At 19.0% G+C, this 56,980-nt stretch carries 50 protein-coding genes, 6 tRNA genes and 2 pseudogenes (1 of these 58 cut by a window edge); 24 read left to right on the top strand and 34 right to left on the bottom strand.

From position 1 onward, the window contains the following. From fbaA to LDP12_RS00945, 3 genes are all read right to left on the bottom strand, one after another. Positions 1-947, bottom strand: the 5' portion of a protein-coding gene (gene fbaA / locus LDP12_RS00935; protein WP_265226505.1) for a class II fructose-bisphosphate aldolase. It extends 136 nt beyond the left edge of the window; the window shows 947 of its 1,083 coding nt (coding positions 1-947); it begins with the start codon at positions 945-947; its stop codon lies off the left edge, out of view. Between the two features lie 27 nt (positions 948-974). Further along, the gene (locus LDP12_RS00940; protein ID WP_265226506.1) at positions 975-2,144 is read right to left on the bottom strand and encodes a phosphoglycerate kinase; all 1,170 of its coding nucleotides are present in this window, start codon (positions 2,142-2,144) and stop codon (positions 975-977) included. Positions 2,145-2,368: 224 nt separating this feature from the next. After that, a complete protein-coding gene (locus LDP12_RS00945; protein WP_265226507.1) occupies positions 2,369-2,962 on the bottom strand; it encodes a YhgN family NAAT transporter in 594 nt (197 codons plus the stop codon). A 250-nt stretch (positions 2,963-3,212) separates the two neighbouring features. Between LDP12_RS00945 and asd the strand changes: the two genes are divergently transcribed. After that, positions 3,213-4,328, top strand: a complete 1,116-nt coding sequence (gene asd / locus LDP12_RS00950) for an aspartate-semialdehyde dehydrogenase (protein WP_265226508.1) — start codon at positions 3,213-3,215, stop codon at positions 4,326-4,328. A 23-nt stretch (positions 4,329-4,351) separates the two neighbouring features. Here asd and LDP12_RS00955 read toward each other — a convergent pair whose 3' ends face one another. From LDP12_RS00955 to prfB, 9 genes and pseudogenes are all read right to left on the bottom strand, one after another. Continuing rightward, positions 4,352-4,579, bottom strand: coding sequence for a sulfurtransferase TusA family protein (locus LDP12_RS00955; protein ID WP_265226509.1), 228 nt, complete (start codon positions 4,577-4,579; stop codon positions 4,352-4,354). Positions 4,580-4,644: 65 nt separating this feature from the next. After that, the gene (gene holA / locus LDP12_RS00960) at positions 4,645-5,634 is read right to left on the bottom strand and encodes a DNA polymerase III subunit delta (protein ID WP_265226510.1); all 990 of its coding nucleotides are present in this window, start codon (positions 5,632-5,634) and stop codon (positions 4,645-4,647) included. A gap of 46 nt (positions 5,635-5,680) precedes the next feature. Beyond that, positions 5,681-8,182: a leucine--tRNA ligase gene (gene leuS, locus LDP12_RS00965; RefSeq protein WP_265226511.1), complete on the bottom strand. Its 2,502-nt coding sequence runs from the start codon at positions 8,180-8,182 to the stop codon at positions 5,681-5,683. Positions 8,183-8,255: 73 nt separating this feature from the next. Next, entirely contained in the window at positions 8,256-8,822 is a 567-nt protein-coding gene (locus tag LDP12_RS00970) for a CBS domain-containing protein (RefSeq protein ID WP_265226512.1), read from the bottom strand. Between the two features lie 80 nt (positions 8,823-8,902). Then, positions 8,903-9,370 (bottom strand): rRNA maturation RNase YbeY, encoded by a 468-nt coding sequence (gene ybeY / locus LDP12_RS00975; protein WP_265226513.1) that lies wholly within the window; start codon positions 9,368-9,370, stop codon positions 8,903-8,905. 57 nt (positions 9,371-9,427) lie between these two features. Beyond that, complete coding sequence (gene miaB / locus LDP12_RS00980) at positions 9,428-10,747, bottom strand: tRNA (N6-isopentenyl adenosine(37)-C2)-methylthiotransferase MiaB (RefSeq protein WP_265226514.1); 1,320 nt, start codon at positions 10,745-10,747, stop codon at positions 9,428-9,430. A gap of 314 nt (positions 10,748-11,061) precedes the next feature. Continuing rightward, positions 11,062-12,306 (bottom strand): diaminopimelate decarboxylase, encoded by a 1,245-nt coding sequence (gene lysA, locus LDP12_RS00985; RefSeq protein ID WP_265226515.1) that lies wholly within the window; start codon positions 12,304-12,306, stop codon positions 11,062-11,064. 29 nt (positions 12,307-12,335) lie between these two features. Further along, positions 12,336-13,862, bottom strand: coding sequence for a lysine--tRNA ligase (gene lysS, locus LDP12_RS00990; protein WP_265226516.1), 1,527 nt, complete (start codon positions 13,860-13,862; stop codon positions 12,336-12,338). Positions 13,863-13,865: 3 nt separating this feature from the next. Continuing rightward, a pseudogene (gene prfB / locus LDP12_RS00995) lies at positions 13,866-14,912 on the bottom strand (peptide chain release factor 2); the annotation flags it as partial. Positions 14,913-15,172: 260 nt separating this feature from the next. Here prfB and ygfZ point away from each other — a divergent pair. Beyond that, the gene (gene ygfZ, locus LDP12_RS01000) at positions 15,173-16,129 is read left to right on the top strand and encodes a tRNA-modifying protein YgfZ (protein ID WP_265226517.1); all 957 of its coding nucleotides are present in this window, start codon (positions 15,173-15,175) and stop codon (positions 16,127-16,129) included. A gap of 139 nt (positions 16,130-16,268) precedes the next feature. Beyond that, entirely contained in the window at positions 16,269-16,895 is a 627-nt protein-coding gene (gene gmk, locus LDP12_RS01005; RefSeq protein ID WP_265226518.1) for a guanylate kinase, read from the top strand. A 7-nt stretch (positions 16,896-16,902) separates the two neighbouring features. Here gmk and typA read toward each other — a convergent pair whose 3' ends face one another. Further along, positions 16,903-18,720 carry a translational GTPase TypA gene (gene typA, locus LDP12_RS01010; protein WP_265226519.1) on the bottom strand — a complete coding sequence of 606 codons (1,818 nt, stop codon included), beginning with the start codon at positions 18,718-18,720 and terminating at the stop codon, positions 16,903-16,905. 222 nt (positions 18,721-18,942) lie between these two features. On the opposite strand from typA, the gene yihA reads away from it, so the two are divergent. Next, on the top strand, positions 18,943-19,551 hold the full coding sequence (yihA, locus tag LDP12_RS01015) for a ribosome biogenesis GTP-binding protein YihA/YsxC (RefSeq protein ID WP_265226520.1): 609 nt from the start codon (positions 18,943-18,945) through the stop codon (positions 19,549-19,551). A 17-nt stretch (positions 19,552-19,568) separates the two neighbouring features. Here yihA and LDP12_RS01020 read toward each other — a convergent pair whose 3' ends face one another. The 3 genes from LDP12_RS01020 to LDP12_RS01030 all read right to left on the bottom strand — a co-directional run bounded on the left by LDP12_RS01020 (position 19,569) and on the right by LDP12_RS01030 (position 24,782). After that, positions 19,569-20,462 (bottom strand): 5'-3' exonuclease, encoded by an 894-nt coding sequence (locus tag LDP12_RS01020; protein ID WP_265226521.1) that lies wholly within the window; start codon positions 20,460-20,462, stop codon positions 19,569-19,571. A 330-nt stretch (positions 20,463-20,792) separates the two neighbouring features. Continuing rightward, on the bottom strand, positions 20,793-22,100 hold the full coding sequence (gene eno, locus LDP12_RS01025; RefSeq protein ID WP_265226522.1) for a phosphopyruvate hydratase: 1,308 nt from the start codon (positions 22,098-22,100) through the stop codon (positions 20,793-20,795). Positions 22,101-23,132: 1,032 nt separating this feature from the next. Then, on the bottom strand, positions 23,133-24,782 hold the full coding sequence (locus LDP12_RS01030) for a glutamine--tRNA ligase/YqeY domain fusion protein (RefSeq protein ID WP_265226523.1): 1,650 nt from the start codon (positions 24,780-24,782) through the stop codon (positions 23,133-23,135). A gap of 280 nt (positions 24,783-25,062) precedes the next feature. Between LDP12_RS01030 and LDP12_RS01035 the strand changes: the two genes are divergently transcribed. The 4 genes from LDP12_RS01035 to rpiA all read left to right on the top strand — a co-directional run bounded on the left by LDP12_RS01035 (position 25,063) and on the right by rpiA (position 26,190). After that, a tRNA-Met gene (locus LDP12_RS01035) sits at positions 25,063-25,136 on the top strand. A 41-nt stretch (positions 25,137-25,177) separates the two neighbouring features. Further along, a tRNA-Leu gene (locus LDP12_RS01040) sits at positions 25,178-25,261 on the top strand. Positions 25,262-25,280: 19 nt separating this feature from the next. Then, a tRNA-Gln gene (locus tag LDP12_RS01045) sits at positions 25,281-25,352 on the top strand. Positions 25,353-25,524: 172 nt separating this feature from the next. Further along, entirely contained in the window at positions 25,525-26,190 is a 666-nt protein-coding gene (gene rpiA / locus LDP12_RS01050; RefSeq protein ID WP_265226524.1) for a ribose-5-phosphate isomerase RpiA, read from the top strand. Positions 26,191-26,416: 226 nt separating this feature from the next. Here the strand turns inward: rpiA and LDP12_RS01055 are convergent. The 4 genes from LDP12_RS01055 to alaS form a co-directional block, all read right to left on the bottom strand. After that, positions 26,417-26,490 (bottom strand) — tRNA-Arg (locus tag LDP12_RS01055). Between the two features lie 40 nt (positions 26,491-26,530). Beyond that, positions 26,531-26,620, bottom strand: a tRNA-Ser gene (locus LDP12_RS01060). A gap of 138 nt (positions 26,621-26,758) precedes the next feature. Beyond that, positions 26,759-26,941 carry a carbon storage regulator CsrA gene (gene csrA / locus LDP12_RS01065; protein WP_265226525.1) on the bottom strand — a complete coding sequence of 61 codons (183 nt, stop codon included), beginning with the start codon at positions 26,939-26,941 and terminating at the stop codon, positions 26,759-26,761. A 99-nt stretch (positions 26,942-27,040) separates the two neighbouring features. Continuing rightward, positions 27,041-29,686 carry an alanine--tRNA ligase gene (gene alaS, locus LDP12_RS01070; RefSeq protein ID WP_265226526.1) on the bottom strand — a complete coding sequence of 882 codons (2,646 nt, stop codon included), beginning with the start codon at positions 29,684-29,686 and terminating at the stop codon, positions 27,041-27,043. Positions 29,687-29,930: 244 nt separating this feature from the next. Here alaS and rluD point away from each other — a divergent pair, with 244 nt between their 5' ends. Further along, positions 29,931-30,887 carry a 23S rRNA pseudouridine(1911/1915/1917) synthase RluD gene (gene rluD / locus LDP12_RS01075; protein ID WP_265226527.1) on the top strand — a complete coding sequence of 319 codons (957 nt, stop codon included), beginning with the start codon at positions 29,931-29,933 and terminating at the stop codon, positions 30,885-30,887. Between the two features lie 111 nt (positions 30,888-30,998). Here the strand turns inward: rluD and aroQ are convergent, their stop codons facing one another. Further along, complete coding sequence (gene aroQ / locus LDP12_RS01080; RefSeq protein ID WP_265226528.1) at positions 30,999-31,457, bottom strand: type II 3-dehydroquinate dehydratase; 459 nt, start codon at positions 31,455-31,457, stop codon at positions 30,999-31,001. 187 nt (positions 31,458-31,644) lie between these two features. Here aroQ and tldD point away from each other — a divergent pair, with 187 nt between their 5' ends. Beyond that, positions 31,645-33,093: a metalloprotease TldD gene (gene tldD / locus LDP12_RS01085; protein WP_265226529.1), complete on the top strand. Its 1,449-nt coding sequence runs from the start codon at positions 31,645-31,647 to the stop codon at positions 33,091-33,093. 104 nt (positions 33,094-33,197) lie between these two features. On the opposite strand, the gene rplS is transcribed toward tldD, so the two are convergent. The 7 genes and pseudogenes from rplS to LDP12_RS01120 form a co-directional block, all read right to left on the bottom strand. Further along, positions 33,198-33,542, bottom strand: a complete 345-nt coding sequence (gene rplS, locus LDP12_RS01090; protein WP_265226530.1) for a 50S ribosomal protein L19 — start codon at positions 33,540-33,542, stop codon at positions 33,198-33,200. Further along, positions 33,539-34,269 (bottom strand): annotated as a pseudogene (gene trmD / locus LDP12_RS01095) (tRNA (guanosine(37)-N1)-methyltransferase TrmD). Before trmD ends, rplS begins: the two are co-directional and overlap by 4 nt. 69 nt (positions 34,270-34,338) lie before the next feature. After that, complete coding sequence (rimM, locus tag LDP12_RS01100; protein ID WP_265226531.1) at positions 34,339-34,848, bottom strand: ribosome maturation factor RimM; 510 nt, start codon at positions 34,846-34,848, stop codon at positions 34,339-34,341. Positions 34,849-34,851: 3 nt separating this feature from the next. Further along, positions 34,852-35,094 carry a 30S ribosomal protein S16 gene (gene rpsP / locus LDP12_RS01105; RefSeq protein ID WP_265226532.1) on the bottom strand — a complete coding sequence of 81 codons (243 nt, stop codon included), beginning with the start codon at positions 35,092-35,094 and terminating at the stop codon, positions 34,852-34,854. A gap of 37 nt (positions 35,095-35,131) precedes the next feature. Further along, positions 35,132-36,475, bottom strand: a complete 1,344-nt coding sequence (gene ffh / locus LDP12_RS01110) for a signal recognition particle protein (protein ID WP_265226533.1) — start codon at positions 36,473-36,475, stop codon at positions 35,132-35,134. A 105-nt stretch (positions 36,476-36,580) separates the two neighbouring features. Continuing rightward, entirely contained in the window at positions 36,581-37,054 is a 474-nt protein-coding gene (locus tag LDP12_RS01115) for a prephenate dehydratase domain-containing protein (RefSeq protein WP_321160219.1), read from the bottom strand. Then, entirely contained in the window at positions 37,012-37,428 is a 417-nt protein-coding gene (locus tag LDP12_RS01120) for a chorismate mutase (protein WP_265226534.1), read from the bottom strand. Before LDP12_RS01120 ends, LDP12_RS01115 begins: the two co-directional genes overlap by 43 nt. 255 nt (positions 37,429-37,683) lie before the next feature. Here LDP12_RS01120 and rplM point away from each other — a divergent pair, with 255 nt between their 5' ends. After that, positions 37,684-38,112 carry a 50S ribosomal protein L13 gene (gene rplM / locus LDP12_RS01125; RefSeq protein ID WP_265226558.1) on the top strand — a complete coding sequence of 143 codons (429 nt, stop codon included), beginning with the start codon at positions 37,684-37,686 and terminating at the stop codon, positions 38,110-38,112. A 22-nt stretch (positions 38,113-38,134) separates the two neighbouring features. Beyond that, a complete protein-coding gene (rpsI, locus tag LDP12_RS01130; RefSeq protein WP_265226535.1) occupies positions 38,135-38,527 on the top strand; it encodes a 30S ribosomal protein S9 in 393 nt (130 codons plus the stop codon). Positions 38,528-38,645: 118 nt separating this feature from the next. On the opposite strand, the gene cgtA is transcribed toward rpsI, so the two are convergent. The 4 genes from cgtA to LDP12_RS01150 form a co-directional block, all read right to left on the bottom strand. Next, the gene (gene cgtA / locus LDP12_RS01135; protein WP_265226536.1) at positions 38,646-39,644 is read right to left on the bottom strand and encodes an Obg family GTPase CgtA; all 999 of its coding nucleotides are present in this window, start codon (positions 39,642-39,644) and stop codon (positions 38,646-38,648) included. Positions 39,645-39,734: 90 nt separating this feature from the next. Continuing rightward, positions 39,735-40,013 carry a 50S ribosomal protein L27 gene (rpmA, locus tag LDP12_RS01140; protein ID WP_265226537.1) on the bottom strand — a complete coding sequence of 93 codons (279 nt, stop codon included), beginning with the start codon at positions 40,011-40,013 and terminating at the stop codon, positions 39,735-39,737. 3 nt (positions 40,014-40,016) lie between these two features. Beyond that, on the bottom strand, positions 40,017-40,337 hold the full coding sequence (gene rplU, locus LDP12_RS01145) for a 50S ribosomal protein L21 (RefSeq protein ID WP_265226538.1): 321 nt from the start codon (positions 40,335-40,337) through the stop codon (positions 40,017-40,019). A 170-nt stretch (positions 40,338-40,507) separates the two neighbouring features. Continuing rightward, complete coding sequence (locus tag LDP12_RS01150; RefSeq protein WP_265226539.1) at positions 40,508-40,747, bottom strand: BolA/IbaG family iron-sulfur metabolism protein; 240 nt, start codon at positions 40,745-40,747, stop codon at positions 40,508-40,510. Positions 40,748-41,011: 264 nt separating this feature from the next. Between LDP12_RS01150 and greA the strand changes: the two genes are divergently transcribed. From greA to LDP12_RS01210, 12 genes are all read left to right on the top strand, one after another. Further along, on the top strand, positions 41,012-41,491 hold the full coding sequence (gene greA, locus LDP12_RS01155; protein ID WP_265226540.1) for a transcription elongation factor GreA: 480 nt from the start codon (positions 41,012-41,014) through the stop codon (positions 41,489-41,491). Between the two features lie 214 nt (positions 41,492-41,705). Continuing rightward, positions 41,706-42,335, top strand: coding sequence for an RlmE family RNA methyltransferase (locus LDP12_RS01160; protein ID WP_265226541.1), 630 nt, complete (start codon positions 41,706-41,708; stop codon positions 42,333-42,335). A 57-nt stretch (positions 42,336-42,392) separates the two neighbouring features. Continuing rightward, positions 42,393-44,186, top strand: a complete 1,794-nt coding sequence (gene ftsH / locus LDP12_RS01165; RefSeq protein ID WP_265226559.1) for an ATP-dependent zinc metalloprotease FtsH — start codon at positions 42,393-42,395, stop codon at positions 44,184-44,186. Between the two features lie 200 nt (positions 44,187-44,386). Then, positions 44,387-44,617: a preprotein translocase subunit SecG gene (secG, locus tag LDP12_RS01170; RefSeq protein WP_265226542.1), complete on the top strand. Its 231-nt coding sequence runs from the start codon at positions 44,387-44,389 to the stop codon at positions 44,615-44,617. A gap of 56 nt (positions 44,618-44,673) precedes the next feature. Beyond that, positions 44,674-44,764: transfer RNA gene (locus LDP12_RS01175), tRNA-Leu, on the top strand. A 230-nt stretch (positions 44,765-44,994) separates the two neighbouring features. Next, positions 44,995-46,476: a transcription termination factor NusA gene (nusA, locus tag LDP12_RS01180; protein ID WP_265226543.1), complete on the top strand. Its 1,482-nt coding sequence runs from the start codon at positions 44,995-44,997 to the stop codon at positions 46,474-46,476. Between the two features lie 197 nt (positions 46,477-46,673). Beyond that, positions 46,674-48,824 (top strand): translation initiation factor IF-2, encoded by a 2,151-nt coding sequence (gene infB, locus LDP12_RS01185; RefSeq protein WP_265226544.1) that lies wholly within the window; start codon positions 46,674-46,676, stop codon positions 48,822-48,824. 22 nt (positions 48,825-48,846) lie between these two features. Further along, complete coding sequence (gene rbfA, locus LDP12_RS01190) at positions 48,847-49,197, top strand: 30S ribosome-binding factor RbfA (RefSeq protein ID WP_265226545.1); 351 nt, start codon at positions 48,847-48,849, stop codon at positions 49,195-49,197. A gap of 44 nt (positions 49,198-49,241) precedes the next feature. Then, the gene (gene truB / locus LDP12_RS01195) at positions 49,242-50,213 is read left to right on the top strand and encodes a tRNA pseudouridine(55) synthase TruB (RefSeq protein ID WP_265226546.1); all 972 of its coding nucleotides are present in this window, start codon (positions 49,242-49,244) and stop codon (positions 50,211-50,213) included. 28 nt (positions 50,214-50,241) lie between these two features. Then, positions 50,242-50,511 (top strand): 30S ribosomal protein S15, encoded by a 270-nt coding sequence (gene rpsO / locus LDP12_RS01200; RefSeq protein WP_414734423.1) that lies wholly within the window; start codon positions 50,242-50,244, stop codon positions 50,509-50,511. A 178-nt stretch (positions 50,512-50,689) separates the two neighbouring features. Next, positions 50,690-52,768 (top strand): polyribonucleotide nucleotidyltransferase, encoded by a 2,079-nt coding sequence (gene pnp / locus LDP12_RS01205; RefSeq protein ID WP_265226547.1) that lies wholly within the window; start codon positions 50,690-50,692, stop codon positions 52,766-52,768. Between the two features lie 416 nt (positions 52,769-53,184). After that, positions 53,185-54,951, top strand: coding sequence for a DEAD/DEAH box helicase (locus LDP12_RS01210; protein ID WP_265226548.1), 1,767 nt, complete (start codon positions 53,185-53,187; stop codon positions 54,949-54,951). Between the two features lie 156 nt (positions 54,952-55,107). On the opposite strand, the gene LDP12_RS01215 is transcribed toward LDP12_RS01210, so the two are convergent. Together LDP12_RS01215 and argF are read right to left on the bottom strand one after the other, a co-directional pair. Beyond that, on the bottom strand, positions 55,108-55,491 hold the full coding sequence (locus LDP12_RS01215; protein ID WP_414734424.1) for a Rid family detoxifying hydrolase: 384 nt from the start codon (positions 55,489-55,491) through the stop codon (positions 55,108-55,110). A gap of 212 nt (positions 55,492-55,703) precedes the next feature. Continuing rightward, on the bottom strand, positions 55,704-56,720 hold the full coding sequence (gene argF, locus LDP12_RS01220; RefSeq protein ID WP_265226549.1) for an ornithine carbamoyltransferase: 1,017 nt from the start codon (positions 56,718-56,720) through the stop codon (positions 55,704-55,706). Positions 56,721-56,980 lie beyond the last annotated feature (260 nt).

Genomic DNA, 56,980 nt, shown 5'->3' on the forward strand with positions numbered 1-56,980 from the left:
AATTGACTTTGTAAATAGTTTTTATATTTTTTATAAAATTTTAATATACCTTCCCATGAAAACCATTGTATATCAGTATCAAAATTTATTTTTACTACTCCATATTTAATAGATTTATGAATATCTGATAAAGATGATCCAGAACCTCCGTGAAAAACAAAATTTAAAGGATTAATTTTAGATATATTATTTTTTTTTTGTACATATATTTGAGATTTCTTTAATATTTTAGGTTTTAAATCTATATTTCCTTTTTTATATACTCCGTGAACATTTCCAAAAGACGCTGCAATAGAAAAAAGTGAACTAATTTTAGAAAGTTTTGTATATGCATAATTTACTTCTTTAGGTTTTGTATATAAGTATTTTTTTTCTAAATTAGTATTGTCAATTCCATCTTCTTCTCCTCCAGTACAACCAAGTTCTATTTCTAAAAGCATATTTATTTTATTCATTTTTTGTAAATATTTAGAACATATTTTAATATTATGTTTTAATGGTTCGTTTGATAAATCTAACATGTGAGAAGAAAACAAAGGACGTTTATTTTCTTTAAAAAATTTTTTTCCAAATTTAATTAAACCTTTAATCCATGGTAATAATTCTTTATTACAATGATCAGTATGTATTATAATTGGAATATTATAATATTTTGACATTAAATGAATGTGTTGTGCTCCTGATATAGCTCCATCTATTGCTTCTTTAAATGATTTTTTGTGAGTATTATCTTTTCCAGAAAGAAATAAAGATCCTCCATATGAAAATTGTATAATAACAGGAGATTTCATATAATGAGCTGTTTTTAATACTGTATTAATAGAGTCAGTATTAATACAATTAATAGAAGGTATAGCATAATTATTTTTTTTCGCTAATTCAAAAATTTTTTTAGTTTCAAATCCATTTAAAACTCCTGTAAGTATTTCTTTTTTAATTTGATTCATATAGTTTTATAATTTCCTATTTTTATATTAGTTTTGTATATATTTTTTTTTTAACATTTGAAGAGATGGTAATTTTTTTCCTTCTATAAATTCTAAAAAAGCTCCTCCTCCGGTAGAAATATATGAAATTTTTTTTTTGATATTAAACATTTCTATAACAGCTAATGTATCTCCTCCCCCAGCTAAAGAAAAAGCGTTTTTATTATTTGCAATAGCATAAGAAATTTTTTCTGTTCCTAAACGAAATTTTTTAGATTCAAATACTCCTACAGGACCATTCCAAATAATAGTTCTAGCTTTCTTTATAATTTTAATTATTTTTATAATACTTTTGTCACCTATATCCATAATTTCTTCATTATCAGAAATTAAATTAGAATTTTTCATTGAATATATTTTTTTTGTATTACATATATTTAGTGTTCTTGAATCAATTGGTATTAAAATATTATATTTTTTTATAAGTTTTTTAGCTAATTTAATAAAATCTTTTTCATAAATAGATTTACCAATATTGTTTTTAATTGCTAAAAAAGTATTTGCTATACCTCCTCCTACTATTGTGGTATCTGATATCTTTGCTAGTTTTTTTAAAATATTAAATTTTGTAGATATTTTTGATCCTCCTAATATTGTTATTAAAGGTCTTTGAGGTTTTTTTATAGATTTTTGTAAAGATTTAATTTCAGAAATAAGTAATGGTCCTGCGCATGAAATTTTTGCAAACATACCTACTCCATAAGTAGATGCTTCCATTCTATGCGAAGTTCCGAATGCATCCATGACAAAAATATCACATAAAGAAGCATATTTTTTTGATAATTTTATATCATTTTCTTTTTCACCTATATTAAATCTAACATTTTCAAATATTATAATTTCTCCATAATTAATTTTTATTTTATCATTTAAATTTTTTGCAAAATAAATATTAGTATTTTTTATTTTTGTTTGTAAATATTTAAATATTGGAAATAATGAATATTTTTTTTGGAATTTATTTTCTGTAGGTCGTCCTAAATGAGATAAAATCATAATTTTTGATTTATTTTTTAAAGCTAATTTTATTGTAGGTAAAGATGCTTGAATACGAGCATATGATGTAATTTTATTATTTTGCATAGGAACATTTAAATCTAATCTAATTAATATTTTTTTTTTTTGAATATTAATTTTAGTCATTTCATTTATTTTCATATTTTATTCTCAAAAATTTTTATAATTTATTAAAATAAATAAAGAGTTTTATATTTGATATATTTTATTTTAATAATATAAATTATTTTTTTCAGAAATAATTTTATTTATTAAAATTTTATATTTATTAAATATTTAAAAATTTTTTATTTTTTTTAACATGAAATTTATTTTTTATTATTTGAAAAATATATTTATTTAATATTATTTTAAATTTTAAAAAATTAATTCTTTAACCATATTTTAATACCGTTGAGAAACATTTGCGTTGATAACATAATTAATATTAATCCCATTAATTTTTCTAAAACATTAACTACTTTTTTTCCAAAAATATTTAGAAATGCATCAGACATTAATAATGTAAGTAATGTTATACTCCAAGCAATAAATAAAGAAATAATTAAATAGTTTATATTTTTTGCATATTGATGAGATAATAACATTAAAGTAGCTAAAACAGAAGGTCCAGCTACTAAAGGTACTGCTAAAGGTACTAAAAATGGTTCTTCATGTATAACTTGTGTTTCTTTTTTTTGTATGTTATCTGGAAAAATCATTTTTATAGCAATAAAAAATAATATTATTCCTCCAGAAATAGATACAGTTTCTGTTTTTAAATTTAAAAAATTTAAAATATTTTCACCAGAAAATAAAAAAAGTATCATAATAAATAGAGCAATACACATTTCTCTAATTAATATTAAACGACGTTGTTTTGAATTAAAATTTTTTAAAACAGTCATAAATACAGGTAGATTACCTAATGGATCCATAATTAAAATGAGTAATATAGTAATAGAAATTATTGTTTGCATTATTTGTCTCCATTTTTAAAAATTTTTTTAAAATAGGTTATAATAAATATTATTAATTATATATTATTAATTTGTTTAAAATAATTTTATTTTTAAAAATTTTATATATAAAAATATTTTTAAAATATTATTTTATATATAATATTGTAAAATTAATTTTTTAAATATTTTATTTTTTAAAAATTCTAAGAGGTGATTATTTTTAAAAATTTTATTTAAAATTTTTAATATTTAATCTTTAATTAATATTATGAAAAAAAAAGTTGGATTTATTGGTTGGAGAGGAATGGTAGGTTCTGTTTTATTAAAAAGAATGTTAGAAGAAAAAGATTTTTTATACATTAAATCAATTTTTTTTTCTACATCTCAGATTGGTGAAAAAAATCCTAAATTTAGTAATTTTTTTTTTCCTGGATTTTTAAAAGATGCTTATAATATAGAAGAATTAAAAAAATTAGATATTATTATAACATGTCAAGGTAGTTTATATACTCAAAAAGTTTTTCCAATTCTTCGAGCTTCTGGATGGTCAGGATATTGGATAGATGCAGCAGCAGATTTAAGAATGAATAAAGATTCTTTAATTGTTTTAGATCCAATTAATCATTTTCATATAAAAAATGCTATTCGTAGTGGAATTAAAACTTTTATTGGTGGAAATTGTACAGTGAGTTTAATGATGTTAGCTTTAGGTGGTTTATTTCGAAAAAATTTAATTGAATGGATTTCTTTTTCTACTTATCAAGCTGCTTCTGGAGCTGGATCTAAATATATTAAAGAATTATTAAAACAAATGAATTTTTTAAATCAATATTTGTCAAAAAAATCTACATTTGCGCAATCTATTCTTAAGATAGAAAAAAATGTTACTAATATTATAAAAGATTCTAATTTTCCAAAAAAAAATTTTCTTATACCTTTAATTTTAAATTTAATTCCATGGATTGATTCTAACATGTCGAATGGACAAAGTAAGGAAGAATGGAAAATGGAATCAGAAACTAATAAAATTTTGTCATATCAAAAAAATAAGAGAATTTTAGTTGATGGAACATGTATTAGAGTAAGTTCTTTACGTTGTCATAGTCAATCTTTTGTTATAAAGTTAAAGAAAAATATTGATTTAAATAGAATAGAAGAAATATTATCAAATGATAATAAATGGGTTCAAGTAATTCCAAATAATAAAGAATCTACTTTAAATGAATTAACTCCTTTATCTGTTACTGGAACTTTAAAAATTCCAATAGGAAGATTAAGAAAATTAAGTATTGGACCAAAATATTTATCTGCTTTTACTGTAGGAGATCAGTTATTATGGGGAGCAGCTGAACCATTAAGAAGAATGCTAAAATTTTTAATTTAATAAAATTTTTAAAGTTTATATATTTATTTTTTTTTTAAAAAATATGAATAAGGAATTTTTGAAACATTAGATTTTATTAAAATATAGTTTAAAAAGTTACATAGAATAGGTATTTCTCTTTTTGTGGTTATATCATCTGTAATAATTATAATTAAATCTCCGATTTTTAATGATCGGAGTTTTTTTTTTAAAAAAAGCATTGTATCAGGACATCTTAGTCCTATTAAATTTAATATATTTTTTTTTTTCATTTTTTTTTTTTTTTTTTTTTTTGTTTTTACATAATTTAATCAAAATTTTTTATATTAATTTATTTTTAATTAAAAAATAAAGAAATTTCTTTTAAAATCATCCATATTGATTGTTCTTTAATTTTTTTAATTGATATTTCAATCCTTATTAAAGATCTAATAATTTTTAAAAAGTTCTTATAACTATTATTTTGACTAGCATAAATATAAACTTGTTGTGTATTTTTCCAGATTCTGTTTTTATTTAGAAATATTTTTTTTTCAATATTATTTTTTTTTTTTATTAAAATTAATATAATTATTTGATTTTCTAAATATCTTACTAAACTTAAAGGAGAAAATTTTTTTTTATATAAATTATTTAATATAGATAAAGATTTTTTATATTCTCCTAAAAATAAATAATAAATCCATTGAAATATTGTATATGTTTTTTCTGTAAAAATTATTTTTTTTATATCATTAATAGTAATTTTTTTGTTTGGAAAAACTAATGAAATTATATCTAAGTTTTGATGTAATAGTTCAATATTTGAATAATAATTTTTATATAAAAAAAATTTCGCTTGATTAGTAATTAAATTATTGTCTAGATATTCTTCAATCCAAATTAAAAATTCTTCTTTATTTAATTCAAAACATGGAATTAAAGTAAAGTTATTTAAAAAAAATTTATCTAGATTTTTATTAATAATATTTTTATAATTTTTTTCATTTAAAATTAATAAAATAATATTATCTTTAAATAAAAGATTATTTTTTTTAAATTTTTCTATAATTTTTTTTTGTATTTTATTAGTAAATATTTTTAATATAATTATTTTTTTTTTAAATAAGAAACTTTTTTTTTTACATTCATAAAAAAAGTTTTCCCAATTTTTTTCATTTTTTATTTCAATATTTTTATAATTTATAATATTAATTTTATTAAATTTTTTTAAAATTATTTCTTGATATTTTTGTATAAGAATGTTTTTAGTGCCATAAATTATATAATTATATTTTTTCTTTTTATAAATATTTTTTATTATATTTTTTAATTTTATATGATTCATTGAATATACATGTATTACTTATTTTAGTTTTTAAGAGAATATTTCATTATATTGTGATTAAATTTAAAATTTTGTCAGGAATAAAAAATTTTTTTATAATTTTTTTTGTATGAAGTTTTTGAATTACTTTTTTTTCTTTAATTGCTATATTGAAAATTTCTTTTTCAGATAATTTTTTTTTAGTTGAAATAATACAAGACATTTTTCCATTAATTTGTATTATAATTTTATTTATTTTAGAAATAATATATTTTTGATTTATTTTAGGCCAATTATGTATATTAAAATTAGATTGTTTTTTAAATTCTTTTAAAATTTTATAACTAAAATGTGGAGTAAATGGACTTAACAATTTTAAAATAATAATTAAACATTTTCTAATAATTGTACAATGATTATTATTTTTTATAATATATTTTTTTAAATATTTAAAAAATTTCATGATATGAGATATAGCAGTATTGAAAGATTGTTTATGTTGAATATCTTCAGAAACTTCTGATACTGTTTTAAATAAATTAGAATATATTTTTTTTTTTTTTTCTTGATTTAAATTAAAATATTTTTTTTTATTTTTTTTAAAAATAGATATATTTTTATAACATATATTCCATATTTTTTTTAAAAATCTATTCATTCCTTTTAATCCATTTTCATTCCAATATAAATCAGATTCTATCGGTGCTGCAAACATTATAAATAATCTTATTGAATCTGCTCCATATTTTTTAATAATTTTTTGTGGATTTATTCCATTATTTTTAGATTTAGACATTTTCATTATTCCTGCATAAATAACTTTTTTTTTATTTAAGTTTTTTATGGAAATAATTTTTCCTGTATTATTTTTTTTTATTTTAAGTTTTTTTTGATTAATCCATACTCTTGTATTTTCATGATTTAAATAATAAAATGCATCTGATAAAACCATTCCTTGACATAATAATTTTTTTACTGGTTCATCATTAGATACTAAATTAAAATCTCTTAATAATTTATGATAAAATCTAAAATATATTAAATGCATAGTAGAATGCTCAATTCCTCCTATATATTGATCTATAGGTAACCAGTATTTTGCAGCATTAAAATCAATCATTTTTTTAGAAAAATTTGGACATGTATATCTAGCGTAATACCAAGAAGATTCTATAAAAGTATCAAATGTATCACGTTCTCTAATTGCTTTTATTCCATTTATTTTTATATTAATCCAATTTTTTAATTTTTTTTTATTATAATAATCATCAAATTTAGGTAATAACACTGGTAATTGTTTTTCTGGAATAGTTATTATTTGATTATTTATAGTTGTTGCTATTGGAATTGGTGTACCCCAATATCTTTGTCTAGATATATTCCAATCTTGTAATTTATATTTTTTTTTTATTTTTCCTATTTTTTTATTTTTTATTTGTATTAATATCTTTTTATTTTTTTTTTTAATTTTTTTTTGTGAAATTTTTGAAAAATTATCTCTTAAATAATTTATATTTTTTTTATAAAAATTACGTTCTATTAAATTATGTTTAGGAGAAGCAATAATAATATTTGTTCCATATTCAATAGAAACAAAATTAGCGATCCAAATTGGTAATTCTTTTTTATTTAAAGGATTAATTGCAATTTCATTTGTTTTTATTCCAATATTTTGAATTTTTTTGAAATTTGAAACAGATGCTAGTTTTTTTTTTTGTTTTTTAGTAAATTCATATATTTTAGAGTTTTTATCAATTAATTTTGGAATCAATTTATGATCTGGAGATATTGCGATATATTTTGCATCTAATAAACTATAAGGTCTAATAGTATATCCTTGAATAAATTTTTTACTTTTTTTTAATTTTAAATTTATTTCTATTCCTTTAGTTCTTCCAATCCAATTTTTTTGCATGTTTTTAACTTTTTTAGGCCACATTTTTAATTTTTTTAAATCTTGATATAATTCTTCTGCATATTTTCTTATTTTTAAAAACCATTGTGGAATATTTTTTAAAATTACTTTAGTATCACATCTCCAACATTTTCCTTTAATAACTTGTTCATTTGCTAATACAGTTTTATCTTTTTTACACCATTTTACTAAAGAAGTTTTTTTATATATTAATTTTTTTTTATATAATTGAATAAAAAACCATTGTTCCCATTTATAATATTTTGGATTACATGTAGAGATTTCTCTAGTCCAATCATAACTAAAACCTAAAGATTGTAATTGTTTTTTCATATATTGAATATTTTTTTTTGTCCATTCTTTTGGTTTTTGTTTATTTTTAATTGCTGCTATTTCAGCAGGTAATCCAAATGCGTCCCATCCTATTGGTTGTAAAACATTTTTTCCTAGCATTCTTTGATATCTTGAGATTACATCACTAATAGTGTAATTTCTTACGTGTCCTATATGAAGTTTTCCAGAAGGATAAGGAAGCATAGGTACACAATAATATTTTTTTTTATTAAAATTTTCTAAAGCTTGAAAAGAATTTTTTTTTTTCCATTTATATTGTATTTTTTTTTCTATTTTGATAGGATCATATTTTTTTTTCATTTATATTCCGTTTCTTCTTAAAAAATTTTTTTATAGATATTTAAAATATTTTTTTAATAAATTTATTAGAATTTTAGAAGATTTTTTTTTTTTTTTTATTTTTTTTAAATAGATTTTTTAAAATATCTTTAATAGTGATTAATCCAGTAATAATTCCAAATTCATCTATGACAATAGATATATAATTTTTATTAATATAAAATTCTTCTAAAGTTCTATTTAAATTTTGACTGTCAGGAACAATTGCAGGTTTTGTAATAATTTCTTTTAATGAAAAATTTTTATTATTTTCATAAACAATTTTAAATAGATTTTTAGCTATTAAAAATCCTATAATGTGATTTTTATCATAACTTATAATTGGAAATCTTGAATATGAAGATTTTACAATTATTTGTAAACATTTATTTAATGTATCATGAATATTCAATGTAATCATTTTAGTTCTAGGAATCATGATATCTTTAACCTGTTTATTTTCTAAATTAATTACTTTTTCAATAGTATTATAGGTATTTTGTGTTATTAATTTATTTTTTATAGATTTATTTATAAAATATAATAATTCTTTTTTATTTTCTGGTGTTTCACTAAAAACTTTATTTAAAAATTTTGAAATAAATCCTTTTTTTTTATACATATTATGTATATCTCTTTTAAATTAACATTATAAATATTTTATATAAATTATGTTTATAATTGAAATTAAAGATTGTGAAGTTAAGATTTTGTATTATAAAAATATGGATTTTTAAATCCTAAAGAAATCATTCTTTTAATTTCTAATTTTTCCATTTTTTTTTGATTAAATAGATTGTTATGAGAGTAACCCATTAAATGTAATACACCATGAATAATAATATGAGCCCATCGTTCAAATATTTTTATATAATATTTTTTTGATTCTTTTTCAACAACACTTTTACAGATTACTAAATCTCCCATTAAAAGTTTATTATTAGTTTCTTTAGGATTAATAATAGAAAAAGATAAGATATTAGTTTTTTTATTTTTTTTTCTATAAAAATAATTTAATTTTTTGATTGTTTTTTTATTAACAATTTTTATTGTAATTATTGTTTTTTTTATAGATTTTTTTATAATATTTTTAATCCATTTTTTAATTATTTTTTTATTTGGAATATTATTTTTTATGTTAACAGAATATTTTATATTTATTTTAATCATGTTTAAATTATATAAAATGAAATATTTGAATAAAAGTTTTTATTTGAAGAACTATATTTATAGATTTCCTTTTAAATTTTGCATATATGCATCTTTAATTTTTACATCAATAATTTTTCCAATTAATTTTTTAGAACCTTTAAATAAAACTGTTCTATTATTTTGAGTTTTTCCAAATAATTTTTTTTTATTATTTTTATATATTAATTTTTCTACTAATACTTGTTGATATGTTCCGATCATTTTTTTACTCCAAAAAATTGTATTTTTTTGTATTTTTTTTTGTAATAAATATAATCTTTCTTTTTTTTCTTTTAAACTAACAAAATCTGATAATCTTGCTGCTGGAGTTCCAGGTCTTTTTGAATAAATAAAACTAAAACTCATATCAAATTTTATATCATCAATTAATTTTAATGTTTTTTCAAAATCTTTTTTTGTTTCTCCAGGAAAACCAATAATAAAATCTGATGTAATTTGTATATTTGGTCTATATGAGATTATTTTTTTTATAATTTTTTTATATTTTGATATACTATATGATCTTCTCATTTTTTTTAAAATTCTATTTGATCCGCTTTGTACAGGTAGATGTAAATAATTAACTAATTTTGGTACTTTTTTATAAATTTTAATTAAATCATTTGTAAATTCCATAGGATTACTTGTAATAAAACGTATTCTTTTAATTTTATTAATTTTAGATATTAATTTTATTAAATGAGATAATTTTACAATAGATTTATTAATAGACTGACCTCTATATGAATTTACATTTTGACCTAATAAAATTATTTCTTTAGTTCCATTTTTTGCTAAAAAATTAGCTTCAGATAAAATTTCTTCAGGATTTCGACTGATTTCTTTTCCTCGAGTATGTGGAACAATACAAAATGAACAGCATTTATTACATCCTTCCATAATAGAAATATATCCGCTAATCTTTTTTAAAGATTGATGTTTATAAAATTTGTATTTTTTTAAATTATTTGATTGAATATTTATAATTTTTTTTCTTTTTTGATAAATATTTTTAATTATTTTAGGTAAACGATGAATTGTTTTTGGTCCAAAAATTATATCTATATATGGAGCTCTTTTATAAATGTTTTTTTTTTCTTGTGTTGCTACACATCCTCCTACAGCTATAATTAGTTTTTTATTTTTATTTTTTAATTTTTTCCATCTTCCTAACTGATCAAATAATTTTTCTTGTGCTTTTTCTCGTATAGAACATGTATTTAAAATAATTAAATCAGCATTTTCTGCATTTTTTGTAGAAATATATTTTAATTTTTTTTGAAGTATATAAAATATTATAGATGAATCATATTCATTCATCTGACAACCCCATGTTTTTATATGTATTTTTTTCATAATTTTTTCTTAATAAAATTTACATTTTAAAATATTTTGATATTTTAATATCAAAATTTATTATATAAATAAATTTATAATTGATATATTCTTAAATATATTATAAGAGAATTATTTTATTTTTTTATTTTTCATATAATTTATTTAAATATTAAATGAAAAATTTTTGAACATAATTTTATTTTGAATAGAATTTAAAAAAAATCTCTTGATAAAATTATAAATATGTTTAATTTTATATGTTTTATTAATTAATAATTAAAATGTTAATAATGTTTAATATTAAATTTTAAATTTTAAATTTTAAAATAGTACTAAATTTCTAGAGATAACATTTCTTGTATTGTTTGTCGTCTTCTAATTTGTATAAAATTATTTTTTTTTATTAAAATTTCAGGAATTAAAGGTCTACTATTATAATTAGAAGACATAGATGATCCATATGCTCCTACATCGTGAATTATTAAATAATCACCAATTTTAACTATTGGTATTTTTATAGTATATAAATGATTATTTTCTTTTTGTGTAAATATATCTCCTGATTCACATAAAGGACCACCAACAATTACTTCCATTGTATTTGAATAATCTAAAATTCTATTATCCATAGGTAAAACAGAAATATAATGATAACTTCCATATAACATTGGACGTATTAATTCATTAAAACCACAATTTAATAATATAAATATTCTATTTTTTACATATTTTATACTTTCTATTTTAGATACCAATAAACCAGATTCAGCTACTAAAAATCTTCCAGGTTCTATTTCTAGTTTAATTTTACAATTTAGTTTTTTAGAAATTTTATTTCTAGATTTATTCCATATTTTATAATAATCTTTAATATTAACTTTTTCTTTATAATTTTTATATGGAATAGTTAATCCTCCACCTGCTGATATATAAGATATTTTATGATTTATTGAGATTGCTTCTTTTATCATTGCTTTACAGACTTTTTTTAAATGAATATAATTTACTCCAGATCCAATGTGAATATGTAAACCAATTAATTTTAAATTAAATTTTTTAATTAATTTAAAAGCTTCTTTTGAATTCCAAATTCCATGTTTACTATTTTTTCCTCCTGTATTAGTTTTTTTGTTATGTCCATGTCCAAATCCTGGATTAATTCTAATCCAAACTTTATGTTTTGGAGATTTTTTACCAATTTTTTTGATCATATCAATAGATCCAATATTAATTGGAATTTTATATAAAATAACTTTTTTTAATGTATTATCTTCAATAATATCAGAAGTATAAATAATATCTTGACTATTTCCTTTAAAACCAGCGTATAAAGCTCTTTCAATTTCTCCTAGAGAAACAGCATCAACTTTTACTCCATTTTTTTTCATAATTTTTAATATATGAATATTGGAACATGCTTTTTGAGCAAATCTAACAATATCAAATTTTTTTAATTCTAGTATTTTTTTTTTAATTATTTTTTTATTATATATCCAAACTGGAGTTTTATATTTTTTAATAATTTTTAAAATTTTCTTTGAATCAATATTATTTTTTTTTTTTATTAAGATATTCATTTTGTTTTATTTTTTTTATTAAGTAAAATTTATTTTTTAATAAGTCTCATATTAGGAAACATTATTACATCTTTAATATTTTTTTGATTTGTAAAAATCATTGTTAATCTATCAATTCCAATACCTAATCCAGCTGTAGGAGGCATTCCATGTTCTAAAGCTAATATATAATCTTTATCATATTTTTTTTTTTTATTTTTTTTTAATTCTTCTTTTTTAATTTGAATTTTAAATCTTTTTTTTTGTTCTTCTGGATCATTTAATTCTGAAAATCCATTTCCTATTTCATAACCTCCTATAAAAAATTCAAATCTATCAGAAAAAAATTCATTATTATTTTTTTTTCTTGCCAAAGGTGATACTTCTATTGGATATTCTGTAATAAAAGTTGGATAAATAAGTTTTTTTTCTACTGTTTTTTCAAATATTTCTGTAATAATTTTTCCGATTCCCCATGTATTTTTAATTTTTAAATTTAATTTTTTTGTAATTTTCTTTAATTGATTTAAATTTTTAAAATCTTTTAAATGAATAAATTTATTAAATTTCATAATAGATTCTTTCATTGTAAGTTTTAAAAACGGTTTCTTTAAGTCAAAGATATTTTTTCTATATTTTATTATATAATTTTTGTTAATTTTTTTTGATAAATATCGTATTAAATTTTCTAAAAATTTCATTAAATATTTGTAGTTAGAATAAGCAATATATATTTCCATCATTGTAAATTCTGGATTATGACGTGTAGATATACCTTCATTTCTAAAATTTCTATTAATTTCAAATATTTTTTCAAACCCTCCTATAATTAAACGTTTTAAATATAATTCTGGAGCAATTCTTAAGTACATTTTTTTATTTAAAGAATTATGATATGTAATAAAAGGTTTAGCAATAGCTCCTCCAGGAATATTATGTAACATAGGTGTTTCTACTTCTAAAAATTTTTTTTTATTCATATAATTTCTAATTATAGATATTAATTTAGATCTTTTTTTAAATGTTTTTTTTAAATTATTATTAGAGATAAAATCTAAATATCTTTTTCTATATCTTGTTTCTTTATTAACTAATCCATGGAATTTTTCTGGAAGAGATCTAAGTGATTTTGTTAATAAAATAAATTTTTTACAATGTATAGTCAGTTCATTAGTTTTAGTTTTAAAAATTGTACCAATGATTCCTATAATATCTCCTAAATCAAGATTTTTAAATTTTTTGAAATTATTTTTTGTAGAATTTAAAGAATCTTGTCTACAATATATTTGAATTTTTCCTTCAGAATCTTGTAAATGCATAAAAATTGATTTTCCCATAATTCTTTTTTGAATTATTCTTCCTGCTGTTTGTACTTTATTTTGATTAGATTTAAGTTCATTTCTATTTTGTGAATTATATTTAAGGTATATTTCATGAAAATAATTTTTTTTTTTAAATTTATTTGGAAAATTAAATCCTTTTTTTTTTAGTTTTTGTAATTTTAATTTTCTATTTTTAAATTCATTATTTTCATTTTTTTTTTTTAGTAAATCTATTTTTTTAGTTTTTTGTATCATATTTTATAATCCTATTTTTAAGCTTTTTTTAATAAATACATCAAGATTTCCATTTAAAAATTTTTGTATTTCTCTTGTTTCTAATTTAGTTCTTTCATCTTTAATACGCGAGTCATCTAATATATATGATCTAATTTGATTTCCCCAATTAATATCTAATTTCTTTGAGTCAATTTTTTTTTTTTTTAAAGCTTGATTTTTTAATTTTATAGTAAAAATTTTTGAAATAATTTGTTGAATTGCATATTTTTTATTTTTATGTTGAGAGCGATTATTTTGACATTTCACAATAATTCCAGTAGGTATATGTTTTATTCTAACAGCTGATTCTGTTTTATTTACATGTTGTCCTCCTGCTCCAGAAGCTTTATATACATCTATTTTTAAATCTGATTTTTTAATTTTTATTTCTTTATTTTTTTTTATACTAGGATAGATAAAAATTGAACTAAAAGAAGTATGTCTTTTATTTCCTGTATTAAATGGGCTTTTACGTATTAATCGATGTATTCCTGATTCTGTTCTTAACCACCCAAATGAATATTTTCCTTTAACTTGAATAGTAGCAGATCTAATACCATTAAATTCATCATATAAAACTGATATTATTTTAGTTTTAAAATTTTTTTTTTGAGCCCATTTTAAATACATTTTAAATAATATTTTAGACCAATCTTGAGCTTCTATTCCACCTGATCCAGATTGAATCTCAATATAACAATTTTTTTTATCATGTTTTTTTTTAAACATATGAGAAAAATTTAAATTTTTAATTTTATTTTTAATTTTAGATATATTTTTTGAAATATCTTTTAATATTGATAAATCATTGAGTTCATAAGATAATTTCAATAAATTTTTATTTTCTATAATTTTTTTTTTTATTAATTTTAATAAATTAATTTTTTTGTCAATTTTTTTTTTTTTTTTATTAAGTTTTGTAATTAATTTTATTTGTTTCCAGTTATTTTTATTTTGTAATTTTTCATTAATTTCTTGAGATTTTTCTTGATATTTTTTTAATTTAAAGATATTCCTTAGTTTTTTTAAATTTAGAAGAACATTTTAAAATTTTTTTAAAAGTTTTTTGAATTATTTTCATATTTTATTTTCTTATTTAAATAAATATAATATAAATGATATTTATGCGAAATTCTTTATATTTTTAATATTTTAAGATTTAACATTTTAAAACAGTTTTAAAAATTTTATATTTTAATATAAATATTTTTCTTTTCAATAATTATTTTTTCATATAAAATTTAATTATTATTTCTTTTAAAAGATTTTTTTTTAATAAATTTAAAATTATGAAAAATTTTTATTTTCAAAAAAATATTATTCTACCTATAGAAAATATATTTTTTTCTATTGTGTATTTAGATGAATTAGTTTTAATAAAAATTTCTGGAAAAGATAAAAAAAAATACTTACAAAATCAGATTACTTCTGACATTAAATTTTTTCCTAACAATAAATATTTTTTTTGTGGAAATTGTAATTATCAAGGAAAAATTTTTAGCACTATTTTACTTTTTAAAAGAAAAAATAGTTATTTTTATATTTTACGTAAAAGTGTATATAAAAAGCAAATTCAAGAAATGAAAAAATATTCTATTTTTTTTGATGTAAAAATAACTTTAGATAAAAAATTTACTTTATTAGGGATTTTAGGTAAAGAATCTCGTTTTTATTTAAATAAAATAATTAAAGTTTTACCAAATAAAAAAAATTCTATTTTACATAAAAAAAATATAACTATGTTATGGTTTAAAAAAAAAATAGAAAGATTTTTATTTCTTTATCCGCGTAAAAAAGTTTTTAATTTTTTAAAAAAAAATAAAAAAAATGCTATATTTAATTATAGTGATCAATGGTCATCTGTAGATATTGAAGAAAAAATTCCTATTATTGAAAAAAATACTTCTGTTACTTTTTTTCCACAAAATATTCATTTACATAAATTTCCTAATGGTATAAGTTTTACTAAAGGGTGTTATATTGGACAAGAACAAATCTCTAAAATAAAATATAAAAAATTAAATAATAAATGTATATGTGTTTTATATAGTTTATATATAAATGAAAGATTTACTCCTGGAGATTTTGTTTATATAAAAAATAATAATTCTTGGATTAGAAAAGGTGTGTTATTAAGTTCAGTAAAAGTAAGTAAAAAGTTTATTTATGCACAAGTAGTTTTAAATAAATTTTTTAAAAATAATTTCATTTATAAAATCAATAATAGTTATTTCTATAATTATTAATATTTTAATGATTTATAATATTTATATATTTTAGATTTTAATAAATAATTATTTTATAGAAATTTATTTTAATGTTTAAATTAAATAATGTTTTAAATATTCTATATTATATTAACGTTTATGAGTATAAAATTTTTATATGAAAAAATCGGGAACACTTTTTATAATTTCTGCACCTAGCGGTACAGGAAAGTCTAGTTTAATTAAGTCTTTTATAAATCAAGAAAAATCTTTAAATATGAATATATCTATTTCATTTACAACTCGAGATATTCGATCTCAAGAAATAAATGGAGTAGATTATAATTTTATTTCTAAAAAAAAATTTAAATTAATGATTTATAAAAGAAAATTTTTAGAATATGCAAAAATTTTTAATCATTATTATGGAACATCTTTGAAAGATATTAATTTATTATTATCAAAAGGAAAAAACATATTTTTAGATATAGATTGGCAAGGAGCTCAACAAATAAAAAAAAAAATTTCTAATGTAAAAAGTATTTTCTTATTACCTCCATCTAAAAAAGAATTATTTTTAAGATTAAAAAAAAGAAATCAAGATAATAAACAGGTAATTTTAAATAGAATGAAAAATTTTTCAAAAGAAATTAAACATTATTTAGAATATGATTATTTAATAATTAATGATAAATTTAATTTAGCACTTTCTCATTTAAAATCTATTATTACTTCTTGTAAATTATCTATTTATTATCAAAATATTAAATATAAAGATTTAATTAATAATTTATTAAAAAAATAATTTATTTTTAATATTTTTTTCTTAAAGCGCATTTTCTTTTACTTTCTGTTAATATTTTTTTTCTTAAACGAATAGATTTAGGTGTGATTTCTATTAATTCATCATCATTAATAAAACTCATTGCTTGTTCTAATGTAAAATTTATTGGTTTAACTAAATTTATAGCTTCGTCTGTTCCAGAAGCTCTCATATTAGTTAATTTTTTTCCTAATAAACAATTTACAGTAAGATCATTAGATTTACTATGCATTCCAATAATTTGTCCTTGATACACTTTAGCTCCATGACCTAAAAATAATTTTCCTCTATCTTGTAGGTTAAATAACGCGAAAGCAACAGCGTTTCCTGTATTATTAGATATTAATACTCCATTTCTTCTTTGTCCAATATTTAATTTAGATGATTTTGAATAGTGACTAAAAGAGGAATAAAATAAACCTGTTCCAGATGTAATATTTATTAGTTCAGAACGAAAGCCAATTAAAGCTCTGCTAGATATAGTATATTCCAATCTAATTCTATCTTTGTTATCTGAAATCATATTTTTAATTTCTCCTTTTCTTTCTCCTAGATATTTCATAATTGTTCCTTGATGTTTTGTTTCTATATCTAGTATGACATTTTCGAATGGTTCATTTTTTATTCCATTAATTTCTTTAAAAATAACTTTAGGACGTGAAACTTCTAATTCATATCCTTCTCTTCTCATATTTTCTATTAAAATAGATAAATGTAATTCTCCTCTTCCTGATACACAAAATACACTTGTATCATCTGTTTCTTTGACTTTTAATGCTACATTATGTTTTTTTTCTTTTTTTAATCTTTCTAAAATATGTCTTGAAGTAACATATTTACCTTCTTTTCCAGAAAAAGGAGAAGAATTTACGGAGAAAAACATTTTTACTGTTGGTTCATCAATATTTAATTTTGGAAGAGGTTTTTTATTTTTTATATCGCATATAGTATCTGAAATTTTTAAGTTTTCTATACCTGTAATTGCTATAATATCTCCTGAATATGCTTTTTTTATTTCATTTTTTTTTAATCCGCAATATGTCAGTAATTTATTAATTTTTCCAAAATAAACTTTTCTTTTTTTATCAATAATTTTAATATTTTGATTTTGTTTTATATATCCTGATCGAATTCTTCCTATTCCAATTACTCCAAGATAATTATCATAATCTAATTGAGAAATTTGCATTTTAAATTTTTTATGAATATTTTTTTTTGGAGAGGGAGTATATTTAATTATAGATTTGAATAATGGATTCATATTTTTTTCTAATTTATTATAATTTAATCCAGATAAACCTAATAAAGCAGACGTATATATTATAGGAAAATCTAATTGAGTATCTGTTGCATTTAAATTAACAAATAAATCAAAAATTTGATCTATAACCCAATCTGGTCTAGAGTTTTTTCTATCTATTTTATTAATTACTATAATTGGATGAAGATTATATTTAAATGCTTTTTCTGTAACAAATCTAGTTTGCGGCATTGGTCCATCTAATGCATCAACTACTAATAAAACAGAATCTACCATAGATAATACTCTTTCAACTTCTCCTCCAAAATCAGCATGTCCTGGAGTATCTACAATATTAATTTTATATCCTTTCCACATTAAAGAAGTATTTTTGGAAGTAATAGTGATACCTCTTTCTTTTTCTAAATCATTACTATCCATCACTCGTTCTTTTTTTTCTTCATGACTTTTAAAAACTCCTGATTGTTGTAATAATTTATCGATTAATGTAGTTTTTCCATGATCAACATGAGCAATAATTGCTATATTTCTAAATTTTTGATTCATTAAAATTATCCTGTTTTTTTAAATATTTAGTGTATATAGAATATAATATATTTTTTTATAAAAAATAAATTTTTAAAATTAATTAAAGTTTATAAATATTATATTAATACATATATAATATTTATAAAAATTATATTATATTAAAACATATTTTTTAAATTTTTATTTATAAAAATATTATTATTTATTTTTAAAGATTTCTAGTTTAAATATAAGGAATATATGCAAAATTTAAATTTTAATTCTACTATTTTTTTTAAGAGTTTTTTAAATGTTTCTGATATAAATATTCATTCTGGTATTGAAGTTATATGTCTTGGTTATTCAAATACAGGAAAATCTACTTTAATTAATGTATTGTGTGAAAAAAAAAAGTTATCTCGTGTTAGTAAATCACCTGGAAGAACTCAATTAATAAATTTTTTTAAAATTAATGAAAATTTTAGAATTATAGATTTTCCAGGATATGGTTATTCTAAATTTAATAAGAATTCTAGTTCAATATGGATTAATAAAATTAAAGAATATGTCAAATTCAGAAATATTATAGTGGGAGTAGTAATTATAGTAGATATAAAGTTTTTTTTTAAAAAAATTGATTTAGAAATTATGAGTTTTTTAAATAAAAAAAATATTAAAATAATTATTTTATTAAATAAATGTGATAAAATTAATTATAATTTAAGATATAAAAAATATATTTTGGCAAAAAAAGAACTTAAAAAATTAAAAATTTGTGCATCAGTTCAATTATTTTCATCTTTAAAAAAAATTGGAATTTTAAAATTAAAAACTATTTTAAATGATTTATATTTTAAAAATTATTTATAATTTATTAAAAAACATTTTTAATCAAACCAATTTTTTTTTTTAAAAGATTTTATCAAACTAGTAAAATTATTTTTTTTAAATTGATCTAAAATCTTTTGTATTATGGGTTTTTTTAACTTAAATTTTTTTTTTAGTAATGATGGTTCTATATTTAATTTAATTTTGGATAAAGTGTAAGATATAAATGCAATTTTTTTATTTTTTTTGAATATTTGAGGAAGATTTTTTGCATTTCTAATATTTAATAATGATAATTTTTTTAAATTTTTATAAATTTCTTTTAAAGATTTAAAATTTTCAAGAATTTTTTGAGCAGTTTTAATTCCAATTCCAGGTATTCCTGGAATATTATCTGATTGATCTCCAGATATTGCTAATAGATATTTTATTAATTTTGGTTTTACACCAAATTTTTGTATGACTTCTTGTTTAGTAATTATTTTATTTTGATGATTTAGAATATGTATTTTAGAATTAATTAGTTGTGTCATATCTTTATCATTTGTTAAAATTAATATTTTTTTTTCTTTTTTACTTTGATATTTAGCAACGGTTCCAATAATATCATCTGCTTCTATTCCTGGTATTTTTAATACAGTAATACCCATATATTTTATTATTTTTATAATTTTTTTAATTTGATTTTTTAAATCTTCTGGAATTTTGATTCTATTAGATTTATATTTTTTATATATTTTTTTTCTAAAATTTTTTTTTTTATGATCAAATACTACTATTACTTTTTTTGGTTTATATTCAGAAAAAATTTTTCTTAACATAATTAACATTCCATATATTGCACCTATTGGTTGACCTTTTTTATTTTTAAATTTTTTAAAAGTAAAATATGATTTATATAAATGGTTTGTACCATCAATAATTATAATAATTTTTTTTTTATAAAATTTCATTTGTAAAATATAATTTATAGTAAAGTAATATAATAAATATTTAGAAGTATATTCATAGAAGAATATATTTTTTATAGAAATTTATTTAATATTTTTTGTATGTGAAATAATAAAAATTTTTAAATAAATTAATTTATTTTTTAAATTTTTTATCTGATTTTATATGTATATATTTTAAAATTAATTATTTATATATTATTTCAGAATAAAATTTTAATATATTTTTTGAAAATATATTTATTTTTGAAACAATTTAAAATATTAAATGTAGTAAAATAGAATATTTATTCAATAAAGTATTTTACTACGTAAGTAATTTTTAAAAATATATTATTTTTTTTTAATATTTAATTCTTTAAAGCCATTATATTTAACTTGAGAATCTCCTAAATATTCTTCAATTCTAATTAATTGATTATATTTTGCAATTCTATCTGTTCTACTTAATGAACCAGTTTTAATTTGTCCTGCTGAAGTTCCAACAGATAAATCTGCAATAGTAACATCTTCAGTTTCTCCGGAACGATGAGAAATAATTACATTATAATTTGATTTTTTTGCTGTTTGAATAGTTTTTAATGTTTCTGTTAATGTTCCAATTTGATTTGGTTTAATTAAAATCGAATTAGCAATTTTATTTTTAATTCCTTTTTTTAAAATTTTATTATTTGTTACAAACAAGTCATCTCCTACTATTTGAATATTTTTTCCTAAAATATTAGTTTGATAAGCAAATCCTTTCCAGTCAGATTCATGTTGTCCATCTTCAATAGATAAAATAGGATATTTATATGATAATTCTTTTAAATATTGAGTAAACTCATAAGAATTAAATTTCTTATTTTCTCCTTTTAAATAATATATTTTATTATTAATATCATATAATTCAGATGCTGCGCAATCTATTGCTAGAGTTACATCTTTTTTAATTTTGTATCCTGATTTTTCTATTGCTTCTAATATTAAAAGAATTGCTTCTTCGTTAGAATTTATGTTTGGTGCGTATCCTCCTTCATCTCCTACAGCTGTACTCATATTTTTTTTTTTTAATATTGTAGATAATGAATAAAAAATTTCACATCCCATTCTAATAGAATTTTTAAAATTTTTAGCAGATATAGGTTGTATCATAAATTCTTGAATATCAATATTATTATTTGCATGTTTGCCTCCATTGATAATATTCATCATAGGAAGAGGCATAGAATATTTTTTAGAAGTTCCATTTAAATCTGCAATATGTTCAAATAAAAATACTTTTTTAAATATAGAAGCAACTTTTGCATTAGCTAAAGAAACAGCTAACATAGTGTTTGCTCCTAATATAGATTTATTTTGTGTTCCATCTAATTTTATCATTATCTTATCAATATTTTTTTGATCTAAAGAATCTTCATTTAGTAAATGTTTAGATATTAAATTATTGATTAGTGAAACAGATTTTTTTACACCTTGACCATAAAAACGTTTTTTGTTTCCATCTCTTATTTCTAAAGCTTCTTTAGAACCTTTAGATGCTCCAGAAGGAACTGAAGCTCTTCCAATTAAACCATTTTTAAGATGAACTTCTGCTTCTACAGTAGGATTACCTCGAGAATCAATAATTTCTCGACCAATAATTTTTATTATTTTAGACATTTTTTCCTCATAATATTTTTAATATAAATAGATATAATTTTTGTATTAATTTTTTTATATTTTTTTTTAGATTTTTTATTAATTTTTTTAAATTAAAGATTTTTATATTGAGGTTTAGATTTAAATTTTTAGATCAATTGAGATAATTAATTAGAAATTATTTTTTTTAGTGTAATTATTTTAACTAATTACGTATATATACAAATATTTTAAAAAAATAATTTTTTGTTATGAGTATTTTTAATATTATATTATTTTTTTATTTTATTTTAATTACAAAATTAATAATATTTTATAAATTTTAGAAATTTAAATAAAATTTTATTTTTTTTTATTCTTATTAATTTTTTTAAAAATTTCATAAAATAATTTTAATTTTGAAAAAAATATTTAAAATCATATATTTTAAATAATTTTATAAATAATATTTGATCTGAAATTTGAATTTATTTATTTGTTTTTTTTTTAAACTCATATTTTATTGAATATTTTAAAATAGTTGAATATTTTATATTTTGTGTTTAACAATTAAATTAATTTTGATCAATATTGTTATTTTATATGTTTTAATTAATAATTTTTGAATTTATATAAATTTAGTAATGAAATTTTTTTATAAGTTTCATTGTAACATCTTTATTGATATTTTTAGGATTTTTTTTATTTAAAAAATAAAATATTTAATTTTAATATCTATAAATAAAATTTTTTTTAAAATTTTAAATAAATTTATTTTTAATGTAATTAATAGTATAAATTACATATTACTAAAGTTAAATAAATATAAAAAGTATTTTTTTAAAGTTAATAAAAATTTAATATATGATTTTTACAAATGAAATATATTTAATATTTTAAATTATTTTTTAATTTTTAAATAGATTTAATAATTTTTAAATTTAAATTCATATGTAATTTAATTTTATAACTTTAATATTTTAAAAACATATTTTTTTTAAATATTTAAAATTTATTTATAAAATAATTATTTATATTTTTATGTAAAAATATTTATTAAAATTATATTTATTATTAATGTTTTTTTCCTTTTAAAGAGATAGTTTTATTAAAAGTAATTTTTTTATTTTTAAAAGTTTCTTTTTTATCAATTATAAAATAACCTTCTCTCTCAAATTGAAAATATTTTTGTTTTATATGATTAATAAGACTTTTTTCTATAAAACCATTTTTAATTATAATTGATTTATGATTAATATATTTTAAGTAATTTTTTTGTGAATCTGGATTTTTAATTGAAAAAATATGTTTAAAAATTCTAAATTTAGCTAAAATAGCATTTTTTTTAGAAACCCAATGTATTACTCCTTTTATTTTTCTATCTGAAGGATTTTTATTTAAAGTATTTTGATCATATGTACAATAAATTTTTTTTATATTTCCTAAAGAATCTTTTTCAATATTTTTTACTTTAATGATATATGCATGACGTAATCTTACTTCTTGATTCATTGTTAATCTTCTATATTTTTTATTTGCTATTTCTTTAAAATCATTTTTATCGATGTATATAGTTTTATTGAAATAAATTTCATGAGTTCCCATATTTTTATATATAGGATGGTTATTAACAATTATTTTTTGATTATGTTCTTTAGGTAAGTTTGTAATAATAATTTTTAATGGATTTATAATTGCCATAAATCTATAAGCGATATTATTTAAATGATCTCGTATACAATGTTCTAATAAAGAAAATTCAATTAAATGATTTTTTTTAGAAACTCCTATTTTTTTACAGAAATTTTTAATAGATTGAGGAGTATATCCTCTAATTCTTAATCCAGATATTGTTGGCATGCGAGGATCTTTCCATCCTGAAATAATTTTTTTTTGTATTAAAACTTTTAATTTTCTTTTTGAAAGAGTAGTATATTCTAAATTTAATCTAGAAAATTCATATTGTTTAGCATGATTTTTTATATTTAAGTTTTTTAAAATCCATTGATATAGTTGGTTATTATTTAAAAATTCTAATGAACATAAAGAATGAGTAATTTTTTCTATAGAATCTGAAATACAATGACTAAAATCATATGTAGGATATATGTACCATTTATTTTTTGTACGATAATGTAGATTTTTTTTTATTCTGTATAATACAGGATCTCTCATAACTATATTTGAAGAGTTCATATCAATTTTTGCTCGAAGACATATATCTCCATCTTTAAATTTTCCATTTTTCATATCTTTAAATAATTTTAAATTTGTTTCAACACTTTGATTTCTATAAGGACTATTTTTTCCTTTTTGAGTTAAAGTTCCTCTATATTTTTTTACTTCTTTTTTAGATAATTTGTCTATATATGCTAATTTTTTTTTTATTAAAATTTTTGCATATTTATATAGTTTTTTAAAATATTGAGATACATAAAAAATTTTTTTATTCCATTTATAACCCATCCATTTAATATCTTTTTGTATAGATTTAACGTAAATTTTACTTTCATTGTCAGGATTGGTATCATCAAATCTTAAATTACATTTTCCATTATATATTTTTGCAATCTTAAAGTTTAAATATATTGATTTAGCATGTCCAATATGTAAAAAACCATTTGGTTCTGGTGGAAATCTAGTATGTATTTTTGTATATTTTTTATTTTTTAAATCTTTATTAATAATTTTATAAATAAAATTCTTATTTTTATTAATTTTCATTATATAGTGCTCCATTAATTTGTAAGATTAAATTGATTATTTTTAAAAATATATTTAAAAAACAATATTTTTAGTAGCGATTTCTTTATAGAATTTTTAGTTTGTATGTGATATAATTTTAAAAATTTAAGATTAAGAAATATTAATAAAATTAATATTCTTATCAAAAAAATATTAATTTATAACAATTTCTTATAAAGAAATTTTATAATTTATTTTGATAATTAATTAATTAAGAAATTTTAATTTATTTTTAAATAAATATGATATAAAAATATATAGCTATGTAGCTCAGTTGGTCAGAGCACAGCACTCATAACGCTGAGGTCATGGGTTCAATTCCCATCATAGCTAAAATAATTAATTTATATTATAATAATTTAAATATAGAAAAAGCGGAAGTGGCGAAATTGGTAGACGCACCAGATTTAGGTTCTGGCGCCTAATTGGGTATGCGAGTTCAAATCTCGCCTTCCGTATGTTTTAATTAAGAAATTTTGGGGTATAGCCAAGAGGTTAAGGCATCGGTTTTTGATACCGACATCCCTGGTTCGAATCCAGGTACCCCAGTTTTAAATAAATAAAAATTTTATTTATTTTTTTAAAATTAAATATTAATATTTTTAATTAATTTTGGGAAAGATTTTTATATATTTTAAAAATTAATTTTATTTTTTAAACTTATAATATTTATAAAATTATATTAAAAAATTTTTTTAAAATAATTATTGGTGTTTATCTGATGAAATTAGAAAATTTAAAAAAAATAGTAGCAAAAAATGCTTTAAAATATATACCAAAAAAAAAAGTAATTGGTATAGGAACTGGTTCAACTATATCTTATTTTATTAAATATTTAAGTAGAATTAAAGATAGTATTAAAGGAGCTATTTCATCATCTTATCATACTACAGTTAGTCTAAGAAAAAATGGAATTCCTATAATTAAATTAAATGATGTAGATAATTTATCAATTTATTTTGATAGTGCTGATGAAATAAATGATAATATGGATATGATTAAAGGTGGAGGTGCTGCTTTAATGCAAGAAAAAATTATTGCATCAGCATCTAAAAAATTTATATGTATGATTGATTATACTAAAAAAGTAAATATTTTAGGAAAATTCCCTTTACCAATAGAAGTTTTACCGATGGCTTATAAATATGTTCAAAAAGAATTAAAAAAATTTGGAGGAATTGTTAAAAAAAGAAAAAACGTTATTACTGATAATAATAATTATATATTAGATATTAAAAATTTATTTATTAAAAATCCTTTATATTTAGAAAATCAAATTAATAATATACCTGGTGTTATTTCTGTAGGAATTTTTGCACAAAGAAAACCTGATATTTTATTAGTTAGTAATCATACTCATGTTCAAACTATTTTAAATAAAAATTAAAATTTCTAAAATTTATAAAAAATATTTATTTAAAAAAAAATTATATCATGTAGAATCAAATAAATTAAAAATTAAAAATTTTTAATTTATAAAATTTAAAATTTATAGTCTATAAAAACTAAATTTAATAAATTTTTAAATAAATATTTTTTAAAATTTTAATTTATGAATATTTTTAATTTATGAAATTTTTATTAAAAATAATATTTTTGTTTTAAAATTTTATTACATCCGGAAGGATTTGAACCCTCGACCTCTCGGTTCGTAGCCGAGTGCTCTATCCAACTGAGCTACGGATGCATAAATAAAAAATATTATTTTATATATTATTTTTATATAATAGTGAGAGAGGGATTTGAACCCTCGATGAATTTTTTAAATACATACTCCCTTAGCAGGGGAGCGCCTTAAACCACTCGGCCATCTCACTTGAATAAAAATTTTATTTTTTTAAAGCTTAATATTTATATTTTATACTTTTTTCTTTTATAAAGTCAATTTTTTATATTCTTTTGTAATTAAAAATATTTATATAAAATTATTTTATTTAAGTATTTTTAAAAAAAATTTATGTTTTTTTACTTTTTTTTTCAGCTTGAATTCTTTGATATATTTCTTCTCTATGTACAGAAATTTTTTTGGGAGCATTAATTCCAATACGTACTTGATTTCCTTTAATTCCTAAAACTGTGACTATGATTTCATCTCCTATAATAAGTGTTTCTCCGATTCTTCTAGTTAAAATTAACATTTTTTCTCCTTAAAATATTTTTTGTAATTCCATATAATTTTAGCATGTATATATAAAAATTATTTTATATTATTTTTAATAATTTTTTTTATACTAAACTTATAATTTTTTTATTTTATTTTGAATTTTAGAAAGAACTAATTTTTTACATTTAGATATTATTTTTTTTATAGATAATGAAGAATTTATAATTCCTTCAGAAAAGTATATATTACCTCCTCCTTTTCCAGATATTTTTTTTAAAATTTTTAAAATTAATGTATTCGCTTGAATTATTTTGCTTAATTTTTTACTAATTTTAATTTTTAAATAAATTTTTTTAGATATGTTTATTAGTATTATAATACTTGATTGGAATTTTTTTTGTAAATAATCTATAATTTTAAAAATATATGATTGTTGTTCATTGTATAATATATGAAAAAAAATATAATGATTATTAATTTTTATGTATTTTTTAGAAATTGTTTTCATTGATAAAATTAATAATTTTTCTTCAATATTTTTATTATTTTTTATTAATTTTTGTTGTATTTTTAAAATATTTTGAATTTTTTTTATTAAATTAGAATTTTTTGGTTGTATTAGTTTTTTTATAATATTTAATTTTTTTTCTTTTTTATAAATTTCTTTAAAAGCTTTTTTATAAGTTACCGCTTCAATTCTTCTAGTTCCAAATGATATACTATTTTCATTAATTATTTTAAAAAGAATAATTTCTCCTGTTTTATATACATGAGTGCCACTGCATAATTCATTTGAAATTGAATTAATTGAAATAATTCTAACATTATTTTGATAAATTTTATTTTCAAGGAAAATATATTTTTTTTGTTTAGCATTTTTAAAAGTTGTAATAAAATTTTTTACTTTAATATTTTTTTGAATATATTTATTTACAGTTTTTTCAATTTTTTTTATTTTTTTAAAATTTAAATTTTTAAAATAAGTATAATCAAATCTAATTTTTTTTTCGTTAACTAAAGATCCTTTTTGTAGAATATTTTTTCCTAAAACTTTTTTTAATCCAGCATGTAATAAATGTGTAGCAGTATGATTTTTTTCAATTAATTTTCTTTTTTTAATATCAATTATAGCTTTAACTAAAGTATTTTTATTTATTGTTCCTGAATATATTTTTCCATGATGAATAATAATGTTTCCATTTTTTGTAGTGTTATAGACCTCAAAAATTCCATTTTCTGATTTAATTATTCCACTATCTCCAATTTGTCCACCGGATTGTCCATAAAAAGGAGTACTTTCTAAAATTATTTGACCTGTACTTTGTTTATCAATTTTATTAACCGATTTATCATTAATATAAATTTTTTTTATAATAGTTTTTGTTTTATAAAAATTATATCCTATAAAATTTGTTTTGTTATTTACAAACATTGAAATTTTATTTGTATTTTTATATTTTTTTTTAACATTTATTATTTTTTGATTTTTTATTTTTTTATTAAGTTTATTAAGATCTATTTGAATATTTTTTTCTTTGCAAAAATCTTTAGTTAAATCTATTGGAAATCCTAATGTATCATATAAATAAAATACAATATTAGAATCTAATACATTATTTTTTAAATTTTTTATTTCTTCTTTTAAAATTTTTAATCCTTTATTTAAAGTTTCTGAAAATTGTAATTCTTCTATTTTTAATATTTTTTGAATTTTATTTTTATAGCGAATCAAAAGATGATTTGCATTTTTCATAGATTTTATTAAGATAGGTACTATCTTATAAAAAAAACATTTTTTTAGTCCAATAGATCTTCCATGTCTAATAGCTCGTCTAATAATTTTTCTTAAAACATAACCTCTATGTTCGTTAGAAGGAAATACGTTGTTCGCAATAATATATGAACTAGAACGAATATGATCAGATATAACTTGCAAAGATTTATTATTTTTTGTATTTGATAAATTAAATTTTTTTTTAATTCCTTGTATAATTTTATAAAAAATATCTATATCGTAATTTGATTGCACATTTTGTAAGACAGACGCAATTCTTTCTAATCCCATTCCTGTATCTACTGAAGGAGATTTTAATTTAATAAATTTTTTCTTTGGTAATTTGTGATATTGAATAAAAACAATATTCCATATTTCTAAAAAACGATTTCCTATATCTTTTTTTGATCCAGGAATACTTCCAGGTATATTTTTTCCATAATCATAAAAAATTTCTGTACAAGGTCCACATGGTCCATATTTTTCCATTTTCCAAAAATTTTCTGATGTATATTTAATATTATTTTTATTTTTTATAAAAATTATTTGATTATTTGAAAGTTTTATAATATTTTTCCAAATTTGATATGATTCTATATCATCTTCATAAATAGTTACTAAAAGTTTATTTGGATCAATATTAAACCATTTTTTTGAAGTAAGAAGTTTCCACGCATATATTATAGATTTTTTTTTTAAATAACTTCCAAAACTAAAATTTCCTAACATTTCAAAAAAGGTATGATGTCTAGGTGTATAACCAACATTTTCTAAATCATTATGTTTTCCACCTGTTCTTAAACAATGTTGTATACTTGCAATGTTTTTATCTTTTATTGTTTTTAAACCTAAAAAAATATTTTTAAATTGATTCATTCCAGCATTTGTAAACAGCAATGTTGGATCGTTATCAATAATTAAAGAACTACTAGGATAAATTATGTGATTTTGACTTTTAAAAAAATTTAGAAATGTTTGACGTATTTGTTCTGTTGTTTTATACATATATATCCAAAATATTATTGTAATTTTAAGATTTTTTTTATGAATTTTTTTTATAATTAAATAATTTTATTATGTTTATTTATTTAATAAAATTTTTTTTTTAATTGTATATATTTTCATATAGAAAAATTTTTTATTAATATTTATTAAATAGTATATAATTTATAATTAATATCTAAAATTATTTAATAACATATTATAAATTATTTTTTTAAAATTTAAATTTTATAAAGGACAAATATATTTGAAGAATTTTATTTTGTTAGAAAAAAAAGTTCCTAAAAAAATATTTAATCGAATCAGAATAGATAAAGTGTTACCAAAATTATTTCCTATATTTTCTAGAAATTATTTTAAAAAATGTATAAATAAAAATTATGTTTTAGTAAATAATATTATTATTACATCTCCTAATTTTAAAATTATGGAAGGAGATATTTTAAATATTAAAATATTCTTTAAACAAGAGAAGTTTTTCTTACCTCAAAAAATAAAATTAAATATTGTTTATGAAGATACATTTTTATTAATAATAAATAAACCTTCATCTTTAGTAGTACATCCAGGTTACGGAAATTCTCACAATACTTTATTGAATGGATTAATATTTTATTATAAAAATATTATAACAATTCCTCAAAATGGAATAGTTCATAGATTAGATAAAGATACTACAGGATTAATTATTATTGCAAAAACTATTTCTACATATTTTATTTTAAAAAAAATGATTAAATTAAGAAAAATTTATAGAGAATATGATGCTATTGTTTTAGGAAAAATAAAATTTGGAGGTATGATTAATGCTCCTATTAAAAGACATAAATTTAAAAGAACTCATATGACAGTTTCTATAAATGGAAAAACTGCTATTACACATTATAAAATTAAAAAAAAATTTAATACATGTACATGGTTAAAAGTTAAATTAGAGACAGGTAGAACACATCAAATACGTGTTCATATGTTATATATTAAACATCCTATTGTTGGAGATAAAAAATATAAATATTATTTAAATTTTTTTAAAGATTTAAATAATAGTAAATTATATAGTGTAATTAAAAGTTTTCCTAGACAAGCTTTACATGCTTCTAAATTAAAGTTTTTTCATCCAATTACAAATAAAAAAATGTATTTTAAAATTAATTTACCACAAGATATGATTAATTTAATTTATAAATTAAATGTAGAAGTTTAATATTAAAAATGTTTTTATTAAATAGGATTAAAATTTAATTTTATATCTTTTAGATGAAAATATTTAATTTTTAGAAAATAATATTTTTTAGATTTTTTTTAGATTGAATGTTTATTGATTATTTTTTTTATATAATCTTTTAATTGCTGTTTTTAACGCCCACTTATAACCGTCTATACCTAATCCACAAATTACTCCATTAGAAATATCTGAAATCCATGAATGTGAACGAAAATTTTCTCTAGAATAAATATTAGATATATGTACTTCTATAAATGGAATTTTTACAGCTAATAAAGCATCTCTTAAAGCAATACTAGTATGTGTAAAAGCAGCAGCATTAATAATTATATAGTCAACTTTTTTTTTAGAACGGTGTATTTCTTCAATTAAAACATGTTCTGCATTAGACTGTATATGATTAATTTTTATAAAATATTTTTTAGAGTATTTTTGTAGTTTATTAATTAATTGTGGTAAAGAGATATTTCCATAAATTTCATTTTCTCGAGAACCTAAAAGATTTAAATTTGGTCCATTAATTAATAATATAGTAAATTTTTTTTTCATATGTAATTTCTTTTAATTAATTTAATTAAACTATATTATACAATATATATTTTAAGATACAAAATATAAAATAAATTTTTAAAATATAAAATTTTTATATCAAAACATAAAATTTATAAAATAAATTTTTAATTTATTTTATAAATTTTAAGATTTTAAATAATTTTTGTTTAAAAAGTGAGAGTATATGAATTTTAATACAGTAATAAATAATATATTATTTAAAAATAACATTAACATAGAAGATGTTTTTTGTGTATTATCTGATTTGTCTAAAAAAAAAATAGATTATTCTGATATATATTTTCAATCAAAATTAAGTGAATCATGGATACTAGAAAATAAAATTATTAAAAATGGAACTTATAATGTTGATACAGGTGTAGGATTACGAGCAATTTGTAATGAAATGAATGGATTTGCTTATACCAATCAAATAAATTTAATTGGATTAAGAAAAATTACTAATGTATTACAAAATATTTTAAAAAATCAAGAATATAAAAATAATCAAAATTTTATTTATAATGAAAATAAATCTTTTTATGGATTTGATAATCCTTTAAATTCATTAACAAATAAAGAAAAAATTAATATTTTACGTCAAGTAGATGAAATTGCTCGTAGATATGATTCCAGAATTTCTCAAGTTAATGCATGTTTATCTGGAACATATGAAAATATATTAGTTGCATCTACAGATGGTATTTTAGCTACAGATATTAGACCATTAGTGTCTCTTTCTATTTATATTTTATCTGAAGATCATGGAAAACGTGAAATTGGAACTAATGGAGGAGGTATTAGAAGTACATATCAATATTTTTTAAAAAAAAATAATAATGGTTATTCAAATTTAGAAGATTTAACCAAAGAAGCAGCTAGAATTTCTATTTTAAATTTAAATTCTAAAAAAGCTCCTTCAGGTTCTTTTCCTGTAATATTAGGTTCTGGATTTCCAGGGGTTTTATTACATGAAGCTGTTGGTCATGGATTAGAAGGAGATTTTAATCGTAAAAATTTATCTATATATAGTAATAAAATAAATAAAAAAGTGGCTTCTAATTTATGTACAATCGTAGATGATGGAACCAAAAAATATTCTAAAGGTTCTATATCAATTGATGATGAAGGAACTCCAGGTCAATATAATGTTTTAGTAAAAAACGGAATTTTAAAAAAATATTTACAAGATAAATTTAATTCTCATCTAATGAAAACAGTTTCTACAGGTAATGGTCGAAGAGAATCTTATGCATATCTTCCCTTACCTCGTATGACTAATACATATATGCTTTCTGGAAAATCCACTGTATCAGAAATTATAGAAAGTGTAGATTATGGAATATATGCAGTTAATTTTAGTGGTGGACAAGTTGATATTACTTCTGGAGAATTTGTATTTTCTACATCTGAAGCATATTTAATTCAAAAAGGAAAAATTATTTCTCCTATTAAAGAAGTTACTTTAATTGGTTCTGGAATAGAAATTATGAATAAAGTATCTATGGTAGGAAATGATTTAAAAATGGATAATGGAACTGGATTATGTTCTAAAGAAGGACAAGATGTTCCTGTTTCTGTAGGACAACCAACTATTAAAATAGATTCTTTAACTGTAGGAGGTACGAATTAATTTTTAATTTTAATAATTTATAATTTTTTAAATATTTTTATACGCAGTCACACTTAATGTTATGACTGCTGTTTTATTTAAAGAAATTTTTTTGTTTAAATAAATTAAATTTTTTCTTTAATTCTTGCAGATTTACCAAATTTTTTACGTAAATAATATAATTTAGACTTTCTTACGAAACCTTTACGTTTTATAAATATATTTTCGATATTTTTAGAGTGTGTTTGAAAAACTCTTTCTACACCTTCATTGTTTGATATTTTTCTAACACAAAAAGATGATTGTAAAAATCTATTTTTTATAGAAATGACAATTCCTTCAAAAGATTGTAAACGTTTTTTAGAACCTTCTATTACCCAAACTTGTACTTCTATTGTATCTCCTGAACGAAATTTTGGTATATTTTTTTTGATTTGTTTTTTTTCTATAATATTTAATATATTATTCATTTTTTTATTTTTTCAAAATTAGTAATGTTTTTGTTTTTTAATTCAAGTATTTTTTCTAAAATTTTTTTTTCTTCATTAGTAAATTTTTTTTTTTTAAATAATTTTGGTTTTTTTAAAAAAGTAGATTCAAGAGATTTTTTTAATCTCCATTTTTTAATTTTTTTATGATTTCCTGATAAAAGAATATTAGGAACTTTCATATTATCTATAATTCTTGGTCTAGTATAATGAGGATAATCTAATAAAGTTTTAGAAAATGAATCTTGATGTTTAATATTTTTTTTTTTAATTACATTTGGTATAAATCTACAAATTGCATCTATAAATACCATTGCTGCTAATTCACCACCTGTTAATATATAATCTCCAATAGATAATTCTTGATCTACAAATTTTTTTATAAATCTTTCATCAATACCTTGATATCTTCCACAAATTAATATTATATGTTTAATTTTAGATAAATTTTTTAAATTATATTGATTAATTTTTTTTCCTTGTGGAGATAAATAAATTATATAATATTTTTTTTTTTTATATATTTTATTATTGCCATTTTTAATGGAAAAAAACTCATAATCATCCCAGGACCTCCTCCATATGGTCTATCATCTATTCTTTTGTTTTTTTTTTTACTAAAATTTCTTAAATTTAATAAAGTTACATTAATAATTTTTTTTTTGATTGCTTTTGATAGAATTCCATAATTTATTATTGAATTAAACATTTCAGGAAAGATTGTAATGATTTTAAAATTTATTAAACTTTGTTTTGTTTTTTTATTTTTTTTCAAATTTTATTCTCTCCAATTGACAATAATTTTTTTTTTTTTAATATGAATTCTTTTAATAATTTTTTTTTTTATAAAAGGAATGAGTATTTCTTTACAATTATTTTTTTTAACTATTAAGATATCATTTGTGTATGTTCTTAAAATTTTTACAACTATTCCTAAAAAATTTTTATTTATATTAAAAATTTTACATAATAGAATTTCATTCCAAAGATATTCATTATTTTTTTTTTGAATTTGATTGGAATAAATAAATATTTTTTTATTTGTAAACAAAGAAGCTGTATTTCTATCATTTACATTTTTTATTTTTATTAAAAAATAATTTTTTATAGATTTCCATTGAACAATTTTTAAAGAATTAATAATATTACTTTTAAAATAAAATAAAGGACTATATTTAAAAATAGATTTTTTGTTTTCAGTAAAAGAAAACATTTTGTTCCATCCTAAAATACCATAAGGTGAACAAATTTTACCTATAATTATTGGATTTAAATGTTTTTTAATCATTTATTATTTAACATATTTTTGAATAATTTTTTTTACTCTTTTAGAAGTTTTTCCACCAGTTTTTATCCAATATTTTAATTTTTCTAAATTTATTTTACATGAATGTAGTTTATTTTTACAAATTGGATCAAAAAATCCAATTTTTTCAATAAAACGTCCATTTCTTGCTGATCTACTATCAGTAACAATAATTTGATAAAAAGGTTTTTTGTTAGATCCATGCCTAGATAATCTTATTTTAACCATTTTTAGTTCCTTAAAAGATTTAATAAAAATTTTATATTTATAAAATCATTTGTTTAATTTTATTAAAAAATTTTATAAATCCAATATTTTTTATTTTTTTCATTATTTTTTTTATAGATTTAAACTGTTTTAAAAGTTTATTTACATCTTGTATTGTTGTTCCAGAACCTAATGCAATTCTTTTTTTTCTAGATATTTTAATAATATTAGGATAATTTCTTTCTTTTATAGTCATAGATTTAATTATTGATTCTATTTTTAATATCATAGAATCATTCATTTGAAATAAAATATTATTTTTAATATTAGAACTAATTGGTAATTTTTGTAATAAAAATTTTATACTTCCAATTTTTTTAATTTGATATATTTGTTTTAAAAAGTCATTTAAATTAAATGAATTATATTTTTTAATTTGTGTATTTAATTTATTAATATTTTTTTTACCAAATTTTTTTTTTATAGATTTTATTTCAGATAAAATATTTTCCATTCCTAAAATTTTAGAACTAATTTTTTTTGCATTAAAAAGTTCAATATTATCAATTTTTTCTCCATTTCCAATAAATTTAATTGGAATTTCTGTTAAGTATTTTATTGATAATGCTACTCCACATCTTGTATTTGAATCTAATTTAGTGAGAAAAATACTTGTAATAAAGATATGTTTTTGAAAATTTTTAATTATGTTTATAGAATCTTGACCAATCATTGAATCAATTACAAAAATTGTTTCTGTAGGTTGAATATATTTATTAAGACTTTGCAATTCATGCATTAATTTTTTATTAACATGTAATCTTCCCGCAGTATCTATTATTAAAATATCGTATTTTTTTATTTTAGCATATTCTATAGCTTTTTTTGAAATATCTATTGGTGTTTCTGAATTATGAGATTTAAATACATCAACTTGAATTTTAGAAGATATGATTTTTAATTGTTTTATTGCTGCAGGTCTATATATATCTGTAGATGTTACTAAAACTTTTTTTTTAAATTTTTTTTGAAAAAAATTAGATAATTTTCCAATACTTGTAGTTTTACCTGCTCCTTGTAATCCTATGACTAAAAAAACAGATAATTTTTTGGATAAAAATTTTATAGAAGAATTTTTATTTCCAATAATTTTTATTAATTCTTTTTTAACAATTTTAACAAATTCTTGTCCAGGAGTTAAAGAATTATTTATAACTTCTCCAATACATTTTTTTTTAATTTTTTTAATAAATTTTTTAATCACTATAAAAGAAACATCTGCTTCTAATAATGTAATTCTTATTTCTCTTAATGTTTCTTTAATATTTTGTTCTGTAATTCTTCCTCTATGAGAAATGTTTTTTATAATTTTTGTAAAGCATTTAGTTAGATTTTTAAACATTTTATTTTACTCAAAATTATTTTAATAAAATTATTTATTTTAATAAATTTTTCTATAAAAGTTAATTTGTTATTTTTTTTAATAAAATTATTTGAAAATTTTTGATTATTTATTTTTTAATATATAAAATAACGTTTGATTATTTTTTTTATTAGAAATATTTTCTTTAAGAATATATAAGTTATAAAGTAAAGAAGATTCTTTATTTCCTATTGCAGCAATGTATTTTTTTTTTTTTTTTGATATTTTTTTTACAGCTTCTGAGGAACTTTTTGTATATTTAATTTTTAATAAAGGAAATTTGTTTATAAATAATTGACATTGTTTAATAGGTTCTATATGACTATAAATTAATTTTATTTTTTTCAAAGAGTATTTTTTTGATGAAATGATACAATGATCAATTGTAATAATAATGTTCTCTTTAATACAAAATTTATTTTTTTTTAATAATTCATTAGTTTCTTGAATTTTTCCAGAAGAATTATTTTGTATAGGTAAAATAGCGTATTTTGAAATGTTGTTTTTTAATTTTTTTAAAACTTGAGAAAACGTTTTACATGGAATTTCATAAAAAATTTTGTTTTTTTTTTAGCATATTTTGAAGCAGCTAAATAAGAATATGATCCTTTAGGACCTAAAAAAGACATTTTTAAAATTTTAGATTTTTTTTTTTGATAAATTTTTTTTTGAATTTTAACTGAATTTATTATAATTGTTTGAAAAATTTTTTTTATATATTTCTCATTTAAATTATATTTTTTTCCTTTAGAAGTAATTTTTCTAAAAATTTCTTTTTCTCGAATAGAATCTTGAATTGGATAATTACTTTTGATTTTTTCTTTAATAATTTTTTTAGAAATTAAATTCCTTTTATATAATAATTTTAAAAGAGATTTATCAATACAATTAATTTTTTTTCTTAATTTCAATAAATTTTTTTGATTTTTCATAAATAACCTAATTTTATTTTTGTATTAATTGATTTTATACAAAGTAGATATTTTGAATTTTATATAATAAATTTTATTATCTTTTATTATAAAGATTTTTATTTTTTTTTTAAATACATTTTATATAAAAAAATGTATTTAAAAAAAAATAATGTTATTATTTCAATAGTTTTACAAGATTATATTTTTTATAGATTTTTTTAAAAAAATTTTATATTTTAAAAAATTTTTATACTATAAGGAAAAGATATGAATATAAAAAGTTTTTCAGCATCTAAAAAAGATTTTACAAGAAATTGGTATTACATTGATGCTACTGGAAAAATATTAGGACGTTTATCTAGTATAATTGCACATTATCTTCGTGGAAAACATAAAAGTATATATACCCCTAATGTTGATGTTGGAGATTATATTATTGTTATTAATGCTTCTAAAATTCATGTTACTGGAAAAAAATTTAAAAACAAATTATATTATCATCATACTGGTCATGTAGGTGGATTAAGAAAAAAAAAATTTTCAGATATTTTTTTAAATAATTCAGAAAGTATTATAAAAAAATCTGTATATGGAATGTTACCAAAGGGTCCATTAGGAAAATTAATATTTAAAAAATTAAAGGTTTATTCTCAAGATTTTCATAATCATAAAGCGCAAAAACCACGTTTACTTAAAATTTAAAATTTAGGATATTAAAATTAAAATGGAAAAAGTAAGAAATTATGGTACAGGTAGAAGAAAATCATCTTCTGCACGTGTTTTTTTAACACTCGGAAATGGAAATATTATTGTTAATAATTTAAAGTTAAATAAATATTTTAGTAGAAAAACTTCATGTATGCTTATTCAACAACCTTTACAAGCTGTAAAAATGATTGATAAATTAAATTTTTATATTACTGTAAAAGGTGGAGGAATGTCTGGACAAGCTGGAGCAATTAGACAAGGAATTACACGAGCTTTAATTGAATTTGATAGTACTTTTTTAAAAATTTTAAAAAAATTAGGTTTTGTTACTCGTGATTCTCGCCAAGTAGAAAGAAAAAAAGTTGGATTTAGAAAAGCTAGACGTAGACCTCAATTTTCTAAAAGATAATTTATTTTATATTTATTATATACAAGTTAAATATTTTAACTTTTTTGTAATTAATTTTTAACTTGTATAAGATTTTTTTTATTTAAAATATAAATTTAATTTTTATATCAAGATTAATTTATATTATTTTACTTAAATTCTTACACAAAGTATTTAATCCTTTTTTATTTATTGCAGAAATAATGAAATATTTTTCAACATAATTTATTTTTTTTAAAATTTTCTTTATTTTATATTTAATATCTTCTTTTTTTATTAGATCAGATTTATTAAAAACTAACCATTTTTTTTTTTTATATATTTTTTTTTTATAAAGTTTAATTTCTTTATTGACAATGTTTATATTTTTTATAATTAATTTATAATTATGTATAGAAAGATCTATGATATGAAGAAGAATTTTACATTTTTCAATATGTCTTAAAAATTTTAATCCTAATCCTATTCCTCTTGATGCTCCTTTTATAATTCCTGGAATATCTGCAAATGTAAGACTTTTTTTGGATTTTGTAAAAAATACTCCTAAGTAAGGTCTTAAAGTAGTAAAATAATAATTTCCTATTTTAGGTTTAGCAGAAGAAATACTTCTTATAAAAGTAGATTTTCCTACATTTGGTAAACCAATAATACCGACATCTGCAAGTAAAGATAATTCTAATTTTATTTTTATAGTTTCTCCAATTTTTCCTAAAGTTTTTTTTTTTGGAGTTCGATTAGTAGAAGATTTAAATCTATAATTTCCTAATCCGTGCCATCCTCCTTGTAAAAGTAAAAATGATTGTTTATGATATTTAAATTCTTTAATTATTTCATTTGTATTATAGTTTATTATTTTAGTTCCTAATGGTACAAAAAGAGTTAAATTTTTTCCTTTTTTTCCAGATTTATTACGATTTTTTCCAGATTCTCCATTTTGTGCTTGAATAAATTTTTTAAATGTATAATCAATTAATGTATTTATATTTTTATTAGCTTGAAAAAATATACTTCCTCCATCTCCTCCATCTCCTCCATCTGGACCTCCTTTAGGATTATTTTTTTCACGTTTAAAACTAATAATACCATTACCTCCATTTCCTGCTTTTAATATAATAATAGCTTGATCGATAAATTTCATAATGAAAATTACTCCAAGATTGAGTGTTTGTATAATGCTTCCTCTGTATTTCAGAGAGGAAGATTATTTTATAATAAAAATATAAATTATTTATAATATTTTATTATTTTGTTTTGTTTCAATAATATTAATTATTTTTTTCTTATTTAAACCGTTTTTTTTAAATTCAACAATACCAGATTTTATAGCATAAATTGTATGATCTCTTCCACATTTAGTATTTAATCCAGAATGAAATTTTGTTCCTCTTTGTTTGATTATTATTGCTCCTGAATTTACAAATTCTCCACCAAATTTTTTTATTCCTAATCGTTTTGAATGTGAATCTCGTCCATTTCGACTAGATCCTCCAGCTTTTTTTTGTGCCATATTTTATTCCTTAAATAAATTAATATCTATAATTTTTACACTAGTATAATTTTGTCTATGTCCTTGTTTTCTTTTATAATGTTTACGACGATTAAATTTTATTATATTGATTTTTTTTTCTTTTCCATGTTTATAAATACAAGCTTTAATAACAGTATTTTTTAAAATAGGTTGACCTAAAAAAATTTTTTTATTTTTTTTAACTAATAAAATATTATTAAATTTAATTATTTTTCCAATTTCATAGTGAATTTTTTCTAGTCTTAATATTTGCCCTATTTGAACTCTATACTGTTTTCCTCCGTTTATAAATACTGCGTACATAAAAATGCTCCAATTTTTTATATTATTTTTTATAAGTTAAAAATATTTAATATATAAAACTTTTTATATAATTTAAAAATTAAATATTTTATATAAAATATTTTTATTTTTAAAAAAATTTATATTTAATAAAAATATTTATTTATTTAATATTTTTATTTTAATTAGATTTATTTTTGAATTTTTCTCCATTCTTTATTAGAATACGCTTTGATTGAAATTGCATGTATTTTATTTTCTTGAATATAAGATATTAAAGGAGAATATATTATTTTTTGTCTATCAACCATATTCATTTTTAAAAATATATCTCCTACTGCTAATATTTTATAATAATTATTATTTTTAATGATTTTAATGTATTTTAATTTTAATTTATTGTTTAAAATTTTTTTTATTTTATTTTTCATTTTTTTTTTAAAATTTTTTAATTTATAATAGATCTAAAAGTTTATTTATAATATATTTTTTAAATAAAATTAATTTTATTAATATATCATGTATTAAAAATAAAATTTTATATTTTTATTTATAGATTAATTTATTTTATTCATATTTAATTTTAATTTATTTATTAATTAATATATTATATTTTTTTTTAAAATTAAATTTATGATACATCAATATAATTATTATTTTTTAATATAAATCATTATAAATATTAAGGTATAAATGTGATTAATAAAATTTTAATGACCATTCAAGGACAAAAAAAGTTATTAAAAGAACTAAATTTTTTAAAAAAAGAAAAAAGACCAAAAATTATTTCATCTATTTCTATAGCTAGATCTTATGGAGATTTAAAAGAAAATGCAGAATATCATGCAGCTAAAGAAGAACAAAGTTTTTGTGAAGGAAGAATTAGAGAAATTGAATTTAAATTATCAAATGCTCATGTTATAGATATAAAAAATTTATCTAAATTTAAAAAAATATTTTTTGGTGCTACAGTTACTGTTTTACATATTTTATCTAAAAATATTTATACTTATAAAATTGTTGGAGACGATGAGTCTAATTTTAAAAAAAAAATGATTTCAATTAATTCTCCTATTGCAAAAAGTTTAATAGGAAAAAAGAAAAATGATTTTTTAAAAGTAAATACTCCATCTGGAAAAGTAAAATATCAAGTGTTAAAAATTGAATATATTTAGATAAATATTTTTTCATATATTGTTTTATTTAATCTTTATTAGATCTTTATTATTTTTTATAAAAAGTGTTAATATAAATTTAAATTAGAAAAAATCTTAATTATAATTTATTTTATTAATTTTAAATTGTTGTTTTTGAATAATTTTTAAAACTTTTATATTAAATTTTAAAATTAATAATTAAGTATTTTTTTAAAAATATGAAAAATGATAAATGAATAATAAAAAAAAAAAATCTAGTTCTAAAATTTGGTTAAAACGTCATTTTAAAGATTTTTATGTACGTGAAGTACATAAAAATAAAATACGTTCTCGCGCTTGGTTTAAATTAGATCAAATACATAATAAATTTAATATTTTTAAAAATAATAATATTATTGTAGATATTGGATGTTCTCCAGGAAGTTGGTCAGAATATGCTTTAAAAAAAATAGGTTCTCAAGGAAAGATTATTGCATGTGATATTTCTTTTATGAAGCCTATTTTTGGAGTAATTTTTATACAAGGAGATATTCAAGATATTTGTACATATTCTTTAATATTACAAAAATTAAAAAATAAAAAAGCAGATATTTGTATGTCTGATATCTCTCCTAATATAAGTGGACATGCTGTAATTGATATACATAAATCTATATCTTTAAGTACAGCAGCTTTAAATTTATCAATTAAAATTTTATCAAAAAATGGTGTATTTATCACAAAGATCTTTCAAGGAGAAAATTTTAATATGTATTATCAGCTTATAAAAAAAAAATTTTCTCAAGTTAAAATTTATAAACCACACGCTTCTAGATTCAAATCTCGTGAAATTTTCATTATAGCAAAAAATATAAAAGAATAGTTTTTTAAAATTTAAGTATATTAATTTAAGTGATGAGGAGTGAATCTCTTGAGAGAAATAGTTAAAAATTTTATTCTGTGGTTTATTTTAATTATGATTACAATGTCTATATTTCAAAATTTTAACTTCACACATTCACATAATTATCAAGTTAATTATTCTACTTTTTTATCAGAAGTAAATCAAAATAAGATTCGTGAAGTAATTTTAGATGGACATAATATTCGTGTTACAAAAAAAAATAACAGTAAATACGTGACATTTCTTCCTATTAATGATCCAAATTTATTAAAAACTCTTTTAAAAAAAAATATTGAAATTATAGGAATTAAACCTTATCAAATGAATTTCTTTTTATCTACGATAATTTCTTGGTTTCCGATGATATTATTATTTTTAATGTGGATTTTTTTTATAAAGCAAATACAAATGGGAGGAAAAGGAGCGTTTTCTTTTGGTAAAAGTAAAGCAAAATTTTTAAAAGAAAATGAAATTAAAATAAATTTTTCAGATGTTGCAGGATGTAATGAAGCTAAAGAAGAAGTAAAAGAATTAGTAGATTATTTGATTAGTCCTAAGAAATTTCAAAAAATAGGTGGAAAAATACCAAAAGGAATTTTAATGATAGGTCCTCCAGGTACTGGAAAAACTTTATTAGCAAAAGCTATTGCTGGAGAAGCTAAAGTTCCATATTTTACAATATCAGGATCAGATTTTGTTGAAATGTTTGTAGGTGTGGGTGCATCTCGAGTTAGAGATATGTTTTCAAATTCAAGAAAATTAGCTCCATGTATAATTTTTATTGATGAAATTGATGCTGTTGGAAGAAAAAGAGGAACTGGTTTAGGAGGAGGAAATGATGAAAGAGAACAAACATTAAATCAAATATTAGTTGAAATGGATGGATTTGATAGAAATCAAGGAGTAATTGTAATAGCAGCTACTAATCGTCCAGATGTTTTAGATCCTGCTTTATTGAGACCAGGAAGATTTGATCGTCAAGTTTTTGTACCATTACCTGATATTAAAGGTAGAGAAGAAATATTAAAAGTGCATTCTAAAAAAGTTTTATTAGAAAAAGATTTTAATCCTTTAATTATTGCTCGTGGTACTCCTGGATTTTCTGGAGCAGATTTATCAAACTTAGTAAATGAAGCTGCATTGTTTGCTGTTCGTCATAATCGTTCTTTAGTTACTATGGAAGATTTTGAACAAGCTAAAGATAAAATTATGATGGGCTCAGAAAGAAAATCTATGATTATGACAGAAATACAGAAAGAAGCTACTGCATATCATGAAGCAGGTCATGCTATTGTAGGTAGATTAGTTCCAGAACATGATCCTATTCATAAAGTTACTATTATTCCTAGAGGAAGAGCCTTAGGTGTGACTTTTTTTTTTCCTACTGAAGATTATTTAAGTATTAATAAACAAAAATTAGAAAGTCAAATTTCTACTTTATATGGAGGAAGATTAGCTGAAGAAATCATATATGGAAAAGAATATGTTTCTACAGGAGCATCAAATGATATTAAAGTAGCAACAAATTTAGCTAGAAATATGGTTACTCAATGGGGTTTTTCAAAAAAATTGGGTCCTTTATTATATTTAAAAGAAGAAGAAGAAATGTTTTTAGGAAAATCATTTCAAAAAAATTTAAATTGTTCAAATAGTACAGCAAAAATTATCGATCAAGAGATAAAATTTTTTATTGATAATAATTATAATAGAGCGAAAAAAATTTTAAAATCAAATATAGATATATTACATTCTATGAAAAATGCGTTAATAAAATATGAAACAATTAATTCTGATCAAATAGATGCTTTAATGAAAAGAAAAAAAATATAAAGTTATTTTTTTTTAAAGATATTTTTATATAAATAAAACAATTTATTTTTTTATATAAAAAATATTATTTATTTGAAAAATTTTTATTTTAAAAATTCTTAATTTAATATACTATATTTTTTTTATTTTAAGAAAATACAGTATTTTTTTATAAATATTAATATAATAATTAAATTGTAATTTAAAATAGGTATTTTAAAATGCGTGTTTTCTTTTTATGTTTATATTTATTTATTTCAATAACTCTAATTATTTTAATTTTATTACAAAAAAATCTTAATTCTATAAATATTGGTACTTCAAATATTAATAAAAATTTATTTAATATATCTACTTCAAATGAATTTTTAACTCGTTTAACTATTATTTTTGCATGTTTATTTTTAATATTGAGTATTTTACAATGTAATATAAATAATTGTATATTATAAAAAATATTAATTTAGATAAAAAATTATAGTATTTCTAGATAATTTTTTATAATTAAGCCGAGGTGGTGAAAATTGGTATACACGCTACTTTGAGGTAGTAGTATCTAAATAAAATTAGATATACGGGTTCAAATCCCGTCCTCGGTATTAAATAATATTTAAAATTAAATCTTTTTAAAAGATTTTATTATAAATGTTTATTTTTTAATATTCTAAAATTATTATTTTTAATAAAAAACCCCGTTTATACGGGGTTTTTTATTAAAATAAATAATTTTTTTATGATTTTTTAACTAAAAAATATATAAATTTACATTATATTATTTTAAATAATTTATAAAAATTAATAAAATTTTTTCAATATAAGGTTATCAAATATGAAAAAAAATATTTTATCAGTCATTGAATCAGTTTCTAATGAAAAATCTATTCCTAAAAAAATTATTTTTCAAGCTTTAGAAAAAGCACTATCAAAAGCTACGAAAAAAAAATATAAACAAGATATATGCGTGAAAGTTGTCATTAATGAAATAGATGGAAGTTTTAAAACATATAGAAGATGGTTAGTTGTACAAAATGTCATAAATCCTACAAAAGAAATTACTTTTGATGCAGCATATTATGAAAATAAAAATATTAAATTAAATGATTATATAGAGGAACCTATTGAGTCGATTAAATTTGATAGAATTACTACACAAACAGCTAAACAAGTAATTGTACAAGAGGTTAGAGAGGCTGAAAGATTTATTACTGTTAATAATTTTAAGAATAAAAAAGGAAATATTCTTACTGGAATAGTAAAAAAAATAAATAGAGCTTTTGTTATTTTAGATTTAGGAGATAATGCAGAAGGATTATTGTTTAAAAAAGAAATGCTTCCCAGAGAAAATTTTCGTTTAGGTAATAGAGTAAAAAGTGTACTTTATAAGATCAAATATGAAAAACAAGGATCGCAATTATTATTAAGTAGATCTAGACCAGAAATGTTAATAGAATTATTAAAGATCGAAGTTCCAGAAATTGGAGAAGGAATTATTCAAATTAAAAGAATAGCAAGAGATCCAGGTTCAAGATCAAAAATAGCTGTAAAAACTAATGATCAAAGAATTGATCCAGTAGGAGCTTGTGTTGGTATGAGAGGTGCTCGAGTACAAGCAGTATCAAATGAACTTTTTGGGGAAAGAATTGATATAGTTTTATGGAATGAAAATCTTTCTACTTTTGTTTTAAATTCAATGGCACCGGCTGAAATAGTTTCGATTACAGTGAATAAAATTAAAAAATTTATAGATATTTCTGTAGATTTTAGAAATTTAGCTCAAGCTATTGGAAGAAATGGTCAAAATGTTAAATTAGCATCTCAATTAACTAGATGGGAATTAAATGTAATGACTACTCAAGAATTAGATATAAAAAATAAAAAAATTAAAAAAAATACTTATAAAATTTTTAAAAGATGTTTAGATATTGATAAAAAAACTTTTTCTGTTTTATTTAAAAATAATATTAGATCAATTGAAGAAATATTATCAGTTTCTGAAAATATTGTTTCAAAAAAATTAAATATAAATAAAAAATTATTTTTATCAATAAAAAAACGTGCAAGAAAAATATTATCATTAAAGTCTATAGATTTAAATAAACCTAAAAATATTAATCTTTTAAAGAAACAAATGTTGAATATTAAAGGTATGAAAGAATGGATTGTATCTAAGTTGTTTCAACATAAAATATATACTATAGAAGATTTAGCTAATCAAAGTATCAGTGATTTATTAGAAATTCCAGAATTAAGTTCTGAAAAAATAGGAGAATTTATTATGTCTGCAAGAAATATTTGTTGGTTTAATAAATAATTTATCATATTATAAATTTTAAATAATTTGTTTTGAATTAAAAACGAATACATGTAAAATATTATTATACAATATATGTTTTTTGATTTTTTTAAAATAATTAAATTAATAAAAAAATATCATATTAATAAAATAAATAAAAATAATAAATTTATAAAATTATTTTTATTTTATAAACCGAATAAATAAGAGAAAAAATGAGAAAAAAAGATTTGAAAAAAGATATAAAAAAAAATATATATAATATGGATCAAAAAAATTCATTTAAAAAAAAAAAATCTGCTTTTAATAAGTTTTTTAAAAATTCAAAAAAAAAAAATAAACATAATTTAAATAAAAAAAATATTCAATCTAAAAATTTTTCATTAAAAAAAAATGTCTATCCAAAAGATTCTATTTCTAATATAAAAAAAAAAAATGTAAAAAATTTTAAAACAATATTAAATAAAAATAATAAATTAAAAAAAAATTCTATAAAAAAAAAAAAATATTATAAAAATTCTATTAGATTTAAAAAAAATATCAAGTATTTGAGAAAAAATATCAACAAAAATTTTTTAAAACAAGCATTTCATAAACCTAAAAATGTTATAAATAAAAAAATTACTATTTTTGATCAAATAACTGTTTTAGAATTATCTAATAAAATGGGTATTAAAAGTTCTGTATTAATTCAAAAAATGTTTCATGCAGGAATAAATCTTTCTATAAATCAATCTTTAAAATTAGATTTAGCTCAATTAATTTCTGAAGAAATGGGATTTCAAGTTAAGTTAATTCATAAAAATTTTTTAGAAGAATCTATTATGAAAGATAGAAATTTTAATCTTTCTCAAAAAAAAAATTTAAGACCTCCAATTGTAACTGTTATGGGTCATGTAGATCATGGAAAAACTTCTTTATTAGATTGTATTCGTAAAACTTCTACTGTTTTAAAAGAAAAAGGAGGTATTACGCAAAGTATAGGAGCTTATCATGTTAAAATAAATAATAAAAGAATTACTTTTTTAGATACTCCTGGACATGCAGCTTTTACTTCTATGCGTGCAAGAGGAGCTCAAATTACTGATATTGTAGTTTTAATAGTTGCAGCAGATGATGGAGTTATGCCTCAAACTATTGAAGCAATTCAACATGCACAATTTGCTAAAGTGCCTATTATTGTTGCAATTAATAAAATTGATAAAAATAATATTAATATTGAAAAAATTAATAATGAATTAATGAAATATAACATTTTATCTGAAGAATTAGGTGGAGAAAATATTTTTGTTAAGATTTCTGTAAAATTAAATAAAGGAATTAAAAATTTATTAAACAGTATATTATTACAATCTGAAATGTTAGAATTGTCTACTTATTCTAAAGGAATGGCTACAGGTATTGTCATAGAATCTTTTCTTGAAAAAGGTCGTGGAATAGTATCAACTATTATAGTTAAAGAAGGTGAATTAAAAAAAGGAGATATAGTTTTATGTGGATTAGAATATGGTAAAATTAAATCTATTAAAAATGAACATCAAAAAGATCTTTTAAAAGTTGGACCTTCTATTCCAGTAGAAATATTAGGATTATCTGGTTTACCTTTTGCAGGAGATATCTTAACTGTCGTACGTAGTGAAAAAAAAGCTAAAGAAGTAGCTTTATATAGAAAAGAAAAATATAAACAAAAATTTTTCTCTAAACAAAAAAAAATAAATTTAGAAAATTTATTTGATAATATTAATAAAAAAAATATTTCAGAATTAAATATTATTTTAAAATCTAATTCTAAAGGTTCGTTAGAAGCTATATCTTCTGCTATTAAAAAATTATCTCATAAAGAAGTAAACATAAATATTATTAGTGCAAATGTTGGAAGAATTAATGAAACAGATGCTTATTTAGCAAATACATCAAATTCAATTATTATAGGATTTAATGTACGTGCAGATATTTCTGCAAAAAAGATTATTAAAAAAGAAAATTTAGATTTAAGGTATTATTCTGTTATATATAATTTAATTAATGAAATTAAATCTTCTATTTATGGTATGTTATCACCTAAATATAAACAAGAAGTGCTAGGATTAGCTGAAGTAAGAAGTATTTTTAAATCTCCAAAATTCGGTTTTATTGCAGGATGTATGGTAATTGAAGGTATTATTAAAAGAAATCATCCTATTAGAATTTTAAGAGATCATTTAGTAATTTATGAAGGAGAGTTAGAATCAATTAGACGGTTTAAAGAAGATGTAAAAAAAGTAAGACATGGAACTGAATGTGGTATTGGAATAAAGAACTATAATGATATTAAAGTTAATGATATAATAGAAGTATATAAAATTAAAAAAATTAAAAGATTATAATAAATTTTGGAAAAATAAAATAGTGTATAAAAATATTTATAGATTAAATAGAATATCTCAAGAAATTAAAAAAGAAATTTCTTATATTATTCAAAAATTTATTAATGATCCTAGATTAAATCAATTTTCTACTATTTTAGACGTTATAGTTTCTAAAGATTTATCTTATGCTAAGATTTATGTTAGTACTAATAAAATTAATGATAATTTAAAAAAATCTTCTATAGAAATTTTAAATCATGCATCTTCTTATATACGATTTTTATTAGGAAAAAATTTAAAACTAAGAATTATTCCTCAATTAGTTTTTTTTGATGATAATTCTTATATAGAAGGAAATAAAATATCTAATTTATTAAAAACATTGAAATAATTTGTTTTTTTTTTTTAATATATTAGTTATAATGGAAAATATAAATGATTTTTAATCATTTAAGAAATATTCATGGAGTTTTTTTATTAGATAAACCCACTGGAATTTCTTCAAATAAAGCATTACAGATTACAAAAAAAATTTTTTTAGCAAAAAAAGCAGGTCATACTGGATCTTTAGATCCTTTAGCTACAGGAATACTTCCAATTTGTTTTGGAGAAGCAACAAAATTTTCTAAATATGTAATAAAATCTAATAAAAAGTATAGAGTAATTGCAAAATTAGGCGAACAAACTTCAACCGCAGATTCTTATGGAGAAATAATAAATGTTATTAGCAATAGGTTTAGTTCTTATCAATATTGGCGTGCATTGGATAGAATAAGAGAAAAAAGATTTCAAATACCTCCTATTTTTTCCGCCATTAAATATCAAGGAATAAGATTATATAAATATGCTAGAAAGGGAATTCGCATACCTTTAAAAGCTCGTCCTGTTAAGATTTATAAATTAAGTAGTTTATATAGAAGTAAAAATATTATAGAATTAGAAATTTCTTGTTCATCTGGAACATATATTCGTTCTATTATTAATGATTTAGGTAATTTTTTAAAATGTGGAGCTCATGTAATTTTTTTAAGAAGAATTAAAGTATCATCTTATTCTTGTTGTAAATCTATAACTTTAGATCAATTAAATTTTTTTAAAAATAAGTATTATAAAAAATCTAAAAAAATTTTTTTTCAAAAACTTCAAAAATTACTGATTCCTATTAATTCCATGGTATCTAATTTTAATAAAATTTACATTAGTTTAAAAGAAACTTTAATTATTCAAAATGGAAAATTTATAAAATTATTTACTAAATATTCAAATGGATTAATTTGTATTATGAATACTCAAAAAATTTTTATTGGTTTAGGAAAAATACGATTTCAAATATATTTATATCCTTATAGATTAATAAAAAAAGATTTATATAGTAATTATAATTTAAACCATATATTTCAAGATTAATAAATTCATGAATTAATAGGAACTAAATATGTTAGAGATGAATTTAAGCAAGAAAAATATAATTTCTAAATATGGAAAAAATAGTTTAGATAGTGGTAATACCGCAGTACAAATTTCACTTTTGACATATAAAATTAACAATTTACAAAACCATTTTTCTATACATAAAAAAGATTTTTCTGGTCGAACAGGATTATTAAAAATGGTTTCTAAACGTAGAAAGTTATTAAAATATATGCGAAAAAAATCTGTTCTGAAATATAATTTCATTATTAAAGATTTAAAAATTCGTAGATAAATTCATAGAGTTCAAATTTTTTACAAAAAAATGTTTTATAAATTAATAATATAAAAATATGAAAAAGGGCAATTGTAGCCCTTTTTTTTAATTAAATTTTCTTTTTTTTTTTAAGTTCTATTAAATTTTAAATATTATAAATTAATATTTAAAATTTGATATTTTAAGGATATTTATTTTGCTCAATCCATTTATATTTAAATTTAAATATGGAAATCATATAGTAACTTTAGAAACTGGATTAATTGCTAGACAAGCAACATCTTCTATTATGGCAAGTATAGATGATACTTCTGTACTTGTTACTGTAGTTGCACACAAAGAAGTTAAAGAAATTAAAGATTTTTTACCTTTAACTGTAAATTATCAAGAAAGAACATATGCTGCTGGGAAAATTCCAGGAGGATTTTTTAGAAGAGAAGGTCGTCCTAGTGAAAATGAAATATTAATTGGTCGTTTAATAGATAGACCAATTCGTGCAATTTTTCCAAAAAATTTTTATAATGAAGTGCAAGTTATTGTAACTGTTGTATCATTAAATCCAAAAATTAATCCTGATATTGTTTCTATGATTGGAGTTTCTGCTGCATTATATATTTCTGGAATACCAGTTAAAAAAATGATTGGAGCAGCAAGAATAGGTTTAATTAATAACAAATATGTTTTAAATCCTACTACAGATGAAATGAAATTTAGTTTATTAGATTTAATAGTATCTGGTACTGATAAAAATATTTTAATGTTAGAATCAGAATCTGATCAATTAGATAAAGAAATTATATTTAAAGGTATTTTATACGGATTTAAAAAACAAAGAAAATTAATTAAAAGTATGAAAAATTTGTTATCTTCAATAAAGAAAAAAAATTGGAAAAATTATTCTCAAAGTGTAGATGATAATCTTTATAAAAAAATTTTAAATTTATCTAAAAAAAAAATAAAAAAATATTATTGTATTTCTGATAAAAAAAAACGTTTTCAAAAGTTAAAAACATATAAAAGTAATATAATTTCTAAACTTTTAAATCAAGATTTAAACATAAATATTTTAGAAGTAAATAAAATTTTTTATGATATTGAAAAAAAAATTGTTCGAAAAAATATTTTAATTAAAAAAAAAAGAATTGATGGTAGATCGCCAGATGTTATTCGTAATTTAGATATTAAAACTAGTGTTTTATCTAGAACTCATGGTTCTTCTTTATTTACTAGAGGAGAAACTCAATCTTTAGTTTCAGTAACATTAGGAACCTCAAGAGATGCTCAAAATTTAGATGAATTATTAGGAGATAAAACAGATAGTTTTTTATTTCATTATAATTTTCCTCCATATTCTGTTGGAGAAATAGGTATGATTAATTCGCCTAAAAGAAGAGAAGTAGGACATGGAAAATTAGCTAAAAAGAGTATTTTAGCAGTCATGCCTTCTATAGAAATTTTTCCTTATACAATTCGTATAGTTTCTGAAATTACTGAATCTAATGGGTCTTCTTCTATGGCTTCTGTATGTGGCGCTTCTTTAGCTTTAATGGATGCAGGAGTTCCTATTAAACAACCTATAGCTGGTGTTGCAATGGGTTTAATTAAAAAAAAAAATAATTATGTAATTTTAACAGATATATTAGGAGATGAAGATCATTTTGGAGATATGGATTTTAAAATTTCTGGAAGCATTATTGGTATCACTGCTTTACAATTGGATATGAAAACTGAAGGAATGACGTATGATATTTTACATGAAACTTTAGATAAATCTTGTAAAGCTATTAATTTTATATTAAATGTTATGTCTAAAACAATAAATACTCCAAATAAAGAAATTTCTAAATTTGCTCCTCGTGTACATGTTATTAAAATTAATCCAGAAAAAATTAAAGATGTTATAGGAAAAGGAGGATCTATAATTCGTATGTTAACAGAAGAAACAGGAACTATAATTGAAATTGAAGATAATGGTACAGTCAAGATTTCAGCAGTCATGGAAGAAAAAGCTGAACATGCTATAAAACGTATTCAAGAGATTACATCAGATTTAGAAATAGGTAAAATATATACAGGAAAAGTAACTAGAATAGTTGATTTTGGGGCATTTATTTCTATCGGAATAGGAAAAGAAGGTTTAGTTCATATTTCTCAAATTTCTGAAAAACATATAGAAAAAGTTTCAGATTATTTAAAATTAAATCAAATTGTTAAAGTAAAAGTTTTAGATATAGATAGACAAAAAAGATTAAGATTAAGTATGAAAAAAATTTAAAAATAAATAAATTTATATAAAAATTTTTTATTAAAAAATAGAATTTTATAATTCTATTTTTTATGATAATCTAAAATTATTTAATAAAATACATTATATTTGTTTTATTTAAATTTTAAAATTCAAGTTGATGTTTGAAAAAAAATATATTTTTTCTAATTTTATTAAAATATTTTATAAAATTTTATAAGTAAATTTTATGAGTTATTTAATAATATCAATTTTTTTTTAAATAAATAAAAAATTTTATATAGATTATAATAAATAACTGATAAAATTTTAATATAGTTAAATAAAATTTATGATTTTAAATAAAATATTTTAAGCCAGTGCATAATTTCAATAAATATATAAAAAATTTATCGTGTATGATGTAAACTGGCCTCCTTTTTAATTCAATGAGGTACATGTTTTACATGGTTCATATTAAAAACAAATTTTTAGATTTTAAATTAAATAATTCAATTATAAAAGTGTTAAATGAAATTGGATATAAAAAACCTTCTCCTATACAAGAAAAATGTATTCCTTACTTGTTAAAAAATTATGATGTTTTAGGAATGGCGCAAACTGGAAGTGGAAAAACAGCTGCTTTTGCATTGCCTTTATTAAATAATGTTAAAACTTTTTTAAAAATTCCTCAAATTTTAGTTTTAACTCCAACACGAGAACTAGCTATTCAAGTATCTGAAGCATTTTCTTTGTTTTCTAAATATATTTCATCTATTCGAGTTTTACCATTATATGGTGGTCAAAAATATGAATTACAGTTACGTGCTTTACGTAGTGGTCCACAAATTATAGTTGGAACTCCTGGAAGATTATTAGATCATTTAAAAAGAAAAACTTTAAATTTATCTCGATTAACTTCTTTAGTTATAGATGAAGCTGATGAAATGTTGCGTATGGGATTTATTGAAGATGTTGAAATTATTCTTTCTAAAATACCAAATAAACGTCAAACAGCATTATTTTCTGCTACTATGCCAGATGTTATTAAAAGAATTTCTCATCGTTTTATGTGTAATCCTAAAGAAATTAAAATTAAATCTAATGTTATGAATAAACCAGATATTAATCAAAATTATTGGTTAGTATATGGAAAAAAAACAGATGGTTTAATTAGATTTTTAGAAACAGAAGATTTTTCAGCGACTATAATTTTTGTACGGACAAAAAATTCTACTGTAGAGATTTCTGAGGTATTAGAAAAAAATGGATATAATAGCGCTGCTTTAAATGGAGATATGAATCAAACGTTACGAGAAAAAACTTTAGAAAGATTAAAAAATGGAACATTAGATATATTAATTGCTACAGATGTTGCTGCGCGAGGATTAGATGTTGATAGAATTAGTTTAGTGATAAATTATGATGTTCCAATAGATGTTGAGTCTTATATACATAGAATTGGTAGAACAGGTCGAGCAGGACGTAAAGGAAAAGCTTTAATGTTTGTTGAATATAGAGAAATGAGATTGTTAAGAAATATTGAAAGAATGATGAGACAATCTATTCAGCAAGTACAATTACCAAATTCAGATGTATTAAGTCAACGTCGGTTAGAAAGTTTTTCTAAAAAAATTAAAAAAGAATTAAAAAGTTCAGATTTAAAAAAATATCAAATTTTATTATCTAAAATAAATTTAGATATGTCTGTTTCTATTGAAATTTTAGCTGCTGTACTTTTAAAAATCGCTCAAGGTAAACGTGTTTTAATTGTAGAAAAAGATAAAAATATTGTAAACATAAGAAGAAATTGGATTAGAAAAAATCAAAATATTAATTTAACTTATAAAAATCAAAAAAATTTTATAAAAAATTCTAATATGGATGTATATAAATTAGATTTAGGAAGATCAGATAAAATAGAAGTTAGACATATAGTTGGAGCGATTGCTAATGAAGGTAATTTAAATAATAAAGATATTGGTCATATAAAAATATTTTCTTCATATTCAACTATAGAGTTACCAAAACATTTAATTAAAAAAGGTTTATTAAATAATTTTAAAGAAACAAAAATTTTTAATAAATTTATTAATTTAAGATTATTTAAAAATTTTAAATTTATTTCTAAAAAACCTTTTAAAAAAAAATTTAAAAATCATATTACAAAAAAAACTTCTATACCATCTTATAATCGTAAATCTTATTTTAAAAGAAATCGTTTTAAAAAATAATATTTTAATAAAAAACTATTAAAAAATTAAAATAATTAAATTTTTATTTTTAAAAACAAAAATTTTTTATTTATAAATTTAAATTAATTTTACAGAAATTATATAAGATTAAAGAGCGCACTTAGAATTTTTTTGTTAGTGCACTCTTTAATATATTTATTTTTTCAAAGCTATCACTTCAATTTCAATTTGAACATTTTTTGGTAATTTAGAAACTTCTATACATGTTCTAGCTGGAAAAATTAATATATTTTCTTGAATAAAAAAATTTTCATATATACGATTAATATCGTTAATTTTATCTAAACAGGTAGTAAAAATTGTTGTTTTGATAATGTTTTTTATAGAGAAATTAGATTTTTTTATAATAGCTTTAATATTTTTTAATACTAAAGAAGTTTGACTAGTAATATTATTTGGTATATTTTCTGTTTTACAATCAACAGGAATTTGTCCAGAAATCATTAATAAATTATTTATTTTAATAGCTTGAGAATATGGTCCAAAAACTTTTGGCGCATTTTTTGTATAAATTTTCATTTTTATATTTATCCTTGTTACTTTTAAATAAAAATGTAAATTATTTTTAATATATCGAATTTTAAAATTTATATATTTAAATATATTTTGATATTTTTTTAAAAAATTTTTTATATATAAAATATATTTTTTTATTTATATAAAAATAATTTATGAAAACAAATATAAAATTTAAAAAATTTATATAAAATATATTTTATAAAATAAATATATTAAAAATTGATGTTTTTAATTAAACTACAGATTATTAACGCTTTAACTAAATGAACACGATTTGAAGATTGTTGAAAAATTATTTTTTTATTAGATTGAAATACTTCATCAGTAATTTCTACTCCATTTTTTAAATTAAACTTTTGAATAACTTTTTTTCCAAAAATAGTTTTTTTATCATGTAATGCTGGTAAACAATGAAAAACTTTAACAAAAGGATTATCAGAAAGTTTTAGAATTTTTTTATTTACTTGATAGTTTTTTAATAAAAATATTTTTTCTTGTATTTTATTAGAATCTTCTCCCATAGAAATCCAAACATCCGTATAAATTATATCTGCTTTATAAATTCCTGTTTTTATATTATCTGTAAATAATATATTATTTAATTTTTTATTAATTGTAATGTTATGAGAATTTAAAAATTTTGTATTAGGTAAATATTTTTTTGGAGAAATTAAACTTAAATTAAAATTTAATAAATTTGCTGCTTCTATTAAAGTATTTGAAATATTATTTTTAGAATCTCCAATATAAGAAATTTTTATATTTTTTATTTTTTTTTGAATAAAAATTTCTTTAATTGTAAAAATATCAGATAAAATTTGAGTTGGATGAAAAGATTTAGTTAATCCATTCCAAACTGGAATTTTAGAATATTTTGCTAATTTTTCTATATTTTTATGCTGATGACCTCGATATACAATACCATCATATATTTTTCCTAAAGTAAAAGCTGTATCTTCAATAGATTCTTTATATCCTAAATGTATATCTTTTGAATTTAAATATGTAACTTTAGCACCTTGATCAAATAATGCCGTTTCAAATGAACATCTTGTTCTAGTAGATTCTTTTTCAAAAATTAAAACTATATTTTTTTTTTTTAATTTTTGTTTTTCTTGTTGTATAAGTTTTTTAAATTTTAATTTTTGTGCATATTTTATTAAAAATAAAATATCTTTTTTTTGAAAATCGTTTAATCTTAAAAAATTTCTTAAATAAAATGAATTCATATCTTCTCTTTTTAAAATTACTATAATATGTTATAAAATTTTTAAAATATTATATTTTAAAATATTCATATATTATATAAAAAAGAATAAAAATTATCTATTAATTAAAAATTATAATAATTATTTCATAAATATTAAAAATATAAAGATTTTTCGTATAAAAATTTATTTTAAATAATAAAAAAAAAATAATGTTATATTATAAATAACTAAAAAATTTTACAAAAAATAATATATTTATTTTTTAAATATAATAATTT

The organism is Buchnera aphidicola (Chaitophorus viminalis) (assembly GCF_026122795.1).
Taxonomy (GTDB): Bacteria; Pseudomonadota; Gammaproteobacteria; order Enterobacterales; family Enterobacteriaceae; genus Buchnera_J; species Buchnera_J aphidicola_BK.

Coding starts and splice junctions, on each gene's coding strand:
- LDP12_RS00940 (WP_265226506.1), bottom strand. CDS start 2,144: ATGAAAATAAATGAAATGACTAAAATTAATATTCAAAAAAAAAAAATA.
- LDP12_RS00945 (WP_265226507.1), bottom strand. CDS start 2,962: ATGCAAACAATAATTTCTATTACTATATTACTCATTTTAATTATGGAT.
- asd (WP_265226508.1), top strand. CDS start 3,213: ATGAAAAAAAAAGTTGGATTTATTGGTTGGAGAGGAATGGTAGGTTCT.
- LDP12_RS00955 (WP_265226509.1), bottom strand. CDS start 4,579: ATGAAAAAAAAAAATATATTAAATTTAATAGGACTAAGATGTCCTGAT.
- holA (WP_265226510.1), bottom strand. CDS start 5,634: ATGAATCATATAAAATTAAAAAATATAATAAAAAATATTTATAAAAAG.
- leuS (WP_265226511.1), bottom strand. CDS start 8,182: ATGAAAAAAAAATATGATCCTATCAAAATAGAAAAAAAAATACAATAT.
- LDP12_RS00970 (WP_265226512.1), bottom strand. CDS start 8,822: ATGTATAAAAAAAAAGGATTTATTTCAAAATTTTTAAATAAAGTTTTT.
- ybeY (WP_265226513.1), bottom strand. CDS start 9,370: ATGATTAAAATAAATATAAAATATTCTGTTAACATAAAAAATAATATT.
- miaB (WP_265226514.1), bottom strand. CDS start 10,747: ATGAAAAAAATACATATAAAAACATGGGGTTGTCAGATGAATGAATAT.
- lysA (WP_265226515.1), bottom strand. CDS start 12,306: ATGAATATCTTAATAAAAAAAAAAAATAATATTGATTCAAAGAAAATT.
- lysS (WP_265226516.1), bottom strand. CDS start 13,862: ATGATACAAAAAACTAAAAAAATAGATTTACTAAAAAAAAAAAATGAA.
- ygfZ (WP_265226517.1), top strand. CDS start 15,173: ATGAAAAATTTTTATTTTCAAAAAAATATTATTCTACCTATAGAAAAT.
- gmk (WP_265226518.1), top strand. CDS start 16,269: ATGAAAAAATCGGGAACACTTTTTATAATTTCTGCACCTAGCGGTACA.
- typA (WP_265226519.1), bottom strand. CDS start 18,720: ATGAATCAAAAATTTAGAAATATAGCAATTATTGCTCATGTTGATCAT.
- yihA (WP_265226520.1), top strand. CDS start 18,943: ATGCAAAATTTAAATTTTAATTCTACTATTTTTTTTAAGAGTTTTTTA.
- LDP12_RS01020 (WP_265226521.1), bottom strand. CDS start 20,462: ATGAAATTTTATAAAAAAAAAATTATTATAATTATTGATGGTACAAAC.
- eno (WP_265226522.1), bottom strand. CDS start 22,100: ATGTCTAAAATAATAAAAATTATTGGTCGAGAAATTATTGATTCTCGA.
- LDP12_RS01030 (WP_265226523.1), bottom strand. CDS start 24,782: ATGAAAATTAATAAAAATAAGAATTTTATTTATAAAATTATTAATAAA.
- rpiA (WP_265226524.1), top strand. CDS start 25,525: ATGAAATTAGAAAATTTAAAAAAAATAGTAGCAAAAAATGCTTTAAAA.
- csrA (WP_265226525.1), bottom strand. CDS start 26,941: ATGTTAATTTTAACTAGAAGAATCGGAGAAACACTTATTATAGGAGAT.
- alaS (WP_265226526.1), bottom strand. CDS start 29,686: ATGTATAAAACAACAGAACAAATACGTCAAACATTTCTAAATTTTTTT.
- aroQ (WP_265226528.1), bottom strand. CDS start 31,457: ATGAAAAAAAAATTTACTATATTATTAATTAATGGACCAAATTTAAAT.
- tldD (WP_265226529.1), top strand. CDS start 31,645: ATGAATTTTAATACAGTAATAAATAATATATTATTTAAAAATAACATT.
- rplS (WP_265226530.1), bottom strand. CDS start 33,542: ATGAATAATATATTAAATATTATAGAAAAAAAACAAATCAAAAAAAAT.
- rimM (WP_265226531.1), bottom strand. CDS start 34,848: ATGATTAAAAAACATTTAAATCCAATAATTATAGGTAAAATTTGTTCA.
- rpsP (WP_265226532.1), bottom strand. CDS start 35,094: ATGGTTAAAATAAGATTATCTAGGCATGGATCTAACAAAAAACCTTTT.
- ffh (WP_265226533.1), bottom strand. CDS start 36,475: ATGTTTAAAAATCTAACTAAATGCTTTACAAAAATTATAAAAAACATT.
- LDP12_RS01120 (WP_265226534.1), bottom strand. CDS start 37,428: ATGAAAAATCAAAAAAATTTATTGAAATTAAGAAAAAAAATTAATTGT.
- rpsI (WP_265226535.1), top strand. CDS start 38,135: ATGGAAAAAGTAAGAAATTATGGTACAGGTAGAAGAAAATCATCTTCT.
- cgtA (WP_265226536.1), bottom strand. CDS start 39,644: ATGAAATTTATCGATCAAGCTATTATTATATTAAAAGCAGGAAATGGA.
- rpmA (WP_265226537.1), bottom strand. CDS start 40,013: ATGGCACAAAAAAAAGCTGGAGGATCTAGTCGAAATGGACGAGATTCA.
- rplU (WP_265226538.1), bottom strand. CDS start 40,337: ATGTACGCAGTATTTATAAACGGAGGAAAACAGTATAGAGTTCAAATA.
- LDP12_RS01150 (WP_265226539.1), bottom strand. CDS start 40,747: ATGAAAAATAAAATAAAAAAAATTTTAAACAATAAATTAAAATTAAAA.
- LDP12_RS01160 (WP_265226541.1), top strand. CDS start 41,706: ATGAATAATAAAAAAAAAAAATCTAGTTCTAAAATTTGGTTAAAACGT.
- secG (WP_265226542.1), top strand. CDS start 44,387: ATGCGTGTTTTCTTTTTATGTTTATATTTATTTATTTCAATAACTCTA.
- nusA (WP_265226543.1), top strand. CDS start 44,995: ATGAAAAAAAATATTTTATCAGTCATTGAATCAGTTTCTAATGAAAAA.
- infB (WP_265226544.1), top strand. CDS start 46,674: ATGAGAAAAAAAGATTTGAAAAAAGATATAAAAAAAAATATATATAAT.
- truB (WP_265226546.1), top strand. CDS start 49,242: ATGATTTTTAATCATTTAAGAAATATTCATGGAGTTTTTTTATTAGAT.
- rpsO (WP_414734423.1), top strand. CDS start 50,242: ATGTTAGAGATGAATTTAAGCAAGAAAAATATAATTTCTAAATATGGA.
- LDP12_RS01210 (WP_265226548.1), top strand. CDS start 53,185: ATGGTTCATATTAAAAACAAATTTTTAGATTTTAAATTAAATAATTCA.
- LDP12_RS01215 (WP_414734424.1), bottom strand. CDS start 55,491: ATGAAAATTTATACAAAAAATGCGCCAAAAGTTTTTGGACCATATTCT.
- argF (WP_265226549.1), bottom strand. CDS start 56,720: ATGAATTCATTTTATTTAAGAAATTTTTTAAGATTAAACGATTTTCAA.